We start from the raw sequence: 56,527 nt of genomic DNA, 5'->3' as shown, positions 1-56,527 counted from the left end.
GCGCCGGATACCTCGCCTACCTGGCCTGGAACGCCCTGAAGCCGGGTGGGATCTCCGTCTTCGCCCCGCAGGACGTACCGCACGACTCACCGCGCAGGCTGTTCACCATGGGCCTGATGACGAACCTGCTCAACCCGAAGATCGCCATCATGTACCTCTCGCTCATTCCCCAGTTCATCGACCTGGACAGGGGACACGTCCTCCTCCAGGGCCTCGTCCTCGGCTCGGTCCAGATCGTGGTCAGCATCGCGGTCAACCTCGCCATCGTCCTGGCGGCCGGCGCGATCGCCGTCTTCCTCGAACGCCGCCCCTCCTGGCTCAAGGTGCAGCGCTACGCGATGGGTACGGTGCTGGGCACGCTCGCCGTCTCGCTGGCTGTTGACAACTCGGGTCCGGCCAGAGCGAGTTGACACCACGTCACACGACGACCGGCAGGGACGTGAGGCCGCGCGTCAACCGCGTGTGCCGCCACTCCAGTTGCTCCACGGGGCAGGCCAGCCGTACGTCGGGGAAGTGGGCGAAGACGGCGCGCAGCGCCAGTTCGCCCTCGGCCCGTGCGAGCGGTGCCCCGAGGCAGCGGTGGATTCCGTGGCCGAACGCGAGGTGCCCGGTGGCACCGCGGTCGAGGTCGAGGCGGTCCGGGCCGGGGAATCGCGTGGGGTCGCGGTTGGCGGCGCCGGGCGCGATGAGCACCGGAACGCCGGCGGGGATGTCGGTCCCGCCGAGTGTCAGCGCTTCGGTGCTGTAGCGGAACGTGGCGATCCCGACCGGCGAGTCGAAGCGCAGCAACTCATCGAGTGTGGTGCCGAACAGCTCAGGCTGCGCCTTCAACCGGGCCAGGGATTCTGGGTGTTGGAGGAGGGCCAGGGCCGCGTTGCCGATGAAGTTGGTGGTGGTCTCATGCCCGGCCACGAGCAACAGCACGGCGAGCGACACGAGTTCGTCCTCGGTCAGCCGGTCCTGGCCGTCGCGTACCGCGATGAGATCGTCGAGCAGACTCTCGCCGGGGGAGGCGCGCCGGGCGGCGACCAGGTCCGTCATGTACGTGCCGACGGCCTGCGAGGCGACATCGATCCGCCGGGGATCTCCCGCGGCGAACAGCTCACCGGACCAGGTGTGCAACAGCCCGCGGTCGGCTTCGGGCACCGCCAGCATCTCGCAGATGACGGTGACCGGCAGCGGTACGGCGAGGCCGGCGACGAGGTCCACCGGTCCGTGTTCCGGCCAGGCGTCGAGCAGTTCGTCGACGAGACCGGCGATGCAGGGGCGCAGCTTCGCCACGGCGCCGGTGCTGAACGCCTTGGTCACCAGGGCCCGTAGCCGCGCGTGCTCCGGGGGATCGGTGGCCAGCATGTTCTGCGAGACCGCCGGATGGAGATCGCGGTCGGACAGCCGGCCGGCGAAGAACCGCGCGGTGTTCTTGGAGAGCCGGGGGTCGGCGAACGCCTGCCGGGCCTCCGCGTACCCCGTGACCAGATAACTGACGCGCCCCGCCGTACCGGTGGGCACCTGCTGCACCGGCGCCGCGTTCCGCAGCCGCGCGTAGGTCGGATAGGGGTCGGCGAAGAACCGGGGGTCCTGCAACGGGTCGGTCACGCTTGCGGGTCCTTTCCTGGCGGGTCGGTTCGCCGGCGACGCTATGCGGAATCCCCAGCGCGTGGGCGCGGGTGACGAGGAGTTGGGAATCGGTCCCGGCACGGAGGTCGCCCTCCTGGGAGGCGCCACCAGGGGCCCGGCTTCCGCCTGCGGCTGGCTCCCGGCCTCCTTCGCGTGTACGGCGCCGCACAGCACGGCGGCCTCCACGATGCGCGTCTCCTTCCGGGGTGCCCGCCGGGTCGCGTGCGGAGACGCCGCGTCCTGCTCGGCCGACTCGGGTGCGGCCGGGCCGACTCGGGCCCCGCCGTGGGGAGCGCGAAGCCGCTCGGGTTCCACAGGGGTCGGCCGGGTCCGCACCGGAGAAGGTCCAACTACCCAATCGGGTACGCGAGTTGACGATCAGGCGGAAACCGCCGTGTCCGACGCGTGCTGCCAGGCGATCCTCGCGGCGAGGGCGAACGGTTCGACGAGGCTCGGGCGGGAATCGTCCTGGTTGAGGTGGCGGAACTCCGTGGAGAGGGTGATGGCGAGGCGCTCCGGCAGGCCGAGGCCCGGATAGCGGTTCTCGTCGATGAGGATGCGGGCCGCCTCGATCGGGGTTTTTCCCTGACCGTGCAACAGGAGTGCCTGGTCGGACAGGTCGTCCAAGTAGGCGATGTACGTGCGCAGTTGGCCGGGCGTCAGCAGCGGGCCGTGGCCCGGCACGATCCACTCGGGGTCGAAGGCGAGGATGCGTTCGGCCGCCGCCGCGATCCGGTCGAGGGGGCCGGCCCAGTGGCAGGGATGGTCGCCGGAGAAGACGATGTCGCCCGCGAACACGACCCGCTGCTCGGGGAGATGGACGACCAGGTCGCCCACGGTGTGGGCGGGGCCGACCTCGTGGAGTTCGACGGGGATCCGGCCGACCGTCAGATCGTGGCGGCCGCTGAACGTCGCGGTGGGCGGCAGGACTTGTATGCCGGAGAAGTCGAACTTCCCGAAGTGGCGGCGGAAGTACCAGCCCAGCGGCTGGTCCGGATCGCTCTCCCACACCAGCGCGTGGAGTTGCTGAGGCGTCGGCTCCACACACTGGTGCTCGAGTGCCGCGTCCGTCGCGAGGATCTCGCTGCCGGTCAGGCACTGATTGCCCCAGGTGTGGTCACCGTTGGCGTGCGTGGCCACCACGGTGCCGGGCGCGGTGCCGCCCGTCACCCGGCGGGTCGCGGCGAGGAAGGCCTCGGTGAGGGCGGGGGTGTACGGCGTGTCCACGAGGAGGGCCTCGCCGTCCGAGTGGACCAGGCCGCAGTTGGCCAGACCCCAGGTGTCCACGCCGTCGGGGGCCCACATGTGCACGCCGGCCGCGATCTCGTGGAGCTGGGTTGCGTCAGTCATGGGGACGCATTCTTGCCGGACCGGACTTCAGACGGCAACGGGGCGCTGCGAGGGCTCGAAGACGAGGAACAGGAAACGGGCCCCGGGTGAGCCGAAGGGCTGCGCCGCACACATCGTCACCACTCCCAGCTGCGACACCTCGTGGTGCTCGCAGCAGCGGTCCCGCCGGTCCTCCTCGCCGTCCGGGGCGACAAATCCCGCGTGGCGCATGAGACGTGAGTCGCCGTCAGGATGGACGTAGGCGATGTTGTGGTTGCGGTAGATCGGGCCCGCGACCGGGTCGTCGTTGACCTCCTGGTCCAGCTGCTGGAGGTCCTTGTTGTCGGGGTGCGAGGCCACGGCCGTGCGGAGTTGGGCGGCGACCGGCTCGGCCCACCGCTTCTCCCACTGCACCAGATGGTGCTCGCGGGCGTCCTCGCGCAGCAGCATCCAGCGGATCATGTTCTGCTCGGGAAGGCGCGCGGGCTTGCCCGGTTCCTGCGGGAACATCCGGACGAAGTCGTCGTTGGCCGCCAGGACGTTCCAGGCGACGTCGTTGGCGTAGCAGGGCTGGCCGGAAACGCGCTCGATCGCCGTCTGCCAGGCCGGGGCGACGCTGCTGCCCGCCAGCGGGTCCATGGGGAAGGGCGGTTCGTAGCCCAGGGCGTAGACGTACAGGGCGGTGCGCTCGCGCTCCTCCATCCGCAGGGCCTCGGCGACGTTGTCGAGGAACTCCGCGGTGGGCGACGGCATTTCACCCCGCTCGAGGTCGGCGTAGGTGCGCTCGGAGACGTACAGCACCTGTGCCACCTGTGCCTGCGACAGACCCGTGGAACGGCGCCCCCGTCCGCTGCGCTGCGGCCACCCGAGTTCCACCGGGTCGATCTGGGCCCGCTTCCAGCGCAGCAGCCTCTGCAGCGCCTCCTTGTTGTCCAACTCGGAACCTCTCCCGTGGCGCCCGCCGGGCCGCCAACTCAATTACCGGAAACACGTTTTCCTGAAAATCCAGAACCGGAAAAAACAGAGCCTGGTGTGGTCGACGCCGGTGCAGAAAGATCACTCACCGGGTCGTTCGCGTCGCTGGGGACGCGGGGTCCCTGACTGCGAGGGGGCGTGCTTCGAGGTGCGGTGGCCGATCCGACGTGCCGAAAGGCAACACCGGTGGCGTGCACACTGCGCACCGCACCGCTCCCCCTTGGTCCCGGAGTCCACAAGACCTGTCATGTTCAATCATTCATCACCTACAGTGACGGCTCAACTGATTTCGCTACAGTCGAGTACTGGCCAGATTGCCGTCGCTTACCGGCCGCACCGTTCAGACCGGAAAGGCGTTCTGTGTCCCGTTCAGTCCTGATCACCGGTGGTGGTCGCGGTATCGGCCTGGCCGTCGCACGCCGTATGGCGGCCGCCGGTGACCGAGTCGCCGTGACATATCGGACCGGCGAGCCGCCCGAGGGCCTGCTCGCGGTGCGGTGCGACATCACCGACACCGACCAGGTCGACGTCGCTTTCAAGCAGGTCGAGGCGGAACACGGTCCGGTCGAGGTCCTGATATCCAACGCCGGAATCATCAAGGACCAGTTGCTGCTGCGGATGTCCGAAGGGGATTTCACCGAGGTCGTCGACACCAACCTGACCGGCGCCTTCCGAGTCGTCAAACGAGCAAGCAGGGGAATGCTGCGCGCCAGGAAGGGCCGCGTCGTGTTCATCTCCTCCGCCGTCGCCCTGCGCGGCGAGAGCGGACAGGCCAACTACGCGGCCTCCAAAGCGGGGTTGATCGGATTCGCCCGCTCGATGGCCAGGGAACTCGGCGTGCGCGGGATCACCTTCAATGTGGTCGCACCCGGTCTCACCGAGACCGCGATGAGCGAGAACCTCACGGAAGAACAGCGCACGCATTTGACCGGCCAGATTCCCCTGGGCCGCCTCGCCAGGCCCGAAGAGGTCGCCGCGGCCGTCGCGTTCCTGGCCTCCGACGACGCCGGCTACATCACCGGCGCCGTCCTGCCGGTCGACGGGGGAGCCGGAATGGGGCATTAGCGCCGCCGCATCCACCGACGGGCGGGTACGGATATGCACCGCGCCAAGTGCTGTCCGTCGACTGCCCCTTCCTCACCCACCGCCAAGGAGTTTTGCGTATGCGCGGGCCGACTGCGCGGAATATGTATCACTTGACCGTCGACGACTTCACCGACGAGGACGTGGCCGAGTTCCACCGTCTGATGAGCGAGTTGCTGACGAAGTGCGCGTCGGTGGGGGAGCGGCACGCACCGGAAGGAACATGGGTTCCGTCCACCGCCGGTCTCTTCGACCAGATGGCCGAGTCCATGCAACTGGTCGCCGAGGTCTCCCGGGCGCTCAACCACACGCGTGCCGGCATCCGCCGGGTCGGCGGCCGGGCGCGCCAGCGCTTGTACGACCGCGTCAGCGGCCGTCACGAGCGCCCCGCCGGACCGGTCTGACCGGCGTCACCGACCACTCTCGGAAGTGCTCGGGCTTTCCCGCGAAGCCCTGACGCCGCCGGGAGTGCGAGTCCCGGGCGGGGGTCGGCCGGCAGGAGGGAAGCCTACCGGCCCCCGCCCGATTTACCGCCCCGCGCATTCCCTATTCCTGCCGGGGTGGGTTTCCTGTTTTCCGCGTATCCGGAATCCATTGGAATCGCAGGATCACGGCGAAGTCGGTCGTGAGCTGGGAGATCCTGGAGGACCAGGTCATCGACAACAGCAAACGCTTCACCAGCTTCTCCTGGCTGCTCAACAAGCCCGTGAACACCTGCACCGCCCCGTCGACGATCTACGACGGCGAGGTGTTCTGGTCGTCGGACTCGACGATCGTCTACGACATCGAGGGCGACGGAAAGGGCCCAGTGACCCAGGAGCTCCTCGGCTCGCCCCTGGTGCACGGCTGACCTGACGGACCTGCCCTGCCCGGGGGATCCCTTCCGGTACCGGCGCCCGCCCACCACTGCCTCAAGACCGCCGCCGCGGCCCCGTTTCCTTGACCGGGCCGCGGCGGCGGTCTCACGCATGCCTGAAAACCGAACGGAACGCGCTCCCGAGAGCGCCCGGGACTCGCAAGGCCGGATGCCGCGCGTCGCGGAGGTCGGCGCCGGCCGGGGGCGGGGGAACGTACCGTCCGGCGCCGGGCCGCGAGGTCACTCCCGGATGCCCGCCAGTTCCACCGCCCGGCGGCGGAGGGCGAACGAGGCGGGGACGACGGACGACACCACGGCGAGCACCGCGCACGCGCCCACGGTCACCCCGATGGCCGTCCAGGGAAGCTCGATCGTGGTCCACACCGACAGCAGGCCAAGGGCGCTCCACATGCCCGCCAGGTTGAGGACCGCGACCAGGAGCCCCAGCACACCGCCGACCGCCACCACCATCAGCGCCTCGGCGCCCACCAGCCGCAGCACCTGCCACCGGGTCGCCCCGGCCAGCCGCAGCACGGCCAGGTCGCGGACCCGGTCGGAGGTCGCCATGACCATGGTGTTGGCCAGGGAGATACCGGTGTAGAGGAGGGCGATGCCGAGTACGAGCAGGAAACCCATCCGGGTCGTCCGGTTCGTCTCGGGGTAACTCGCCCGCACCCATTGGTCCTTGGTGAGGACCTGCCCGCCCGAGGTGCGCACCGCGGCCCGCAGTCCGGCGGCCACGGCGCCCGCGTCGGCGCCCTTCGTGAGGGTCACGTCGACCCGGTCGACGCTCGCGCCGACGGCGTTGCGCGGAGTGACGTAGACGCCGCTGTTGCCGGTGCCGGTGGTCATCACGGCGGCGATCCGCAGGGTCTTCCGCGTGCCGTCGCCGAGCCACACCCGCACCCGCTCGCCGACGGTGTGCTGCTGCCACTCCTCGTTGACGACGATCGAGCCGTCGTCGAGGTCGGCGATCCGGCCGGAGGCGATCGGCAGGTTCGTGGTGGCGGCCAGCGCGCCGGGGTCGGCGGCGCGGGCCCCGTCCCTGACGAGTGCCACGCCGTCCTCCAGGACGTAGACGGCGCTCGTCGAGGTCGCGGACACCTCGGCGCCGGGCACTGCGCGCAGTCCCCGCAGGGTCGCCGCGTCGAAGCCGTCGCCGCCCGCGGGAGTGACGACGAAGGCGGCGGACGTCTGCTCACGGGTCTCCGTGGCCTTCGCCCCGTTCAGCGTCGCCGTGGCCCCGAGCAGCGAGCCCGCGAGGGCGACCGTGACCAGGACGGGCGCGGCGATCGCGGCGGTGCGCCGCACCCCGGCGGCGGCGTTCTCCCGCACCAGCATGCCGCCGGCCCCCGGCAGTTGGGCCGGCAGCCAGGCGATCAGCTGGGTCAGCGGCCGCACCACGACGGGCGCGAGCAGCGCCACCGCCGTGATCAGCAGCATCGGCCGGCTCACATAGGTCTTGCGGTGCAGCAGGTCGCCCGGGTCGCCGAACAGGGCCAGGCCCAGGGTCACGGCGGCGGTCAGCAGCAGCCCCGCGCCGAACAGCCAGCGGCCCCAGGTCATCGGCCTGCTGTCCACGGACGCCTCGCGCAGCGCCTGGGTCGGACCGGTGCGGCCCGCCCGCCAGGACGCGGCCACCACACCGCACAGCGCGACCAGCAGCCCGGTCGCGAAGGCCGCGTAGTACGGCCAGGTGGCGGCCCCGATGGTGAACCAGTCCGGGGCGAGCCCGCCGTCGACGACCCAGGTCGCGAGCCGGGGCGCTCCGTAGGCGCCGAGCACACAGCCGGCGGCGGAGGCCAGCACGCCGACCGCGAGGGCCTCGACGAAGACCATCCGGCGGATCTGCCCCGGCGTCGCCCCCGCCGTGCGCAGCAGCCCGAACTCTCGGCGCCGCTGCGCGACCGAGAAGGCGAAGGTGGACGCCACCACGAACACCGACACAAAGGTGGTGACCCCGCCCGCGGTGCCGAACATGGCGTTCATCGCGGTGAGCGCCTCGCTGTCGCGGTCCGGGTCGGCGTCGGCGTAGCGGCGCGCGTCACCGGTCAGGACCCGGACACCGGCGCTGCCGCTCACTGCGGCACGTACGGCGGCCGGGTCCGCGGCCACGGTCAACTGGGCGCTCTTCGGCGACAGTTGGGCCGCGCGTGCGTCGGTGTAGAACACGGCGTCCTCGAAACCGCGCCCGGCGACGGCGCCGACCACGCGGACGGTGCCGCGATCGGTCCGCACCCGCTCGCCCGGCTTCGCCCAGCCGCCGCTGACGACCACCTCGTCGGCGGCCCGGGGCGCGCGTCCCGCGTCGATCCCGTACGGCGCGAACGCGGCCGTCGACCAGGGGTGACCCACCAGATCGCCGGGCCCGCCCCGCGCCCGTACGGCGAAGGACCGGTCCTCGACGACGGTGCCGAGCTTCCTGAGCTTCGCGACCAGGGCGGCGGGCACGGCGCGCGGCTGGGCCAGCTTCTGCGTCCGGTCGCCGATCGGGGTGGACACCCGCAGGGTGTCCGCGCCCTTCACCACGACGGGCGCCGCGGCGAACCGCTCCGGTTGCCGGCCGGGCGCGTGCAGCGACGAGGCGAGGGCCAGGCCCATGACGGCGATCAGCGCGACCCCGAGCGAGAGCGCGACGAAGCTGCCGACGAAGGTGATCCAGCGGCTGCGCAGGGTGCGCAGGGCGACGCTCAGCACGGCGCGGCCTCCAGCTTGGTCATCCGGGTGGCGATGTCGTCGGCGCTCGCGCCGACCATCTCGCCGTTGACCCGTCCGTCGACGAGGAAGACGATGCGGTCGGCGTACGAGGCGGCGACCGGGTCGTGCGTGACCATGACGACGGTCCGGCCGTCGGTGTCGACCATGCCGCGCAGCAGCTTCAGCACCTCGCGGCCGGTCTGTGAGTCGAGGGCACCGGTCGGCTCGTCGCCGAAGAGCACCTCGGGGCGGGTGATCAGAGCGCGGGCGAGCGCGACGCGCTGCTGCTGGCCGCCGGACATCTCCGTCGGGCGGTGTCGCGCCCGGTCGCCGAGGCCGACCTGGTCGAGCACCTCGCGCACCCGGGCCTTGGCGGGCCGGCGGCCGGCCAGCCGCAGGGGCAGCGCCACGTTCTGCTCGGCGGTCAGGGACGGCAGCAGGTTGAAGGACTGGAAGACGAACCCGATGCGCTCGCGCCGCAGCAGGGTCAGCTTGGTCTCGTTCAGCTTCGTCAGGTCGGTCCCGCCCACGACGACCGCTCCCGAGGTGGGCCGGTCCAGCCCGGCGGCACACTGCAGCAGGGTCGACTTGCCGGAGCCGGAGGGGCCCATGACGGCGGTGAACGTGCCCTCCGGGAAGGCGAGCGTGACCTGGTCGAGCGCCGTCACTGCGCTGTCACCCGCCCCGTACCGCCTGCAGACGGAGCGCAACCGGATGGCGTCCTTTTTCATGTTCCCCCACTGTTCGATGCGTTCGACCGGCACATGACCGCTCCACGAAACCGCGCGGAAGGACCGCGCCGCAGTGCGGCAGAGGCGAGACCTGGGGTAGGGCCAGACCTACCCCCGCCCCGCCCCCTGACCCCATGGCACCGGCCGGGCCGCGGCTTCTACGGTGGCGGTATGCGACCTCGGAACGTGTGGCAGGCCATGACCAGGCCCGGCTTCCTGCTCTCGCCCTGGCCGTGGCGGTCGGTCGCCTACCTCCTCACCGGTGTACTCACCGGAGTTGTCGCCCTCGTGGGGATCGCCTGCACGGCGCTGGTCGGCGGCGTCCTCGCCCTCGTGCTCGTGGGGATCCCCCTGCTCGTCCTGGTGGCCCTCGCCGGAATCCCGGTGGCGTGGGGGGAGCGGTACCGACTGCGCCTGATCGACCGCGACCCGGCCGCCGACCAGCACCGGATGCCGGCCGCCAAGGGGCTGTGGCCCTGGCTGACGACCCGGCTGAGGGAGCAGACGACCTGGCGGGAACTCGGCTACGCGCTGCTGTTCGCCGGGCTGTTGTGGCCGGTCGACGCCGTCGCGCTCACGGTCGGCCTGCTCGTCCCGTCGTCGATGATCGCGACCCCGCTGGTGATGGCGACGGTCGGCGACGGCCGGGAGACCAAGGTCCTCAAGGTCTGGATGGTCACCGACTGGCCGACGGCGTTCGGGGTCGCCGTACTCGGACTCCTCCTCCTGGTCCTGGGCGGCTATCTGCTGGGCGTCGCGGCCGGTGCCCGCGCGGAACTCACCCGGCTACTGGTCGCGCCGCGCGAGAGCGATCTCGGGGCGAGGGTCGTGGAACTGACGCGCTCGCGCTTCCGTCTGGTCGACGCCTTCGAGGCGGAGCGGCGGCGCATCGAGCGCGATCTGCACGACGGCGCGCAACAACGCCTGGTGGCACTGTCGATGACCCTCGGCCTGGCCCGGCTCGACGCCCCGCCCGGCCCGCTGGCCGACCAGCTAGCCAAGGCCCACGAGGAGGCGGGCCGGGCGCTCGCGGAACTCCGCGAACTCATCCACGGCATCCACCCCAAGGTCCTGGCGGACTACGGCCTCCAGGCGGCGGTCGCCGACGCGGCGGACCGCTCCGCGGTGCCCGTGGACGTCGACCTGGAGCTGTCCGGGCGGCTGCCCCAGGCGGTCGAGGCCGCCGCCTACTTCGTCGTGTGCGAGGCCCTCGCCAACATCGCCAGGCACAGCGGTGCCAAGTCCGCGGAGGTGACCGGGGGTCACCGTGACGGACGCCTGCTCCTCCAGGTGTCCGACGACGGCCGGGGCGGCGCGGTCGCCGGGGCAGGCAGCGGACTGACCGGACTCGCGGACCGGGTGTCGGTGCTGGATGGCAGACTTCGCCTGTCCAGTCCACCGGGCGGACCGACTTTGTTGTGTGTGGAGTTCCCTTGCGAAGTGACCGACCGCTCCGCGTAGTTTTGGCCGAGGACAGCGTGCTGCTGCGGGAAGGACTCATCGGTCTCCTCACTCGCTGCGGCCACGAGGTGGTGGCGGCCGTCGGCGACGCCGCGGCACTGATCGCCGCCGTCGAGGAGCACACCCCCGACATCGTCGTGACCGACGTCCGCATGCCCCCGGGCTTCCAGGACGAGGGACTGCACGCGGCGATCCGGCTGCGCGAGAAACGGCCCACCCTGCCCGTGCTGGTGCTCAGCCAGCACGGGCAGCGGACGTACGCCTCCGAACTGCTCGACTCCGGGGACGGAACGGGCGTCGGCTACCTCCTGAAGGACCGCGTCGGCCAGGTCGAGGAGTTCATGGACGCCCTGGGCGAGGTCGCCGACGGAGGCACGGTCGTCGACTCCGAGGTCGTACGCCAACTGCTGCGCCGCCGCCGCGATCCGCTCGAGCGGCTCACCCCGCGCGAGCGGGAGGTCTTGGCCCTGATCGCGGAAGGCAGGTCGAACGGCGCCATCGCCCGCGAACTGGTGGTGTCCGAGGCGGCCGTAGGCAAGCACATCAGCAGCATCCTCACCAAGCTGGACCTGCCGCCCGCGACCGAGACCCACCGCCGGGTCCTGGCGGTCCTCGCCTATCTGCGGGCGTGACGTCCATAAGGCGCAGGAACAGACCCTCGGCCCAGTGGAACTCGCCGGTCGCCGCCTCGAACCGGACGGTCTGCGGGGGTGCGCGGGCGGGTTCGAGTACACGGTGGTCGGCGGGGACCCGGTGAAGACGGTCAAGGCTCGGAGGACGGGAGCGCCGGCCGGCACCGACGGCGCGGACGAGGTGATCGCGGCGACCCTGACCGTCGCGGCCGGCGGGGTGAACGGGCCAGTGCAGGTGGTCGTGGTCCGGGAGGGCGGCACGATCGGCTACTTCCCCGCCACGAGTCCGGCTTCCCGGGCCACAGGCGACGCCTTCACCCTCCCCGCCGCCCTGGTCCGCGCCCACTCACCCGGCTCACCGAGGCCGGCTGAGCCGTCCCGAGGATCCTCCAGGGCCTTCGTGTCGCCTGATCGCCGTCTCCATGTACTTCACAGGCATGCCGGCAGCGAGTTCCGGCCTCACCAGTACAGAACCCAGCCGTCGGCGTCGCGGATTCCGTGGCCCTGCAGGGTGATGCGCTTGTCCTCGGGATGGCGTGCGGGAACCGCAGCGATGCGATGCAGGATGGGTGTGAGCTGCACAGCCATCCTGCCGACCCGGTATTCGTGGCGCCGCGCGGCCTCGGTCGCGCCGATCGTCTCGGACGTCTCGCCCGTGCGCTCCAGCCGCAGCATGTCCGCCTCGGTGACGTCCCAGACATCCATGGCTCCGCCGCAGTGCGGCAGGGCGAGGGGCAGCGTGAACGACACGGACTGTTCGACCGGAGCGATCCGAAACGGCCAGGGCATCAAACGGTGCTGGAGGTCGAAATGCTGACTGGGCCTCGGATCGACCGCGATGCCGGTGTCCTCGAACACGTGGAAGCCGGGCAGCGCCACCCTTTCGTCGTACCGGGTGGGCGTGTTGAGCAGTAGGGCGAGTACGTCGGCGACCCGGTCCAGGAGGTCGCCGAAGTGGTCACGGAGGATGTGGTTGGAGCGGGCGAGTCGCCCGAAGTAGGTCTGCTGCGGATTGTCGGAGTTCGCCACGTCGAGGTAGGTCGCCAGGCCGAGGGTGAAGTAGCCGATACCCCTGGTGAGCCAATGGGGGCGCAGGGACTCCAGCCGTTCGCTCACATCGGCGCACCCCGGCTCGTCCAGTACGTCGACGTCGACGATGGCTGATTCCAGCGGCTGCGGATTCACTGGTCTCCTTGGATGTGTTCGGCCGGTGGGTCACGAGGCGTCGTCCGGGAGCGCCGCGTACGCGTCCGCGGTCGTGAGGGCCCACGCCGCCACCGCACGCGCCCTCTCGTCCTCGTCGCGCTCCGCGCGGTCCCGCAGAAAACCGGTGGTGACGGGGGACCGCGGCCAGCCGAAGGCCAGCACGCGGAGTGCGGTGATACGAGCCCTGGGAGAGGGGTCGGTGAGGGCCACGGACCGGATGGTCTCCTGCGTGTCCGGCGCCGCTTCCCCCAGCCAGGCCGCCCAGTTCAGGGCGTTACGTCTGTTGGTGGACGAGGGATCAGCGGTCATGCGGTCCAGGATCAGCAGGCGTACGTCCTCGCGGTCGGGCCAGTAACGGGCCAGGAGCTGCGTGGCCAGCCATCGCGGACCCGGGTGCGTGTCGGCGACGGCCCGCTCGAGCAGCAGGTTCCGTACGCTCTCGTGGTCGTTCCAGAACTCCGTGAGCAGCCAGAGTGCTTCGGCCCGGGGTTTCTGGTCGGGCTCTTCGAGCGCCCGCGACAGCAGCAGGTCCCGTGCCGCCGTGCGGTCTCCCGAGCGGCGGGCCAGGAGCTGCATCGCCCCGAGGCGGACGTCCACGTGCGGGTCGTCCACGACCTGGCGCACGACCCGGTCCCAGACCTCCTCGTCGTCTCTCCAACGCCATACGAGGGCTTCCAGCGCCTCCATCCGGGGCTGCGGGTCCGGGTCGGCGAGTGCCCGCCGAAAGAGCAGGTCCCGAACTCCGTCGTACTCCTTCCAACGCCAGGCCAGGACTTCCAGCGCACCGCGCCGCGCTTCGGGTTGCGGGTCGGTGACCGCCTGCCGGAGGGCCAGTTCCCGGACGTCCTCGCTGTCCTTCCAACGGCGTGCCAGGGCTTCGAGCGCCGATGCGCGCGGGCCGGGGTCCCGGTCGGCCACGGCCCGCTCCAGGACCAGTTGCCGTAACCCGCGGTCGTCGGTGCGGTGATGGGCGAGCCGGCGCAGCGCTTCTTGCCGGGGTTCCGGGTCCGGGTCGTCGACGGCCCGGACCGAGAGGACCGTCCAGGTGTCCTCGCGGTCGGCCCAGTGGTGGCTAAGGAGCTGAAGTGCCAGTAGGCGCAGGCCCGGGTCGGGCTCGGCCTCGGCCCGGCGGACGACCAGTTCGCGGGCGTCCTCGCTGTCCGGCCAGCGCGCCGCCACGGATTTCAGCGCTTCTCCGCGGGGTTCCGGAGCCTGGTCGAACTCGGCGCGGTCGAACAGTAATTCCCGGACACCCGTATCGTCGCTCCAGTACCTGGCCAGGCACTTCAGTGCTCCCCTGCGGGACTCCGGGTCGAGGGCGTCGAGCGCGCCCCGCACGAGATCCCAGGCGGCGGGGAGGTTGGGCCACCGGTCGAGTGTCTGGCGCAGGATCTCCGCCCGGGTCGCGGAGTCGGGACTGTGCTCCGCCAGCAGGAGCAGGGCCTCCGGGGTGGAGTGCAGTGCACAGGCGATGTCCGACGCCATGCGGTGTTTCGCCTGGAACTGGCCGCGCAGCAGGAACCACCGCAGGTAGCGGTCCCGGCCGTTCCACTCGGGACCGAGGAGGGCCAGCGCGGGGAGCATGCTCTCCAGCGTGTTCAGCGCCGTCCAGCTCAGTTTGCGTTCCAGCAGGTCGATCAGGGCGTCCACGACGGCATTGCTCTGTGGCGCGAGGCGGTCGACCCGGTCGACTTCGGCCAGCGCCCGCACCGCGAGGGCGAGCATGTCGTGCCGGCCCCGCCGTACGTCCTCGGCGTGCAGCCGCAGGAGCGCGTCGACCACGCGCTCGGCGTCCCGCTCCCCGAGCTTGCCGACGAGCAGCAGGAGCACCTCGTGCCAGGCGGGATCCCGGGCCCGGACCTCGAAGACCTCCCGGATCAGTTCCTCCTCCCCCCACTCGTGGTCCCGCTGGTAGCGGCGGGCGATGTCGTCGGCCGCCAGGTACTCCAGGAACGCGCGGTGGACGAAGCCGTACACCTCGTCGCCGAACCGGCTGAGGATGAAGTTCCGCTCCCGGAACTGCCTGATCATTCCCCTCGCGGCGAGGACCACCCGATCCTTCGGCAGGCGGGAGTACCGCTGTTCCAGGTGGGTGGTGAACAGCGCCTCCAGATCCTCACCGTGGATGTAGTTGCCGGCCGCGCCGCCCGCGCCCTCCTGCATCCGCCGGGCCAGCAGGCGAAGGAACGTCCAGCGGTCGTCCTCGTCGATGATCTGCATGTCGGCCTGCGCCGGGTCGGGCAGGATCTTGACGTCCTGGTCCCAGCGGGCCACCAGGAGGTTCACGGCCTGTTCGTACACGTACAGCCGCTTACGGGGCAGCTGTCGCCGTCTGCCGATGATCGAGAGGATGGTGAGCAGCAGGGGGTTCCCCGCGAGATCCCGCACCGACCGGGAGGCATGCACCGCGTCGGTCATGCGCTGGTGCAGCCGTGCCGCCAGTTCGGGCTCTCCCGGGCAGACGACCGTGTACCAGCGTTCCGTGAATTCCTCGATCTGACTCATCGTCAGGTCCTGGATCATGTAGTGCCGGAAGCCCGCCTTGTCCAGGACGGCCCGCCGGTAGCCGATGACCCGGGATGTCACCACGATGCGCACGTCCGGGTACCGCTCGGCGAAGGCGGCGATCCGCCTCCCCGCCTCGGCCCGCACCCGCGGGTCGAACAGCTCGTCCAGACCGTCGAAGACCACGATCGCCCGGCCCTCGCGCAGCAGGACGTCCTGCACCTCGCGCGGCACCGACATCCGCTCCAGGGTGCTCAGTTCGTCCAGGTAGTCCTCGAAGGACCGGTCGCGCCAGCGTTCGTCCGCGTATCCGCGCAGTTCCACGATCACCGGCACCCGGCCGGCCAGTCCGGTCAGTGGCTCCGGCACGGTCTCGGAGGTGAGCGCCAGGGCGAGGTAGCGGGCGAGGGTGGACTTGCCGGCCCCGGGATCGCCCAGGAGCACCACCCGCGACCGCTGCGGATCGGTCAGGACGTCCAGCAGTTCCACCGGTCGTTGTTCCCGGTAGGCCCGGCGCACCCGCTCCAGCGACTCCATGTCGAGCCCTGGTGGAAACTCGTCCAGGGGCAGAGCCCCGCTTCGGCTCTCCAGCCGCTGTCGCAGTTCCCTGGGCAGTTCCACGGGCGGTGGGTCGGCCCGCAGCCGTTGGGGGACGAAGACCGCCTGGAGCTCCACCACCGGGTGTTCCCCTTCGTGGGAGGGGGTCAGCACCTCCAGTTCCAGGCGACCGTGGGACAGGTGCACCTGGGCCGCGTAGGCGGCCACCTCCCGCGCGATCAGCGCGTCGTCGGGAGGCGGCTCGGTGTCCGGACGCCGCAGAGTGATCACCGAGAACGCCAGGCCGGCCAGTCCCGTCGCCGCCCCGGCCACGCTCGCCAGCCGCTCGGCGGTGCCGAGATCGACCAGCGCCGCCACCAGCACCAGAGCCACCACGCCCAGCGCGCAGAGCCCGGCCACCACCGCGACCGCGGCCCTGGCCGCCCCCGAGACTCCCCCCATGACCGGGGCCCCCTCCCGCTCCCGGGGACCACGAGGTGGTGCCGCCCCCCGAAACCAGGATGGCCGCGGCCCGCATCGTGTGTCGAGGGAGTCCGAGTCCGAATCCGTCCTCTGGTCTCCCCTTTGCCCAAGTACCGCCCCCTGTACCCATTGTGACGCCTCGTGGCTTGCTGTAATTTCGGTTCGGGGTCCGGGCTCGCCCACGGGGGGACGCGATGAAGGTCGGCCTGGTACTGCCGCTCGCGGAGTATCCGTGGGGGCAGCCGTCGTACGGGGAGATCAGAGAGCTCGCGCTGCGGGCCGAGGACTCGGGCTTCGACTCGCTGTGGGTCTTCGACCATCTCCTGTTCCGCGAGGCCGGCGGGCCGACCGAGGGCATCTGGGAGTCCTGGACGGTACTGACGGCCATCGCCGAGGCGACCGACCGGATCGAACTCGGCACCCTCGTGCTGTGCACCGCCTTCCGCAACCCCGCGGTACTGGCGAAGATGGCGGTGACCCTCGACGAGGTCAGCCGCGGCCGGCTCGTCCTCGGCCTCGGCAGTGGGTGGCACGCCCCCGAGTTCGAAGCCTTCGGCATCCCCTTCGACCACCGGGTGGACCGCTTCGAGGAGGCCCTGCAGATCATCGTCGCGCTGTTGCGGACGGGCCGCGCCGACTTCGCGGGCCGTCACCACCGGCTCCACGACGGCGAGTTGCGCCCCCGCGGTGTGCGGCCCGGCGGTCCGCCCGTCCTGGTGGGGGCGCACGGACCCCGGATGACCGCGCTGGCGGCGCGGTACGCGGACCTGTGGAACGCCTGCTGGTTCGGATCCCCGGAAGGCAGCGTGGGGACCCTGGACCGGGTGCGCGAGACCTGTCTGCGGGAGAGACGCGATCCGAAGGCTCTCGGCATCACCCTCGGCGTCAACGTCAGGGTGGATCCGGAAGAGGGCCCACCGGCCGACCCCGGCCAGGAGGCACCACCGGACGCCGACATCCTCACCGGCTCACCGCAGGACGTGGCGCACGGCCTGCGGGCGTACGCGGCACTCGGTGTGGACCACCTGATTCTCAACCTCAACCCACACCACCGGGATGCCCAGCGGCGCCTGGCCGCGGCACTGCGGCTGTATCGCGCGGCATCCCCCTCCACGACAGGAGAGGTGAACGCATGACGTGGACCATCGACGAGTCGCGGGTACGCCCGTTTCTCTCGGCCGCCGAGCGGCGCGACATCACGGCGATGCTGTGGAACGCCCCGCCCGGCCGGATCTTCTCCGAGCCGGAGGACAGCGATGTACCGCCCGCTGACGGCCGCCCGCCGACGGCGGGGAAACGGATGAAGGAGTTCAAGGACTTCAAGGACGGCAAGGACGGCAAGGACGGGAAAGAGGGAAAGGAGGTCAAGGAGTTCAAGGACACGAAGGACACGAAGGACTTCAAGGACACCAAGGACACGAAGGACTCGAAGGACTCGAAGGACTCGAAGGACTCGAAGGACTTCAAGGACGGCAAGGACTCCGACGGGGCGATGGCGCCGTTCGGTCCCGCCGCCTTCGTACGGCAGTCGGACGGGCCGCGCGATCCCGGCCCGGCCGGGACGGACGAGGGATTCGGGGCCGCGGCCGAGTCCCCCGCGGGCGGGCAGGGCGAGGCCGCGGAGGCGCTGCGCGGCTCCCGCGTCAACCGCCTGCTGAGGAGGCGCGGTGTCGTCATCTGAGGTGCCCGGCCGCGATCCCTCCGGGCTGGTCGTCGTCGCCGACCCCGAGGACCCGGTGGCCGTCGAGGTGCGGGACTTCGTGCTCGACAGCGGTCACGCGGCGACGATCCTCGACGTGTTCGACGCCGCGCAGCTGTTCACCCTCACCGTCGACGGCTCGACCGCGGTGGTCGAGCCCGCGCTGCCGATGTTCGTCCGGCTGCCCGCCCCGCCTCTGCCGCGGATCAGCTTCGACGCCGAGTTCCAGCTCAACGAGTGCCTGGCCCACTTGTGGGCTATCGCCGCCCTGACCCCCGCACCGGTGATCAACCGCCCGCTGCCGGGTGGCCCGGGCACCCGGGTGTCCCCGTCCGCGGCGCTCACGGAACTCAGGGCAGGTCTGCCCGTCGGCTCACCGGAGGTCTTCTCCTCCCGGCCTCCTGAGCAGGCCGGCGAACCCTCCGGCGACCAGGGGACGCGGTGGTGGGTCCAGGACCTCGACTCCTGGCGCACCCGCCCCTGGCCCGAACTCCCGGACGGTCACATCACCTCGGCCTACGGCGACGGTCCCTACCGGGCCAGGTGGTCGGACCCCGATCCCCTCTTCGAGAGCGTCGTGGTCCTCGGCAGCCAGGGGTGGCGCAGCAGCCCGGTCGATCTGGACCGGCTCGGCCTGGAGGAGCGCAGCACGGAGATCGTCGCCCGCCTCGGGCTCGACCTCGCGGCCGTGGTCTGGAGGGTGTCACCCGACCTCACCCAGGCATGGCCGGTCGCGGTGGAGCCGTTCCCCGACGTGGAGCAGTTGCGCATGGTCTGGCTCGGCCTGGGCCCCCAACTCGTGAAGGTCCTCTTCCCATGATCTACGCGGTCGGTCTCAGCTCCGAGAGCACGTTCACGCACTTCGTCGCCGAGGCCGAGGCCAGGGGCGTACCGGTCAAGGCCATCGACCTGCGGACGGTCGTCGAGTCGGGCGACTGGCGGCTGACCGTGGGAGGGGACCGGTCGGCGAGGCTGGGCGGCCATGTCCTCGACTCCGAGGGGTCGTACTACTGCCGTATCGCCGATCTGGCGGCCCTACAGCAGGACCGCGCGTCGGCCCGGCACTGGCGCTGGCTCACGACGGCGCTCACCGCCTGGCTGGACCACATCCCCGGCCTGGTGGTCAACCGGCCCTCGATCCACTCCGACAACGGCTCCAAGCCGCTGCACGAACAGTCGCTGGCCCGGGCCGGGTTCCGGGTGCCACCGAGCATCACCGGCTCGTCGCCGGAGCGGCTGCGGGCCTTCGCGGCGGCCGGACCGACCCTCGTCAAAGCGGTCTCCGGCGTGCGGGCCACCAGCAGGCTCGTCGACGCGGCCGGCCTGGCCGGCTTCGAGCCCGGTCAGGGTCCGGTACATCTCCAGCGCTACGTTCCGGGCCGGGACGTCCGCGCACATGTCGTCGGGGACCGGGTGCACGCGGAGGAGATCGCGTCCGGCGCCGTGGACTACCGGACCGACGGGGACGCCGAGTTCACCCCCTGCGAACTCCCCGAAGAACTCGCCGCACAGATCGTCCGGCACACCGCCGACCTGGGCATGTCCTTCGCGGGCTGGGACTTCAAGCTCGCCGACGACGGCACCTACTGGTGCCTGGAAGTCAATCCCATGCCCGCGTACGACTGGTACGACCGGCGCCTCGGCGGAACCATCAGCACCTCGCTCCTCGCACTGCTCCGGGGGACGCCGTCGTGATCGACTCGCTGGAAGTGCTGACCGCGGCGGGCAGCGCCGAACTCCGTGACGCCGTGCACGCCCTCCGCCGGCACTGGACACCTCGCGGCCCGGAACCGGCCGCCTTCTTCACCCTGGGCGCGCCCAGCTACCTCGACCTCGCACCTGACCCGGAGTCCGCCGTCTACCAGCGGCGTGCCGACACCACGCGACCGCTGCTCCGGGACTCCTTCGACTGGCTGTACACCCATCTCGCCAAGCTGCTCGGCGACCATCTGGGCGCCCCCGTCACCTACGCCGAACACCTGGGACTGCCCGGCTTCCACGTCTGGCTGTCCGCGGCGGTGTTCACCAAACCGGTCGCGCCCCTGCACTTCGACCTGCAGTACCAGTCGATCTCCTGGCCCCCCGGGACGGATCTGACCCGGCACATCTCCTTCACCCTGGCGATCCGGCTGCCCGCGGCGGGCGGAGGCCTGAACATCTGGGACGTGAGCCATGAGCGGTTCCGGCACGCGCTGGGGAAGGGCTGGGTCGAGTCCGTCGCCGATCTGCGGCGTTTCCACACCATGGAGTACGTCCCCTACACCGCTGGCCGGATGGTGATCCACTCCGGCCACACCCTGCACCAGGTCGCCCCCAGCACCCGCGTGCATCCCGACGACGAGCGGCTCACTTTCCAAGGGCACGGCGTGTGGTGCGACGGGCGGTGGCTTCTGTACTGGTGACCTGCTCCGCCACCCGTCCGATCTTCGCCAGGCGGACCAGCGCGGGCCTGGACAGCACCTCGCCGATGTCGTGCAGGGCCACGATGAGTTCCTCGACGCCGTCGAGGGGCGTGTCCTTGTCCGCGTGCAGGAGCACGCCTCTGTACTCCTCGGACGAGATCTCCCTGCCGGGCATGTCAATGGATTCCTCGTCCGCGAGGAAGAGGGCCGGCACCGAGGTGTCGAGGGCCAGGGCGAGGGCCGTGAGTTCGGTCGCCGTGAAGGCACGGCCACCGCGTTCGGCCTGGTGGACGGCCTGACGGCTCCAGGCTTTGCCCAGATACCGCCCGACCGCCTCGCCCAGCTCGGCGAGTGACATCCGCCGCGCTTCCCGAAGGCGCGCGATCTGCCGTCCGATGGCTTCCTCGACCCGCATGACCGCTCCCCAATGTCATCCTGAGCAATGACGAAGAATTCCTTGCATTGACATCGCTCGCCAGGCGCCCTAGCGTAACGCCGAGCATTTCCCTGTCAATATCCACGATGACAGATATCAGGGACCGGCAACGGAGGCCGAAGTGCAGCACTTTCACCTGGATTCCGTGAACGCGGGGGACGACTGCACCGTCCTCAGCGCCGCGGGCGAGATCGACGTGTACACCGCCCCCGAACTGCGCGAGAAAATAACCGAACTCATCGACACCGGGACCTCGCACGTCATCGCGGACCTGCGTGGCGTGGAGTTCCTGGACTCGACCGGCCTGGGCGCCCTCGTGGCCGGCCGCAAGCGGCTGCTGACGCGTGACGGTTCACTGCGTCTCGTGATCACATCCGAGCGGATCATCCGGATCTTCCGCATCACCGGCCTCATCAAGGTCTTCACGATCCACCCGACGGTCCCGGAGGCCATCCTCGCCGACGTCCACTGGCGGCACACGCTCGCGGCGGAGAGCCATGACATCGACCAATGGTGCCGCGACCACGGATTGCGGTGAGCTGCCGAAGGTGACACAAAAGCGCTGCTCGGAGCCTACTTCCTCAGCACTCGATGATGTTCACCGCAAGCCCACCCCGAGCCGTCTCCTTGTACTTCACGCTCATGTCCGCCCCCGTCTCCTTCATCGTCTTGATGACCTTGTCGAGGGACACCTTGTGGGACCCGTCCCCCCGCATCGCCATGCGCGCGGCGGTCACCGCCTTCACCGCGGCCATGCCGTTGCGTTCGATGCAGGGGATCTGGACGAGGCCGCCGACGGGGTCGCAGGTGAGGCCGAGGTTGTGTTCCATGCCGATCTCGGCGGCGTTCTCGACCTGCTCGGGAGAGCCGCCCAGCACCTCGGCCAGCGCGCCCGCCGCCATCGAGCACGCGGAGCCGACCTCGCCCTGGCAGCCGACCTCCGCGCCGGAGATGGACGCGTTCTCCTTGAAGAGCATGCCGATCGCGCCGGCCGCGAGCATGAAGCGGACGATCCCGTCCTCGTCGGCGCCCGGCACGAAGTTGATGTAGTAGTGGAGGACCGCCGGGATGATGCCCGCCGCGCCGTTCGTGGGGGCGGTCACCACGCGACCCCCCGCCGCGTTCTCCTCGTTCACCGCCATCGCGTAGAGCGTGATCCACTCCATCGCGTGCGCCAACGGGTCGCCCTCCGCCCGGAGTTGGCGTGCCGACATGGCGGCCCTGCGGCGGACCCGGAGGCCGCCGGGCAGGATGCCTTCCCGTGACATGCCCCGCGACACGCACGCCCCCATCACCCGCCAGATCTCCAGCAGCCCGGCCCGGATCTCCTCCTCCGTGCGCCAGGCGCGCTCGTTCTCCAGCATCAGCGCGGAGATCGACAGACCGGTCTCCTGGGTGAGGCGCAGCAGCTCGTCGCCGGTGCGGAAGGGGTACTTGAGGACCGTGTCGTCCAGCTTGATCCGGTCGGCGCCGACCGCCTCCTCGTCGACGACGAAGCCGCCGCCCACCGAGTAGTACGTCTTGGACAGCAGCTCGCCGCCCGCCGCGTCGTACGCCCACAGGGTCATGCCGTTCGCGTGGTACGGCAGGGCTTTACGGCGGTGCAGCTTCAGGTCGGCATCGAAGTCGAACGGGATCTCGTGCTCGCCGAGCAGACGGATGCGTCCGGCCGACTTGATCTGCTCGACCCGTTCGTCGGCCCCCTCCACATCCACCGTGCGCGGAGACTCGCCCTCCAGGCCGAGCAGCACCGCCTTCGGGGTGCCGTGCCCGTGCCCGGTCGCGCCGAGCGAGCCGTACAGCTCGGTGCGGACGGAGGCGACGGAGTCGAGCAGCTCCTCGTTGCGCAGCCGGCGCGCGAACATGCGGGCCGCCCGCATCGGGCCGACCGTGTGGGAGCTGGACGGGCCGATGCCGATCGAGAACAGGTCGAAGACCGAGATGGCCACGGTGACTCCTCAGAACGCAAGACGTGCGGGGTGGTGCGAGGGGGGTGGGGCACCGCCGTGCACCTCTCAGTGTGCGGCGGTGCCCCGGGGGCCGACTACAGCCCGGGGTACAGCGGGTACTTCTCCGCCAGCGCCGTGACCCGGGCCTTCAGACCCGCCACGTCGTACGACGGCTTCAGCGTCTCCGCGATCACGTCCGCGACCTCGGCGAAGTCGTCCGCGCCGAAGCCCCGCGTTGCCAGCGCCGGCGTGCCGATGCGAAGCCCCGACGTGACCATCGGGGGCCGCGGGTCGTTCGGGACGGCGTTGCGGTTGACCGTGATGCCGACCTCGTGGAGCCGGTCCTCGGCCTGCTGACCGTCGAGTTCGGAGTTCCGCAGGTCGACCAGGACGAGGTGCACGTCCGTGCCGCCGGACAGGACGTCGACCCCTACGGCCTTCACGTCGTCCCGGACGAGACGCTCGGCGAGCAGCCGCGCCCCCTCCACGGTACGCCGCTGGCGCTCCTTGAAGTCCTCGCCCGCCGCGACCTTGAAGGAGACGGCCTTCGCGGCGATCACATGCTCCAGCGGACCGCCCTGGAAGCCGGGGAAGACGGAGGAGTTGAGCTTCTTCGCGAAGGACTGCTTGGCGAGGATGATCCCGCCGCGCGGGCCGCCCAGCGTCTTGTGGGTGGTGGACGTGACGACGTCCGCGTACGGGACGGGGTTCGGGTGGAGGCCGGCCGCCACCAGCCCGGCGAAGTGCGCCATGTCGACCCACAGATACGCCTCGACCTCGTCCGCGATCCGGCGGAACTCGGCGAAGTCCAGCTGCCGCGGGTACGCCGACCAGCCCGCGATGATGACCTTCGGGCGGTGCTCCCTGGCGAGCTTCTCCAGCTCGGCCATGTCGACCAGACCGGTCGTCGGGTCCACGTGGTACGCGACCACGTTGAACTGCTTGCCGGAGAAGTTCAGCCGCATCCCGTGGGTGAGGTGGCCGCCGTGCGCCAGGTCGAGGCCGAGGATGGTGTCGCCGGGCTGGGCCAGCGCGAACAGGGCGGCCTGGTTGGCGGAGGCACCCGAGTGCGGCTGCACATTGGCGTACTCGGCGCCGAACAGCTCCTTGACCCGGTCGATCGCGATCTGCTCTGCCACGTCGACGTACTCGCAGCCGCCGTAGTAACGACGGCCCGGGTACCCCTCGGCGTACTTGTTGGTGAGGACGGAGCCCTGCGCCTCCATGACCGCGACCGGAGCGAAGTTCTCCGAGGCGATCATCTCCAGCGTGGACTGCTGTCGGCGCAGCTCGGCGTCGACGGCGGCGGCGATGTCCGGGTCGAGCTCGTGCAGGGGCGTGTTCAGGACGGACATGGTTCTACGACTCCTCAGCCGGCGGTGAAGGCGGTGTACTCGTCGGCGGAGAGCAGGTCCCCGGGCTCCTCCGTGATCCGCACCTTGAACAGCCAACCGCCCTCGAAGGGCTCGGAGTTGACCAGCGCGGGCTCGTCCACGACGGCCGAGTTGATCTCCACGACCTCACCGGTGACCGGCGCGTACAGGTCCGACACCGACTTGGTCGACTCCAGCTCGCCGCAGGACTCGCCCGCGGTCACCGTCGTGCCGACCTCGGGGAGCTGGGCGTAGACGACGTCGCCGAGCGCGTTGGCCGCGAACTCGGTGATGCCGACGGTCGCGACACCGTCGACGGCGGCCGTCAGCCACTCGTGTTCCTTGCTGTACCGCAGATTCTCGGGGTGGTTGCTCATGGCGTGAATTCTCCTGTACGCGGGGGAGTGCTGGTGAAGGGGGGAATGCGGAAGGGATCGCCGGACAGGGGAACAGGGGCGATCCGCCCGGTCACGGACTCGACGCTACGACGACTGTCACTTCTGGCGCTTGTAGAACGGCAGCGCCACGACCTCGTACGGCTCGTGGCTGCCCCGGATGTCCACGCCGACACCGGCCGTGCCCGGCGCGGAGTGCGCGGCGTCGACGTAGGCCATGGCGATGGGCCTGCCCAGCGTGGGGGAGGGGGCGCCGGAGGTGATCTCGCCGATGACCCGGCCGTCGGCGACGACGGAGTACCCGGCGCGCGGGACCCGGCGGCCCTCGGCGACGAGGCCGACCAGGACGCGCGGCGGCTGCGCGGCGGCGCGTTCGGCGGCGGCCTCCAGGGCCGTACGTCCGACGAAGTCGCCGTCCTTCTCGAACTTCACGACCCGGCCGAGCCCGGCGTCGAACGGGGTGAGGGAGGTCGACAGCTCGTGGCCGTACAGCGGCATGCCCGCCTCCAGGCGGAGCGTGTCGCGGCAGGACAGGCCGCAGGGGATCAGCCCGGCCTGCGCTCCGGCCTCGGTCAGCGCCTCCCACAGCTTCTCCGCGTCACCGGGGGCGACGAACAGTTCGAAGCCGTCCTCGCCGGTGTAGCCGGTGCGGGCGATCAGCGCGGGGACACCGGCGACCGTGCCGGGAAGGCCGGCGTAGTACTTGAGGCCGTCGAGGTCGGCGTCGGTGAGCGAGGCGAGGATGCCGGGGGACTCGGGGCCCTGGACGGCGAGCAGCGCGTAGGCGTCACGGTCGTCGCGGACGACGGCGTCGAAGCCCTCGGCCCGCTCGATCAGCGAGTCCAGGACAATCTGGGCGTTGGAGGCGTTGGCGACGACCATGTACTCGGTGTCGGCCAGCCGGTAGACGATCAGGTCGTCGAGAATCCCGCCGTCGGCCTGGCAGATCATGGTGTAGCGGGCGCGGCCGACGCCCACGGAGGCGATGTTGCCGACGAGCGCGTAGTCGAGGAGTGCGGCCGCCTCCGGTCCGGTGACGGTGATCTCGCCCATGTGGGAGAGGTCGAAGAGGCCGGCCTTCGTGCGGACGGCGAGGTGCTCGTCGCGCTCGGAGCCGTAGCGCAGCGGCATGTCCCAGCCGGCGAAGTCGGTCATCGTCGCACCGAGCGAGCGGTGCAGCGCGTCGAGCGCGGTGCGACGGGGGGCGGCGGTACTGCTCATCGGTCGGTCTCCCAAGGCATGACGGCGAGGTCGTTCCTCCCCATCTGTCATCGGAACCTGAGAGGTTCGCCATGACCGCGCGGGACACGCACGGGTCATGGGTTGCACCTTGGGTGGGACCACCTGGACGGGCGGTCCGCTTTTCAGATGTGCCTCGCCCGCGCGGTAACTGGGCCTGAGAGATTCAAGGGAGGGACTTGCTCCTTCGGCGCCCCGGACGTCGTACGACTGACGAAGTACGACTGGGGACTCTCCCGCGCGGATTCAAGCGGCCGGTATGCAGTTAGGCGCGCACATCATCGCACAGGCTTTGTAACAGGCCTGTGGCCGGAAGCGAACGGAACCGCGAGACACCGTGCATTACCTTCTCTTTACGTTAGTTGGGGAGAACCTTTCCTGACCCCGCAGGGAGGACGATCACGGTGACAAGGACCACGGTGTACGCCACGACCTCGGCCGTAGCGCTGCCCGAGCAGCCCTCGGCCCCGGCCAGGGAGGCATGCCCGGCCCGCCCGGCACCGGTCGTCCGCGACCTCCGCGAGCGCGCCGGCCGCAGCCCGCACGGACTCCGCTTCGGCCGCCGCGACCTCGTCGTGGTCACCGGCCTGCCCGGCAGCGGCAAGTCCACGCTGATGCGGCGCGCGGTGACCGGCGACGGCGTCCGCGTCGACAGCCAGGACGCCAGGGACCGCTGGGAGACCCGGATGTCCCGTGCATCCGGCCTCCTCCCGTACGCGGTCTACCGCCCCCTGGTCCGCCTCGCCCACTACGCCGGACTGCACCGCGCCCTGCGCTCCACGTCCGGAGCCGTCGTGCACGACTGCGGCACCCAGACCTGGGTCCGCGGCTGGCTGGCCCGCGCCGCGCACCGCCGGGGCGGCACCCTGCACCTGGTGTTCCTCGACGTCAGCCCGGACACCGCGCTCGACGGCCAGCGGGAGCGCGGCCGGGGTGTCTCGCGGTACGCGTTCCTGCGCCACCGCCGGGCCGCCGCCCGCCTGTTGCGCGCCGTGGAGCGCGGCGACCTGCCGCACGGCGTGGGCTCGGCGGTCCTGCTGGACCGGGACGCGGCGGACGTGCTGCGGCGGATCGACTTCGCGGACTGAGCCGCTAGCCTTTTCCGTCACAGCACGTTTACAGCAGGCGGTTTCACCAGCAGGCGGTAGGTAGATGGACTTCCCGGCGGACTTCCCCGGTCAGGCGTACCCCCACCCGCATCCGCACGGCGGATGGCCCGGCAACGAGCTGGAGGAGGTGCTCTCGGTCTCCCTCGGCCTGCCCTCGGCCGGCGGCCGGATCATCGAGGTGCTGTCCCGCAGCTTCGTCTGGGTCCCGCTGCCCAGCGGCGGCGGCCCGCACAGCGGACCCCTGGACCTGCCCACGCTGGACATCGAAGGACAGGCCTTCGTCCCGGTCTTCAGCTCCGAGGAGCAGTTCCGCCAGGTCGTCGGCTCGCATCTGTCGTTCACGATCGCGCCCGCGGTGGAGTTCGCCCGCGGGCTGCCCCCGCAGGTGGGCATCGCGGTGAACCCGGACGGCGTGGTCGGCATCCCCCTCCCGCCCCCCGCCGTGGCCGAGCTGTGCCGCATCGGCCGCACCGCCCTCGACGGCCCCACCAGTGGCGGCCGGGTCCGCCTCTTCGAACCCGACTGGCAGGACGACCCGGTCGACTTCCTCGCCGCGGCCTCCGCCGAGTTCGCCGGCATCGGCGTGGTCGCCACGGCCCGCCGCTGCCTCGCCGCCATCGAGACCGCCGACCCGGTCATGTTCGTGGGCGTCGAACTCACCAACTGGGACGGCGACTTGAGGGCGGCCCCCATGGACGCCCTGTCCCGCGCCCTCACCCGGACCGAGGTCAAATGGCCGGTCAACCTGGTCCTCCTCGACGTGACGCAGGACCCGGTGGCGGAGTGGATGCGCCAGACGGTGCGTCCTTTCTATACACAGGGTCACTGAAGGCGCCCTGAAGGGGCGTGGGGCTGTGTCGATCTGCGGCTCCGCCGCGGGGCGCGCCCAGCCACAACGGACCGCCACTCGCGAACGCACCACAGGCCCCCACCCATTGGGCGCTTAAGCTGTTTCCGAACGCAGGCCAACCACCAGAAGGGGCGGTACACGTGAGCGCCAGCGGCACCGCGACCGGCCAGGTCGAGCACATGCTGCGCCAGGTGACGCCCGGGCGCTACGACGCCTACGAGGCGCTCCTGCGCGCCCTCGCGACCCCCCACTCCGGCCAGATCTGGATGCTCCTGTGGCACGGCCAGTCCGGCTCCCCGGACGCCCAGTACGGAAACATGCACGTCGAGGGCTACGGCTACGCCCCCTGCGTCACCTCCGCCCAGGAGCTCTCGGCCAGCGGCTGGAACCGCTCGTACGAGGTGGTCGACGGCCTGGACGTGGCCCGCACCCTCTACCCCGACCACTTCGGCCTCTGGCTCAACCCGCACGCCCCCGGCGGCGGCGTCGGCATCCCCTGGCTGGATCTGCGCCGCATCGCCACCGGCCTGGAGCGCCAGCCCGCAGGGCCGTTGCGCCTGACGGAACCGGCGATCGAGGTCCCGCAGTTCTACGGCCTGCTCACACAGAACGCCCACCGTACCCCGGCGGTCCGCACCCTCCGCCGCGCCTGGGTGCAGCCCGCGCTCGGAGCGCCGTATCTCGCGATCGGTCTGGATGTCTACGACACCAGTCCGCCCGCCGTGGACTCGGTGCGCGCGATGATGCAGCAGTCGATCGGCGCGGTCCCGGACGGTCTGCCGGTGTCGACCGTGGCGATGTCCGACGACTACGACCCGGTGGCCCTGTGGCTGCGGGCGAACGCCCGCCCGTTCTACGACCGCGAGGCCCACGCGGCGCCCGCCCAGGCGGGCGGGTACGGCTACCCGCCCGCCCGTGGTGGATACTGACCCGGCGAGTCCTCTTCCCCGCTTCTCCGCAGGATCTACGCCGACGACACATTTCTTCGCGCGTAGATCACGGTCCGATGCCCCAAAAAGGCACTGGGTCGGTGTTCTGTCCCAAATGTCCGGCGTCCGGGGGGCGTTACCCGTTGTCCGTATAACGGAACCCTCCAGCCCGCATCACGTTTACGCATCCATTCACCGCCAAGTCTGGCAGCAGATCACCAAAGCGTTGAAGACTCCCGCACCAGGGGCCGTGTGCCCCGATGTACGACGGACTGATCATGGCCGCCACAGCGGCAAGTGTGGGCCGGCTACCGCCGGTTGAGAGGGGTCCCTGCCAGATGACGGCACCATTGCACGAGCCGACCGCGGAAGCGGCCCCGAGCGCGGCCGAAGAGGCGGCGGCTGCGACCGCCGGTGAAAAGGCCGTGCAGGGACGTTCCCTGGGCCGGATCGCCTGGGAGCGCCTCAAGCGCGACAAACTCGCCCTCACGGGCGGCATTGTCGTGCTTGTCCTGATTCTGGTCGCGGTTTTCGCCCCGATGATCGCCAGCCTGATCGGACAGGATCCGGACACCTTCCACGAGAGCCTGATCGACCCGCTGTTCGGCACCCCCAAGGGGTCGCTGGGCGGCATCAGCGGTGACCACCTGCTGGGCGTCGAGCCCGTCAACGGCCGCGACATCTTCGCGCGGATCCTCTACGGCTCCAGGATCTCGCTCCTCGTCGGCTTCCTGTCCGCGATCGTGGCCGTCGTCCTCGGCACCGTTCTCGGCATCCTGGCCGGCTTCTTCGGCGGCTGGGTCGACTCGGTGATCAGCCGCGTCATGGACGGTCTGCTGGCCTTCCCGCAACTGCTCTTCATCATCGCGCTGGTCTCGGTGATGCCGAACGAGATGCTGGGCCTGAGCGGTTCCAGCGTGCGGGTCTTCGTGATGATCCTGGTGATCGGCTTCTTCGGCTGGCCGTACATCGGACGCGTGGTGCGCGGACAGACCCTCTCGATGCGTGAGCGCGAGTACGTCGAGGCCGCCCGCTCGCTGGGCGCCGGTCGCTTCTACATCCTGTTCAAGGAACTGCTGCCCAACCTGGTCGCGCCGATCATCGTGTACACGACGATGATGATCCCCACCAACATCCTCACCGAGGCGGCACTCAGCTTCCTGGGCGTCGGCGTCAAGCCGCCCACGTCCTCCTGGGGACAGATGCTCTCCACCGCGATCGACTACTACGACTCGGACCCCATGTACATGGTGGTTCCCGGCGTGGCGATCTTCATCACCGTTCTGGCCTTCAACCTCTTCGGCGACGGCGTGCGGGACGCGCTGGACCCGAAGGCTTCCCGCTGAACCGCATTGCCCCAAGCGTCCCGTGCCATCTACACGGGGTCTCTCATCAAATCCGGAGGATCCGAGATCGTGACTACCCAACGCACCTCAGGGCGGCGTAGGCAGGCCTTTGCCGCTGCTGCCGCGGTCGCCGGCATGCTGGCCTTGGCAGCGTGCGGCGGCGGCAACAGCAGCGACGACGGCGGTTCGAAGACCGGTGCCGCCGGCTTCGACGCGGCGAACAACAAGGTCGCCCAGGCCTCGCTGGTCAAGAAGGGCGGCGAGCTCAAGTTCGTCTCCGCCCAGGACGCCGACTTCTGGGACACCACGCGCGGTTACTACGGCTTCATGTGGGACTTCTCGCGGTACTACAGCCGTCAGCTGCTCACCTTCAAGACCGAGCCGGGTGCCGCGGGCGCCGAGCTCACGCCCGACCTCGCCACCGACGAGGGCCAGGTCTCGTCCGACGGCAAGACCTACACCTTCCACCTGCGTGACGGGATCACCTGGGAGGACGGCAAGGCCATCACCTCCCAGGACATCAAGTACGGCATCGAGCGGGTCTGGGCGCAGGACGTGCTGTCCGGCGGTCCGATCTACCTCCAGCAGATGCTCGACCCGAACAACACCTACAAGGGTCCCTACAAGGACACCTCGAAGGACAAGCTCGGCCTGAAGGCGATCTCCACGCCCGACGCCAAGACGATCGTCTTCCACCTGCCCGTGGCGAACTCGGACTTCAAGCAGGTCCTCGCCATGGTCACGGCGTCCCCGGTCCGCCAGGACAAGGACACCAAGGCGAAGTACACGCTGCACCCGTTCTCGTCCGGCCCGTACAAGTTCGAGTCGTACAGCCCGGGCAAGAAGCTGGTGCTGGTGCGCAACACCAACTGGAAGGCGTCGTCCGACCCGGTGCGCAAGGCGTACCCGGACAAGATCTCGCTGACCATCTCCTCGAACCAGTCCGACATGGACCAGCGTCTGATCAACGGCGACTACGACATAGACGCCGGCCAGACGGGTCTGGGTCCGCAGGGCCGCACCATCGCCCTGAAGGAGCACAAGGCCAACCTGGACAACCCGATCTCCGGCTTCATCCGCTACGCGGTCTTCCCGCAGAGCGTCAAGCCGTTCGACAACATCGAGTGCCGCAAGGCGGTCATCTACGCGGCCGACCACGTGTCGCTGCAGACCGCGCGCGGTGGCCCGATCGCCGGTGGTGACATCGGCACCAACATGCTCCCGCCCGCCATCGCCGGTGGCGAGGGCCAGAAGTACGACCCGTACGGGATCTCCGGTGCCAACAAGACCGGCAACGACGACCTGGCCAAGAAGGCGCTGAAGGCCTGCGGTCAGCCGAACGGTTTCAAGACCACCATCGCCGTCCGCAACAACAAGACGCAGGAGGTGGCCACGGCCACGTCCCTGCAGGCGGCGCTGAAGAAGGTCGGCATCCAGGCCGACATCTACCAGTACGACGGTTCGCAGAGCTCCGGCATCATCGGTTCCCCCTCGAACGTCGCGAAGAAGAAGCTCGGCATCATCATCATGGGCTGGGGTGCCGACTTCCCGACCGTCCAGGGCTACGGTGCCCCGCTGTGGGACAGCAAGTACATCCTGCAGAGCGGTAACAACAACTTCGGCCTGATCAAGGACAAGACGATCGACGGGCTGTTCAACCAGTACAACACCGCGCTGGACGAGTCGAAGAAGACGCAGATCGCCACGGAGATCAACCACAAGGTGATGGAGGGCGCGTACTACCTGCCCTTCACCTTCGAGCGACTCCTGAACTGGCGCTCCTCGCGTATCGCCAACGTGTACACGACGAACGCGTACAGCGGCTACTACGACTTCGTCAACATCGGTCTGAAGTCCACGAAGTAATCCCGGCACACCCGCCGTACGGCACGAAAGGCAGGTGAAGGCCGGCGCGGCGGGGCCGTGGGCCACCGGACGACCTCCGGTGGCCCCGGTCCCGCAGCGGGCCGTTAGCTGTGCTCGCTTACCTCATCAGGCGGCTGTTCGCCGCCGCAGTGATGCTGGTCGTCATCATCCTGGTGGTCTTCAGCATCTTCTTCCTCGTCCCCAAGTGGGCGGGCGTGGACATCGCCACGAGTTTCGTGGGCAAGCAGGCCGACCCGCACGCCGTCGCGGCGGTGCGGGAGAAGCTGGGTCTGAGCGACCCGATCTTCGTGCAGGTCTGGCACTTCTTCAAGGGCATCTTCGTCGGCCGCACCTACTCGGCCGGCGGCGACGTCACCCACTGTGCCGCGCCGTGCTTCGGCTACTCCTTCCGTAGCGAGCAGTCCGTATGGCCGGTGCTCACCGACCGCTTCCCGGTGACCCTGGGACTCGCGCTCGGTGCCGCCGTGCTGTGGCTGATCTTCGGTGTCGCGGCGGGTGTGCTCTCCGCGCTCAAGCGGGGCACCATCTGGGACCGGTCGGCCATGGTGATCGCGCTCGGCGGTGTGTCCCTCCCCATCTACTTCACGGGCCTGCTCTCACTGGCGATCTTCAGTTACGGGCTGAACTGGATCAACGGCCAGTACGTGCCGCTGGACCAGAGCTTCTCCGGCTGGCTGGGCGGCATGATCCTGCCCTGGATCACCCTCGCCTTCCTCTACGCCGCCATGTACGCCCGCATCACCCGCGCCACCATGCTGGAGATCCTCGGTGAGGACTACATCCGCACGGCACGCGCGAAGGGCCTCAAGGAACAGGTCGTCATCGGCAAGCACGCCATGCGCTCCACGATGACGCCGATCCTGACCATGCTCGGCATGGACCTCGGTGCCCTCATCGGCGGCGCGATCCTGACCGAGACGACGTTCAGCCTGCCGGGCCTCGGCCAGGCGGTGCTCACCGCCATCAAGAACCAGGACCTGCCCATTATTCTGGGCGTCACCCTGATCACTTCTCTCGCGGTGCTGCTTGCCAACCTCGTGGTGGACATCCTGTACGCCGTGATCGACCCCCGAGTGAGGCTCTCATGACGGAACTCAGCAAGAGCGGGGCCGCCGTGGGCGAACCCACGGACGCCTCTCCCGCGCCCACGGCCTTCCTCGAAGTGCGCGACCTCAAAGTGCACTTCCCCACCGACGACGGCCTGGTCAAGTCCGTCGACGGGCTCTCCTTCCAGCTGGAGAAGGGCAAGACCCTCGGCATCGTGGGCGAGTCCGGCTCCGGCAAGTCGGTGACCTCGCTCGGCATCATGGGTCTGCACACGGCCGGCCAGTACGGCAAGCGCAAGGCGCAGATCTCCGGCGAGATCTGGCTGGACGGCACCGAACTGCTGTCCGCCGACCCCGACCACGTGCGCAAGCTGCGCGGCCGGCAGATGTCGATGATCTTCCAGGACCCGCTCTCCGCGCTGCACCCGTACTACACGATCGGCGCGCAGATCGTGGAGGCGTACCGGATCCACCACGACGTCGACAAGAAGACCGCCAAGCGCCGCGCGGTCGAGATGCTCGACCGGGTGGGCATCCCGCAGCCGGACAAGCGGGTGGACAGCTACCCGCACGAGTTCTCCGGCGGTATGCGCCAGCGCGCGATGATCGCGATGTCGCTGGTCAACAACCCCGAGCTGCTGATCGCGGACGAGCCGACGACCGCCCTGGACGTGACCGTCCAGGCGCAGATCCTCGACCTCATCCGGGACCTGCAGAAGGAGTTCGGCTCCGCGGTCATCGTCATCACCCACGACCTGGGCGTCGTCGCCGAACTGGCCGACGACATCCTGGTGATGTACGGCGGCCGCTGTGTCGAGCGGGGACCGGCCGAGGACGTGTTCTACCAGCCCCGCCACCCCTACACCTGGGGCCTGCTCGGCTCGATGCCGCGGCTCGACCGTGAGCAGCAGGACCGGCTGATCCCGGTCAAGGGCTCCCCGCCCTCGCTGATCAACATCCCGTCCGGCTGCGCCTTCAACCCGCGCTGCCCGTACGCGGACATCCCGAAGGACAACGTCACCCGCACCGTCCGCCCCGAGCTGGCCGAGGTCGGCACCCGGCACTGGGCCGCCTGCCACCTGGGCAAGGAACAGCGGGAGCGTATCTGGACCGAAGAGATTGCGCCGAAGCTGTGAGTGACGACGAGAAAGCGGTGACGATTCCCGCGCAGGCCGACGAGCCGCAGTTGCAGGGCGGGACCCTCACCAAGAACCCCGCCCCCGGCGAGGTCCTGCTGAAGGTGACCGGGCTGCAGAAGCACTTCCCGATCAAGAAGGGCCTGCTGCAACGGCAGGTCGGCGCCGTGCACGCGGTCGACGGCCTCGACTTCGAGGTCAGGTCCGGCGAGACGCTGGGCGTGGTCGGCGAGTCGGGCTGCGGCAAGTCGACGATGGGCCGGCTGATCACCCGGCTGCTGGAGCCGACCGGCGGAAAGATCGAGTTCGAGGGCAAGGACATCACGCACCTCGGTGTGAGCGGTATGCGTCCGCTGCGCCGCAATGTGCAGATGATCTTCCAGGACCCGTACTCGTCGCTGAACCCGCGCCACACCATCGGCACGATCGTCGGCGCTCCCTTCAAGCTCCAGGGCGTCGAGCCCGAGGGCGGGGTCAAGAAGGAAGTGCAGCGGCTGCTGGAGGTGGTCGGTCTCAACCCCGAGCACTACAACCGCTATCCGCACGAGTTCTCCGGCGGTCAGCGCCAGCGCATCGGCATCGCCCGCGCGCTCGCCCTGAACCCGCGGCTGGTCGTGGCGGACGAGCCGGTCTCCGCGCTCGACGTGTCGATCCAGGCGCAGGTGGTGAACCTGCTGGACGACCTTCAGCGGGAGCTCGGCCTGACGTATGTGATCATCGCGCACGACCTCTCGGTGGTCCGGCACGTGTCGGACCGGATCGCGGTCATGTACCTCGGCAAGATCGTCGAGCTGGCCGACCGCGAGCTGCTGTACAAGGCGCCGATGCACCCGTACACCAAGGCGCTGATGTCGGCGGTGCCGATCCCGGACCCGCGGCGGAAGAACGCGAAGAGCGACCGCATCCTGCTCCAGGGCGACGTTCCCTCGCCGATCTCGCCGCCGAGCGGCTGCCGTTTCCACACCCGGTGCTGGAAGGCGACGCAGATCTGCACGACGACCGAGCCGCCGCTCCTTGAGCTGCTGCCCGGCCAGCAGGTCGCCTGCCACCACCCGGAGAACTTCGCGGACCAGGCTCCGCAGGACACGGTCCTGCTGACGGTCGCGAAGGAGGCCGAGAAGCTGCTCGGCGAGACCGCCCTGCAGGAGTCGGCGGAGACGTCGGCCGCGGTGGCGGCGACGCTTTCCGAGGAGGCGGCCGAGCCGGTGGCTGAGGCTGCCGAACCGGTCGCGGAATCCGCGGAGCCGGAGACCGGCGAAGAGAAGTAGCGCGGAATCAGGCCGTTCGAAGGCCCCGGTGACCGGTCCAGGTCGCCGGGGCCTTCGGGGTGTCACGGTCAACTACCCTGTGACGCATGACAAGTTGGTAAAGTCATGCCCATGACATGCAGAGTGAGGGCAGAGTCGAGCGTGTCCGACTGATCGGAAACGCACCCGAAGGGACGACTCATGGCACTCTCCCGTTCGGCACGTTTAGGGGCCCTCGCGACCGCGGCGGCCTCTTTTCTTGTCATAGCCGCCTCCTCCGCCCCCACCCCCGGCGCCGACGGCATCGGCGACAGCTACTTCCCCCAGCTGGGCAACGGCGGCTTCGACGCCCGGCACTACGCCCTCGACGTCGCCTACAACCCCGACACCGACCGCCTCGACGGCCGTACGACCCTCACCGCCCGCGCCACCCAGAACCTCTCGTCCTTCGACCTGGACCTGCAGAAGCTGGAGGTCACCAGGGTCGAAGTGAACGGCAGACGGGCCGAGTTCACCCGCACCGGCGACGAACTGCGCATCACGCCAAGGGACTTCCTCCGCAAGGGCAAGGACTTCACGGTCGCCGTCACCTACGGCGGGGTGCCCGAACCCCTCAACGGACCCATCGTGTTCGGCTCCGACTACGGCTGGATGAAGACCACCGACGGGGTCTTCGTCGCCTGCGAACCCAACGCCGCCTCCACCTGGTTCCCGTCCAGCGACCACCCGTCCGACAAGGCCACCTACGACATCCGCATCAAGGCCCCCAAGGGCCTCACCGGAGTCTCCAACGGCCGCCTCGTCTCGACGTACGACAAGGGCGACTCGACGTACACCCACTGGCGCGAGAGCAAGCCGATGGCGACCTATCTCGCCACCGCCACCATCGGGAAGTTCGACGTGAAGACGGGGACGACCCCCGGCGGCACCCCGATCTACGTCGCCATCGACCCGGTCCTCGCCAACAGCAACAGCGTCGACGTGTACGCCGTGACGGCCGCCGCCACCGACTACTGGTCGCAGGTCTTCGGGCCGTACCCCTTCGAGGAGACCGGCGCGATCGTCGACGACATGCCGGAGGCCGGGTTCTCGCTGGAGGTGCAGAGCAAGCCCGCCTACTCGGCCGTGCGCAGTGAGACGACGATCGTGCACGAGCTGGCCCACCAGTGGTTCGGCGACTCCGTGTCGGTCGCGCACTGGAAGGACATCTGGCTCAACGAGGGCTTCGCGACCTACGCCCAGTGGCTGTGGGCCGAGCACCAGGGCACCCGTACCGCCCACGACTCGTTCCTGGCCGGCTACAACGCCCGCCCGGCCGACGCCGCGTTCTGGCAGACCGTGGTCGCCGACCCGCAGCGCGACACGATGTTCGCGTCCGCCGTGTACCAGCGTGGTGCGATGACCCTCCAGATGCTCCGCGAACGCATCGGCGACACCGCGTTCTTCAAGCTCCTGCCGACCTGGACGAAGCTGCACCGCTACGGCAACGCGAGCACCGAGCAGTTCATCGCGCTCGCCGAGAAGATCAGCGGCCGGCAGCTGGACGACCTGTTCCAGACCTGGCTCTACACGACGGGCAAGCCCGCCCTGCAATGACCTCCGAGTAACAATGTGGGGTGCTTCAACAACTGTTCAGCCCCTCCGTCCAGCACACGCTCGACCTCGTCGGCATCTTCGTGTTCGCCATCTCCGGCGCGCTGCTGGCCGTCCGCAAGAACTTCGACGTGTTCGGCATCGCCGTGCTCGCCGAGGTCACCGCGCTGGGCGGAGGGGTGTTCCGGGACCTCATCATCGGGGCCGTACCCCCGGCCGCCTTCACGGACCTGGGCTACTTCAGCACCCCGCTCTTCGCCGCGCTCCTCGTCTTCTTCCTCCATCCGCACGTGGAGCGCATCCAGGCCGGCGTCAACGTCTTCGACGCGGCCGGCCTCGGCCTGTTCTGTGTCACCGGCACGGTGAAGGCGTACGACTACGGGCTCGGTCTGACCGCCTCGGTGGCCCTCGGTCTCGGGTCCGCCGTCGGCGGTGGTGTGCTGCGGGACGTCCTGGCCAACGAGACCCCCTCCCTGCTCCGCTGGGACCGCGACCTGTACGCGGTCCCGGCGATCGTCGGCGCCACCATGGTCGCCGTGTGCATCCGCTACGACGCGCTGGGCCCGTTCACCAGCGGGCTCGCGGTCGTCACCGCTTTCGTGCTGCGCCTGCTCGCGATGCGGTTCCACTGGCGAGCGCCTCGCGCGTGGAACCGCCGGTCGAATGCCCGCGAGGATCCGACCCCGACTTCGTGACCCTCGGGTGGTTCTGGCCCAGCTCCAGGGTCAGCCAGCGGAACACGGTCTTCACCTGGGGCCGCCACAGCGCCATGGTGTGCCCGCCGTCGCTGCGCGGCAGGAACACCACGTGCACGCTCGTCGGCGCCTTCGCGATCTGTTCGAGGGCCACGCCCGCCTGGTAGCCGTCGCCGGATTCGCCGGAGAGGTACATCGCGATCGGCGGCGGTGTCGCCGCCTTCTTCAGCAGCAGGTAGGGGTTGTTCGCCTCCCGCAGGGCCACACTCTGCGCGGCCAGCGAGTTGCGCTCGCCGATCGGGTCGTTGTAGCCGGACATGCTCACCGCGGCCTGGTAGCGGTCGGGGTGGGCGACGGCGAGCTTGACCGCGCAGTGCGCGCCGGCCGAGTAACCGGCGACCCCCCAGCCCTTGGGCGCGGGCTGGGCGCGGAAGTTGTCCGTGACCATCTTCGGTACGTCGACGCTGAGCCAGGTGTCGGCGTTGACCGTGCCGGGGATGTTGGCGCACCCGGTGTCCACGCCGGCCAGCAGGTTGTAGCGCGGCGCGACCAGGATGAAGGGCGCGATCCGCCCGCTCCTCATCAGCGGCTCCAACTGCTGGGTCACGTGCATCGACCCGAACCAGGCCTTGGCGGAGCCGGGCCAGCCCGGCAGCAGTTCCACGACGGGGAACCTCTTGTGGCGGTAGGCCGCTTCCTTGTACTGCGGCGGGGTCCAGACGTAGACCTCGGCGTTCACGCCCGACACCCGGCCCTTGAGCTGGGTGACCTCCACCTGGCCGGCGGAGCTCATGCCGGGACCGGAGGCGGGGGAGAAGTCCTGCTTGACCTTGGGCAGCCGGTTCAGCGAGATGTTGCCGGTGCCGTTCTTGCCGAGGTCGGCGGCCTGCTGGACGTGGTTGCCGGTGCCGAGGAGATCGGCCCAGTTGTCGTAGAGATTGTTCTCGTTGTTGACCATGACGAAGACCAGGGTGACGGCCGTGGCCTGCGCGAACAGCAGCATCAGGGCCCGTGCCGCCAGGCGTACGACCTTGGGGCCGCGCATCCGCGACCACAGGACGAGCGGCAGTATGAGGGCGACGATCGTCAGCACGACGGCGGTGTAGAGGAACGGAGTCCCGGTGAGGCTCATGTCCCCAAAGAGGGGGATCGGGAGCCCCGGGTCACGGACGAGTACGGACACTTACCAAGAAATTGCCGGGACCTCACCCGGGCGGCGGTGGTTTCATATGCCCGCAACATCAAAGCTACCGCTTAGTAATTTCCTCTTGTACGGTTCACGTATGCCAGAAGCAGCTTCCGCACCGGCGGCCACGCGGGCCGTGATCGGTGACAGTGAGTTCGACCGCGACACGGCGGTCACCCGTCGCGCCCCGGGCGTCTACGACATCGACCTCTCGGCCGGCTGGACGATCATCAACGCCGTCAACGGCGGCTATCTCCTCGCCGTCCTGGGCCGCGCCCTCGCGGACGCGCTCCCGCACGCGGACCCGTTCACGATCTCCGCGCACTACCTCACGGCGTCCCAACCGGGCCCGGCGGTCGTCCGCACGGACGTGGTCCGCACCGGCCGCACCCTCTCCACCGGCCAGGCCTCCCTCTTCCAGTACGACGACCAGGGCCGCGAGGTGGAACGCATCCGCGTCCTCGCCTCCTACGGCGACCTGGACGCGCTCCCGGACGACGTCCGCACGACCGCGAAGCCGCCCGTGTTCCCGCCGATGGAGCAGTGCTTCGGCCCCGAGGACGGACCGGCCCCGGTCGACGGCAGCTCGGCCATCACCGACCGCCTGATGCTCAAGCTGGACCCGTCCACCCTCGGCTGGGCCCTCGGCGCTCCCTCCGGCAAGGGCGAGATGCGCTCCTGGTTCGGCCTCGCGGACGGCCGCGACGCGGACCCCCTCTCCCTCCTCCTCGCGGTGGACGCGCTCCCCCCGACCGCCTTCGAGATCGGCCTCAAGGGCTGGGTCCCCACGGTCGAACTCACCGTCCACGTCCGCTCCCGCCCGGCACCAGGACCGTTGAGGGTCTCGATCACCACCCGCAACCTGGCCGGCGGCTTCCTGGAGGAGGACGCGGAGGTCTGGGACAGCACGGACCGACTGGTGGCCCAGTCACGGCAGTTGGCGCGGGCGAGGCTGGGCTGAGCGGGTGCCGGTCCGGCGGGGGGGCGGTCAACTCCGGGCCTGGTTGGGCCACTGCCACTTCGCGGCAACGCGCGCGAACTGGACCGGTTCGGGGTCGGCGTGCGCACAGCGCCGCCGACAGGCCGGGGTGACGCCGGCCGGTCGGCGGGAGCAACGGCCCGGACCCGTCCGCCCCGCCGACCGCGATTCGGGACGACCCCTTCCGGGTGCGGGTGCGGGTGCGGGTGTCCCGAGGCGCCGAGCACCCACCGGCCCACCACAGCGGGTTGCCCGACCTGCGCCGGGGCCGGCCGTCCGGCTCGGGTCGCGGGTTGGCCGCCAACTGCTGGTGGGGGGCTTTCTTTCGGTGGTGGGTGTGTCGAGGGACAGGTGTCGGCGCCAGGTCACGGTGGGTTGTCCGTCTTGTGTCGGGTGTGGCTGTCCGGTGCGGGTCTCGGGGGCGGTTTCCGACTGCCCGCAGAGGGTGCCGCCTTCGGATGACGGCTCGGGCGGTGGGAAGGGGGCCCGGCGGGGTCGCTGGTGTGGATCGCGATTTCCGTGAGGCCGTTCCGTTTCCCGGCCCCGCTGCCCCTGTGGCACGGCCACCGCCTGACGCCGGCCGGCTCAGCCGACCGGCTTCCGCCCCAGCCAGGCCGCCAACCGGCCGTAGGCGTCCGCCTTTTCGGGGACCGGCTGTGCCGTGTCGAAGGGGGTGTCCGCGTCCCGCTGCTCGTCCGGCAGGACCCGGCGGGCGATGGCGAGGGCGAACTCGGCCAGTTCCGGGTCGAGTCGGAGGGGGTGGCCGAGGGACTCGGAGAGGTCCCAGGTGTGGGTGACGTTCTCCATGAGGTAGCCGGAGAGGGCGGCGCGGCCCGGTGCCTCGCCCCACGGGACCCGGACCGGCGCGTCGAGCCTGGAGTCGTCCGCCCAGGCCTTGAGGGCCCGGACGCGGGCCTCGTCGTACGCGGCCGGCCAGCCCTCGTCGGCGACACCGTCGACGAAGGGGTGTACGGCGAGTCCGTCGCCGCCCTCGCCGATCGTCGCGATGCGCAGGGTGCCGCCGACGAGATGGCTCAGCAGGGTCCGTACGTCGAACTCGGTGCACGGAGTGGGACCGGCCAGCTGCTCCGGCCGTACCGTCCTGATCAGCGCGGCGGCCTGCTCGGTGGCGCGGGTGTAGAGGGGGCGGGGGTCCGCGGTGTTTGTGTTCATGGCGCTGATGCTGGACCCATAACCTGACAGTTTCCGTCAACATTTGCGCGGGGTTTCCGGGAGACGGATCCTGGGGGAGTGAAGGCCGACCGACTCCTCTCGATCCTGCTGCTTCTGCAGACCCGGGGCCGGGTCCCCGCGCACGAACTCGCCGACCGGCTGGAGGTGTCGGTGCGGACCATCTACCGGGACGTCGAGGCGCTGTCCGCCTCCGGGGTGCCGGTGTACGCCGAGCGGGGGCGGCACGGCGGGATCGAGCTGCTGGCCGGGTTCCGCACGGACGTCACGGGACTGAACGCCGACGAGTCGCGCGCCCTGTTCATCCTCGCCGCGCAGGGCGCCCACGCGGCGCTCGGTCTCGACGCCGCGCTCGGTTCCGCGCTGCGCAAGGTGATGGCCGCGCTGCCGGCGCCGTACCGCCCGGCCGCCGAGGTGGCCTCCCGGCGCATCCTCGTCGACGCCACCCGCTGGAAGGGCGGGCCCCAACCCGCCGTGGATCTGGACGTGTTGCAGGACGCGGTCTTCGCCGACCGGCGGCTGCGGCTGCGCTACCGGCACAGCGGCGCGAAGGAACCGAGCACCTACACCGTCGACCCCTACGGCCTGGTCTCCAAGGCGGGCGTCTGGTACCTGGTCGCCGACCGCCGCGCGAGACCCCGCCTCTTCCGAGCCGACCGCGTCCACTCGGCCACCCTCCTGCCCGACCTGGTCAAGCGCCGCCCGGGCGTCGAACTCGCCGACGCCTGGGAGGAGTTGCGCCGCCAGGTCGAGGAACGCCCCGGCGGATTCGACGTCACCGTCCGGGTCCGCCGCTCCCGCCTCGACATGTTCCTGCGCCTCAACGCCTCCTCGCTGGCCGAACTCCCCGACGACGAGGGGGAGAACGAGTGGGTGACGGTCCGGCTGTCTTACGGCGTCGTACGCGAGGCGCGTCAACTGCTCCAGTTCGCCGACGCGTTGGAGGTCCTATCGCCGCCCGAGGCGCGGGCGGAAGTGGTCGCGGCGGCCGCTTCTGTCACGGAGCTGTACCAGCGAGTAAGCGGACCGTCCTCGTGAACTAGCAGGTCGGAGCGTTGACTTGGGCTGTCCTTTACTCGGCGCACAGGGTGAGGACAGGGCGCCGACAAGGAAGCCCTAAGGGGCGTTGATTGAGTTCCCGCCACAAGGCATCCTCATCGTTTTTGGAGCTGTTTCTCATGAAGCGTGCGCGTCTCCTCCCCGCAGTGGCCCTGCTGGCGCTCTCGCCCCTGGCCCTCGCGGCCTGCGGGTCGAGCGACTCCTCGTCCTCCTCCGGCAGCGCCAACTCCGGCTCCACACAGTCCTGTTCCGCGCCGACCGGCAACGCCACGGCACGGCCCGGCGGCGCCCCGTCCGGCGCCCCCTCCGGTGCGCCCACAGGTGCCGCGGCCTCGGGCCGGCCGACGGGCGCGCCGACCGGCAACGCCTCCGGCATGCCGTCCGGTGGTCCCGGTGGCGGCGCGGGAGGCGGCCAGGGCGGCGGCCCTGGCGGCGGGTGCGGCGGAGGCCCGGGCGGCGGCCGGATGAGCGGGGCCCCGCAGCAGGGCTGACCGCGCTCCGCACCGACAGGGGCGGCGCACTCGTACACCGGGAGCGCCGCCCTGCCGTATGCCCGCGGCCGGTACTGCCTCAGCCGAGCCAGTGCCGACGGCCCACGCTGATCAACCGCATCTGGCGGGTGGCCAGTTGGGTCACCCGCTCGCGCTCGTGCTCGTCGTCGGAGGTCTCCCGCGCCTCCATGAAGAGCGAGGCCGTGATGAGCATCTGGTCGACGTAGAGGTGGGCCAGCATCAGCAGGTCGGAGTCGTTCCAGCCTTTCGACTCCGGGTCCTTGGCGAGTTCGGTCTTCACCTCCACTGCGAACCGGGCGAGTTGGTCCCGGATGGCCTCCCGCACCGGCTGCACCCCGCCGTGCCGCTCGCGGGCGATGAAGCGGACGTGGGCGGGATACGCGTCCACGTGGTGGGCGATCAACTCGACGGCCCGCGTGATGCGTTGGTCACTGTCCGTCGGTGCCACCGTCTGCCGGATCATCGGGTGCAGACTGCCGAGCGCCTCCTCGACGAGCGCCACCCCGAGGTCGGCCGTGGAGCGGAAGTGCCGGTAGAAGGCGGTCGGGGCGACGCCGACCGCGCGGGTGACCTCGCGCAGGCCCAGGCTGCTCAGGCTCTGCTCCTCCAGCAGTCCCAACGCGGCGTCCAGCAACGCCTGTCGGGTCTTCTGCTTCTGTACCTGCCGGATGCCGAGGGTGTGACTCATGTCATCCAGTTAACAACTGTTCTCCGGAATTGAAAAGCCGCCGGAGACGCTAGACTCAAAGTCAGTGAACAAGTGTTACTGCAACCGTTCACCGAAACGTAACGAGAGTCTGCTCAAGTCGTCTCGGAGGGGGAGTCATCCCATGCTGGTCCTCGTCGCAGCGCTCCTGCTGTTCGGCGTCGTGATGGGCACCGTGGCCCACGCGTCGTTCGCCTTCACCGCCGTCGCCGCCACCGTCATCGCCGTCTGGCTGGTCATCTTCGCGCTCCGCGAGCGGCACGGCCGCCGCGGCCGTACATCCGCCAACTGACCCATCCGCCCGCCCGATCCTCGGGAGCCGAACCACCATGCAACTCACCGCACCGGCAACCAGCAGCAGCACCGACTTCAAGGCCACCGGCCGCCGTGACGCCGACGGCATGGCCGTCGCGTCCTTCATCCTCGGCCTCGTCGGCCTGCTCGTCCTGAACGTCTTCCTCGGCCCGATCGCCATCGCCCTGGCCGGCGCGGCCATCTGGCGCGGCACCACCCGCCGCGGCCGGGCCCTCCTCGGCCTCGGACTCGGCATCGCCGATCTGCTGGTCCTCGTCGCCTTCATGCAGCTCGACAGCACCGTCTCCTGGAGCTTCTAGCCCTGCCCGCCCCTTCGGGGTGCCCGCCGGGGACCGTAGAATCGGCGGCACCATGGCATACCTCGACCACGCCGCGACCACCCCGATGCTTCCCGAGGCAGTCGAGGCGATGACGGCCCACCTGAGCATCACGGGCAACGCCTCCTCCCTCCACGCCTCCGGCCGCAAGGCGCGCCGTACGGTCGAAGAGTCCCGGGAGACCCTCGCCGAAGCGCTCGGCGCCCGCCCCAGCGAGGTGGTGTTCACCTCCGGCGGCACCGAGGCCGACAACCTCGCGGTGAAGGGCCTGTACTGGTCCCGCCGCGACGCCGACCCGGCCCGCACCCGGGTACTGGCCAGCCCCGTCGAGCACCACGCCGTCCTGGACGCCGTCCACTGGCTCGGCGAGCACGAGGGCGCCACCGTCGAGTACCTCCCGGTCGACTCCTACGGCCGTGTCCACCCCGAGGTGCTGCGCGAGGCCATCGCCCGCAACCCCGACGACGTCGCCCTGGCCACCGTGATGTGGGCCAACAACGAGATCGGTACGGTCCTGCCGGTCCGCGAACTCGCCGACGTGGCAGGGGAGTTCGGCGTACCGCTGCACGCCGACGCGGTGCAGGCCTTCGGCCAGGTCCCGGTCGACTTCGCCGCCTCCGGGCTCGCCGCGATGACCGTCTCCGGCCACAAGATCGGCGGACCGTACGGCATCGGCGCCCTGCTGCTGGGCCGCGAGTACACCCCCGTACCCGTCCTGCACGGCGGCGGTCAGGAACGCCATGTCCGCTCCGGCACCCTCGACGTCCCCGCGATCGCCTCCTTCGCCGTCGCCGGCCGCCTCGCCGCGGAGCAGCGCGAGTGGTTCGCCCACGAGATCGGCGCCCTCCGTGACAACCTCGTCACGGCCGTCCATGCGGCGGTCCCGGACGCGATCCTCGGCGGGGACCCGGTGGACCGGCTGCCGGCCAACGCCCACTTCACGTTCCCCGGCTGCGAGGGCGACTCGCTGCTGCTCCTGCTGGACGCCCAGGGCATCGAGTGCTCCACCGGCTCGGCCTGCACCGCGGGCGTCGCGCAGCCCAGCCATGTCCTGCTCGCCACCGGCACCGACCCGGAGCTGGCCCGCGGCACCCTGCGCTTCTCGCTCGGCCACACCTCGACGGAGGCCGACGTGGAGGCCGTGGCGAAGGCGATCGCCCCCGCCGTGGAACGGGCCCGGGCCGCCGGGCTGACCTGACCCGACCCGCATTTACGAAGAACCGGGGAGAGTCCGCCGACTCTCCCCGGTAACAGGTGTCCGGCGTCCACGGGGGAGGCACACGCCGGACAGGTCCTAGTCGTCCGTCGCGCTGGCGGTCGCCGTGGCGGTGGAGTCGTCCGTCGCGGTCGCCGAGGCGCTGGCGCTCGCGGAGGCGCTCGCGCTGGCCGTGGCCGTGGAGTCGTCCGAGGTGTCGGTACTGGTGCTCGTACTGTCGCCCGTCACCATGAGGGAGGCCATCATGCCCTCGTCCTCGTGCTGCAGCAGATGGCAGTGGAGCATGTACATATAGGTGTCGTCGGAGAAGTCCGTGAACTCCATGGCGATCTTGATCGAACCGCCACCGACCACCTCGTAGGTGTCGTACCAGCCGAGCTGGACCCCGGTCGGGTCCTCGCCGTTGACGGAGATCAGCTGGTACGGCACGTCGTGCAGGTGGAACGAGTGTTCCAGCTGGGTGGAGTTCTGGATCGTCCAGATCTCCTTCGAGCCGACCGTCGTACTGATCATCGCCATCGCGGCCATCGTCGTGCCCGCCGATCCGTTGATCAGCATCGTGGCGCCGTTCTGGCCCAGGGTGATCGTCCGGGCGGTGAAGTCGCTCGTGTCGTAGCGGTCGATGGTGTTGAGGGTGCTGGGCAGGTCGTCCGGGGTGTCGGAGCCGCTGGCCGTGATCGCGAGGAAGTCGTACGTGCCGCTGCCGCCGCGGATCCAGCCGGTGGTGATCACGGCCTGAAGGGTGGCGTCCGCGGTGAGGTCCATGGTGAATTCGGCACGGGCGCCGGCCACCAGTCGGATCGTGGTCACCTCGGTGGGCTCGGTCAGGTAGCCCTGGTCGGTGCTGATCTGGGTGAGGGTGCCGCCGTCGCTGCGCTGGATCACGATGATGTCGGACGGCGAGGCGTTCAGGGCACGGAACCGGGTCCGGGTCTTGGTGGCGGTGAAACCGAGCGTGGTGGAGTCCACGTTGGTCCCGTTGACCAGGAGGGGGAAGGTGGTCGTGCTCAGCCGGTAGCCGGCCGCGTCGTACTTGATGTCTCCGTCGGTGTCGACGGCCAGGGACTGGAAGATGAGCGGGATGTCGTCGACGCCGTAGTCGCTCGGCAGCGCGGCCGAGGCGTCCGTGGAGTCCTCGACGATGATCATCCCGGCCAGGCCGTGCACCGCCTGCTTGGCGGTGGTGCCCAGGGCGTGCGGGTGGTACCAGAGCGTGGTGGCCGGGTCCTTGACCGTGAACGTGGGAGACCAGGTCTCGCCGTCGGCGAAGGCGACCTGCGGGCCGCCGTCCATCTTGGCCGGGACGTGGGCGCCGTGGAAGTGGACCGTCGTGTCCTCACCGATGTCGTTGGTGATGTTGAGGAGGACCACGTCGCCGTTGGTCCACTTCATGGTCGGGCCCAGGAAGTCCTGGTTGTAGCCCATCGTGCTGCTGGTGACGCCCGAGATCACCTCGTGGGTGCCGGTCTTGGCCTCCAGCGTGAAGGTGGTGGTGCCGTCGGAGGTGGTGCCCTCCAGCAGGTCCGGGATGGTGAGGGTGGTGTCCGCCGCGGACGCCTTGTTCTTCGCCGCGTCGTTCAGCAGGGAGAAGGCACCTCCGGCGGCGGCCACCGCCGCGATGCCGGCCCCGGCCATCCCGCCGAGGAACTTGCGCCGGTGCACACCCTTGCCCCGGGCCGCACCGCCCTTGCTGTGCTCGCGCTTCTCGGCCGTGGATTTGCGGTGGTTGCCCTTGCTGTCGCTGCTTGCTTCGGACGCGGGCTCGCTGGTGTGTGTCATGGCGCCAGAGATTTGACCTAAGGCCTGTGTAAAAACTGAGCAGTAGTTAGCAGTGAGCACGGCAGCCTGTGAAAGGTAAGCGCGCACGATCCCTTCACAACTCCCCTGGAACTCAAAGCGAGTTGGCGTACCCCAGGTCACATCCCGAGCAGGGGACGCATCGGACACCGCCGTGACTGAAACGACTCATAGCCAAAGCCAGGTGTGACCCGAGTCACACACCTGTCCGGTGTGCCCGCCTTACGAGTGCCATGTACCGGTCCCAGTCCCAGTACCGCCCGGGGTCCGTGTGATCGGTCCCCGGCACCTCCACGTGCCCGATGACGTGCTTCCGGTCGACCGGGATTCCGTAGTGCCGGCATATCCCGGCCGTCAGCCGCGCGGAGGCCGCGTACATCGCGTCGGTGAACGACGAGGCCTCGTCCACGAAGCCCTCGTGCTCGATGCCGACACTGCGTTCGTTGTACTCCCGGTTGCCCGCGTGGAAGGCCACGTCCAGCTCGCGGATCATCTGCGTGATGTGCCCGTCCTTGCGCACGACGTAGTGCGCAGCCGCCCCGTGCGCGGGGTCCTGGAAGACCTTCACCGCGCTGCGGAAGCCGCCCTGGGTGACATGGATGACCACCATGTCTATCCCGTAGTCGTCCGGCCGGTCCGCCCGCCGGTAGTTCGCCGGGGACGCCGACACCCACTGCGCGCCCCGGAAGTCCACCGCGCCCGCCACCCGCGGCTTCTCCACCCCGGGCAGCCGCCACCACAGCCGCGCCAGCTCGCCCCGCGCCAGCGCGGCCGTCCCCACGGCGGCCGCGGCTCCGCCGATCAGCAGCGCCCGCCGGCCCGTGACCCCTCGCGCGGTCTCCGTGTGCCCGCCCTGTGTCTCCCCCATGCGATCTTCAACGGATACTCGCGGGTCCCGGTTCCCGGCGACCCGTACCCTGGAAGGGTTATGACTGAGACCTCGCAGCGCCCCCGCCCCCTTCGCGTACTCGCCGCCATGTCCGGCGGCGTGGACTCCGCCGTCGCCGCCGCCCGCGCCGCCGAAGCCGGCCACGACGTGACCGGCGTCCACCTCGCGCTCTCCGCGAACCCGCAATCGTTCCGCACGGGCGCGCGGGGCTGTTGCACCATCGAGGACTCGCGCGACGCCCGTCGGGCCGCCGACGTCATCGGCATCCCGTTCTACGTCTGGGACCTCGCCGACCGCTTCCGCGAGGACGTCGTCGAGGACTTCGTCGCCGAGTACGAGGCGGGGCGCACCCCGAACCCCTGCCTGCGCTGCAACGAGAAGATCAAGTTCGCCGCGCTCCTCGACAAGGCCCTCGCGCTCGGCTTCGACGCCGTCTGCACCGGCCACTACGCCCAGGTGATCGTGAACGAGGACGGCACCCGCGAACTGCACCGCGCCTCCGACATGGCCAAGGACCAGTCCTACGTCCTCGGCGTCCTGGACGAGCGGCAGTTGGCGCACGCCCTCTTCCCGCTCGGCGACACCGTCACGACCAAGGACGAGATCCGCGCGGAGGCCGAGCGCCGCGGCCTCGCCGTCGCCAAGAAGCCCGACTCGCACGACATCTGCTTCATCGCCGACGGCGACACCCAGGGCTTCCTCGCGAACCGCCTGGGCAAGGCCGAGGGCGACATTGTCGACGAGTCCGGCACGGTCGTCGGCTCCCACGAGGGCGCCTACGGCTTCACCATCGGCCAGCGCAAGGGCCTGCGCATCGGCACCCCGGCCGCCGACGGCAAGCCGCGCTACGTCCTGGACATCTCCCCGGTCGACAACACGGTGACGGTCGGCCCGGCCGCCTCCCTGGACGTCAGCGCCCTGACCGCCGTCCGCCCCCGCTGGTGCGGCACGGCCCCCACCGGACCCGGCACCTACACCGCCCAGCTCCGCGCCCACGGCGGCGAGACCGAGGTCACCGCCGAACTCGTCGACGGCACCCTGGAGGTGACGTTCAGCGAGCCGGTACGGGGCGTGGCCCCCGGGCAGGCGATCGTGCTCTACGACGACACGCGCGTGGTGGGGTCGGCGACGATCGCGACGACCACGCGCGCGGCGACGGCGATGGCGTGAGCCTTCGGGGAGTCGTCCCGTGGGTCAGCGCGTGAAGAACTCCGTGAGCAGTGGCGCCAAGGCGGTCGGGTCCACCATGTGGGTCTGACCGTCCAGGGTGCGATACGTCCCCTCCGGCGCCGCGTCCGCCACCGCCCGCGCGGCCTCCCGCATCCACTCGGCGCTCGCGCCGCCCGCGATCGTCAGCACCGGGACGGACAGGGACGCCAGCCGGTCCGCCGGGACCAGACCGTCGCCCATGGCCGCGTCGTCGTACGCGAGGGTCGGGGCGATGGCCTCCATGCCGGACCACATGGGGGAGCGGCGGGCCCCCTCGATCATCTCCGGGGGCGCGCCGGTGAGCGCCATGAACAGCTCGACGGCGTCGCCGTGACGCCCCTCGGCGAGCAGTTCCGTCAGCCGCCCGGTGTACTCGGCGCGCTCCTTGGCGCCGGCCGCGTCGAGAGCGAACGGCGGCTCGTAGAGGGCGACTTGGGTCACGGGCAGGCCGCTCGCCACCGCGTGCAGGACGAGCGCACCGCCCGACGAGTGCCCGTAGAGGGCCGCGCTGCCGCCCACGGCGTCGATCAGCGCCGCGAGGTCCTCGACCTCCCGGGCCACCGCGAAGGGCACCGTGTCGCCGCTGGAGCCCCGGCCCCGGCGGTCGTACGGGACCGCCCCGAACCGGTGCGCGAGCTGCGCAGCCAGCGGCAGCAGGCCATCGCCCGTCGTCATCGCGCCACCGACCAGGACGACGGGCGGGCCCGCACCGATGCGTTCGTACGCGATGGCAGTGCCGTCGCGCGAAACAGTCTTCTTGTCCATACCGGTGAAGACTGCCGGAGGGGGTGCGACTAATCGGTCACAACACTTCTACTTCGTAGAAGCAGAGGTGGTCCTTGATCTGCGCCACGTCGGGCTTGGGGTCGGGGTACGCCCACACCAGGTCGGTCGCGTCCGGCAGCGACCAGTAGGAGGCGTCGCCCTTGAAGGGGCAGTGGGTGTGGGTCTCGGAGGGGGTCAGGAGGTCGAGCCGTACGTCCTCCGGAGGGAGGTAGTACCGCACCGGGGAGCCGGTCTCCTTCAGGATCAGGGGCCGGTCGCTCTCCGCCAGCACCTGGTCGCCGTGGACGACGCGTACGCGCCGGTCGCCCTGCTCGATCGTGATCGTGTGTCCGTCAGCCATACCGGAAAAGCACTCGCGGGCCCCCGGTTCTTCCCGCGTACGGTGACGGATATGAAGATCTGTGTCTTTCTCTCCGCCGCCGACCTGGACGAGCGCTACACGCGCCCCGCGCGGGAGTTCGCGGAACTGCTCGGCAAGGGCGGGCACACCCTCGTCTGGGGCGGTTCGGACGTCGGCCTGATGAAGGTGGTCGCGGACGGCGTACAGGCCACCGGCGGACGGCTGGTGGGCGTCTCGGTGACCTTCCTGGCGGCGTCGGCACGGGCGGGCGCCGACGAGATGGTGATCGCGGCCGACCTCGCCGAACGCAAGAGGCTGCTCCTGGAGAAGGCCGACGCCGTGGTGATCATGGTGGGCGGCACCGGGACCCTGGACGAGGCGACGGAGATCCTGGAGCTGAAGAAGCACGGCCACACCGACAAGCCGGTGGTGCTGCTCAACACGGCGGGCTTCTACGACGGCCTGAAGACCCAGTTCCGGCGCATGGAGGACGAGGGGTTCCTGCCCGTCCCGCTCACCGAGCTGGTCTTCTTCGCGGAGGAGCCGGTGGGGGCGCTGGCCTACCTGGAGGAGTCTCTCGGTATCCACTGATGCGAGCATGGCGGGCATGGCTACACATGTGATCACCGGGGCCGGTTCCGGTATCGGCGCGGCCGTCGCCCGCAGGCTGCACGCGCGCGGGGACGAACTCGTGCTCCACGCGCGCGACGCGGGCCGCGCGAAGGAACTGGCGGCCGAATACCCCGGGGCGCGCACCCTGGTCGGCGACCTCGCGGACCCCGACCGGCTCAGCTGGGCGTTCTCCCACCAGAGCCTGCCCGACCGGGTGGACACGCTCCTGCACATCGCCGGGGTGGTCGACCTGGGCCCGGTGGGCGACCTGACCCCGAAGACCTGGCACCACCAGCTCAACGTCAACCTGGTCGCCCCCGCCGAACTCACCCGCCACTTCCTGCCCCAACTCCGCGCGGCCCGCGGCCACGTCCTCTTCGTCAACTCCGGCGCGGGACTGCGGGCGAGCGCCGACTGGTCCGCCTACGCCGCCTCCAAGCACGGCCTGAAGGCCCTGGCGGACTCCCTCCGCCACGAGGAACACCCCAACGGCGTCCGCGTCACCTCCGTCTACCCCGGCCGCACCGCCAGCCCCATGCAGGCCAAGGTCCACCAACAGGAGGGCAAGGAGTACGACCCCGCCCAGTGGATCGACCCCGAGTCGGTCGCGACGACGATCCTCATGGCGATCGACCTCCCGGGGGACGCCGAGGTCAACGACCTGACGGTGCGGCCGGGGCGGTGACCAGGAAGGTGCCCGGGCCGGAGCGAGCGCGCGGTGCGAGTGGCGCGGAGGTCCGGAACTGGCTCGGCGAGGTGTGGGAGCGCACGGAGGCGGCGGTGGTTCTCGAAGGCGGCGACAACGGTGGACCGCTCGCCGAACGTGGGCTCATCGGTGAGGTGTTCGACGCCGAGGACCTCGCGGAGCTGCGCGCTCTCACCACGACCGGCACGTTCATAGACGACATCTGCCGCTGCTTCGGCAGCGTGACCATCGCCCTGCTCGACGCCGAGGGCGAGTTCATCGGCACCGGCAGCGTGCACGGCCTGACGGACGTCTCCTGGGAGCGCGGCCGATTCGGGAACAACCTGGAGGTGGCGGATCCGGAGCGGCTGGTCGGCTTCCTGGAGCGGCTCGGGGTCCGGATGCGCTGAGGTCCGGATCGGCGCAATCGGCCGACGGTGTCCTGGGTTCCGCCCCTGGCTCCCCGGACCTGTGAACCATTCGAGCAACCGAGTCGGGTGGTGGGCGGGCAAAGGCCCCAGGGTCTGGGGGCGGAGCCCCCAGGAGCGGTGTCCCTCCCGGAGGGTTCCGTAGTCTTCCGGGGTGAGCAACAACAGTCAGTTCAGCTTCGGTCCCGCCACCGGTGTCGGTTCCCTGCCCGGCAGCGACGCCCGGGAGGCCGCGAAGACCGCGACCGGGGCCTTCGAGGACTTCCCTTTCCTGCCCGAGCTGCCGGCCCGGGGGCCCGGTGCGGACATGATCGGGCGGACCGCCGGGCTGCTCGTCGAGGTGTACGCGCGCGTGGAGCCCAGCGGTTGGCGGATCGGGGACCGGCCGGGGCGGGACACGAAGCGGGCGTGGGCGTGGCTGGGGGAGGACCTGGACGCGTTCGAGGAGTTCACGCAGGGGTACGAGGGGCCGCTCAAGGTGCAGGCCGTGGGGCCCTGGACCCTCGCCGCCGCCCTGGAGTTGAGGAACGGCGAGGCCGTGCTCTCCGACCTCGGCGCCTGCCGCGACCTCGCCGGCTCGCTCGCCGAGGGCCTGCGCAACCACCTGGCCGACGTCCAACGCCGCGTCCCCGGCGCCCAGATCGTGCTCCAGCTCGACGAGCCGTCCCTGATCGGCGTACTGCGCGGACACGTCAGGTCCGCCAGCGGCTACCGCACCTACCGCGCCGTGGACCGCCAACTCGTCGAGAGCACCCTCCGCGAGGTCGTCGGAGTGCACGCGCACGGCCCGGTCGTCGTCCACTCCTGCGCACCGGACGTGCCGTTCGCCCTGCTGCGTCGCGCGGGCGCGGCCGGGGTCTCCTTCGACTTCTCGCTCCTCACCGAGCGTGACGACGACGTCATCGGCGAGGCGGTCGAGGCCGGCACCCGACTGTTCGCCGGTGTCGTGCCGGGCACGGACACCGCATTGTCAGACCCTGCCGGTAGCGTCATGGGTGTCAGGACGCTGTGGCGCAGGCTGGGGCTGCGACCGGGACTGCTCGCGGACGCGGTCACCCTCACCCCGGCGTGCGGACTCGCGGGGGCTTCCCCCGAGTACGCGCGCCATGCGCTCGCCCACTGCGTCCGGGCGGCGAGATCCCTCGCGGACAACCCTGAGTGACGGAAGGACAACACGGTGGCCGGCGACAGGCAGGCGGAGACGACGGTGCCCGCAGAGGCACGGGAGAAGCACGCGCAGCTCGCTGAGCAGATCGAGGAGCACCGCTTCCGTTACTACGTGAACGACGCCCCGGTCGTCAGCGACGCGGAGTTCGACAAACTCCTGCGCACCCTGGAGGCGTTGGAGGACGAGTACCCGGAGCTGCGCACGCCGGACTCCCCGACGCAGAAGGTCGCGGGGGCGTACGAGACGGAGTTCAGCTCCGTCGTCCACCGCTCCCGCATGCTCTCCCTGGACAACGCCTTCGAGGACCTGGAGCTGGCGGCCTGGGCCGAGCGCGTCCACAAGGACGTCGGCGCCTCCGACCACCACTTCCTGTGCGAGCTGAAGGTCGACGGCCTCGCCGTCAACCTGACGTATGAGCAGGGCCGCCTCACGCGCGCGGCGACCCGCGGGGACGGCCGTACGGGCGAGGACATCACGCCCAACGTCCGGACGATCGCCGAGATCCCGGACCGGCTGACCGGCGAGCGCGTGCCCGACCTCGTGGAGATCCGCGGCGAGGTCTACTTCCCGATGGAGAAGTTCGAGGAGCTGAACGCCCGTCTGGTCGAGGCCGGCGACAAGCCGTTCGCCAACCCCCGTAACGCGGCGGCGGGTTCACTCCGCCAGAAGGACCCGCGGGTCACCGCCGGCCGCCCCCTGCACATGGTCGTGCACGGCATCGGCGCCCTGGAGGGCTTCGACCCCCTCACCCGCCTCTCCGAGGCGTACGACCTCCTCAAGACCTGGGGCCTGCCCACCTCCCCGCACAACAGGGTGGTGGACGACCTCGACGGCGTACGGGAGTTCATCAGGTACTACGGCGAGAACCGCCACTCCGTCGCGCACGAGATCGACGGAGTGGTCGTCAAGCTCGACGAGATCCCCCTCCAGGGACGCCTCGGCTCCACCTCCCGCGCCCCGCGCTGGGCGATCGCGTGGAAGTACGCGCCCGAGGAGGTCAACACCAAGCTCGTCAACATCCGCGTGGGCGTGGGCCGTACGGGCCGGGTCACGCCGTACGCCCAGGTCGAGCCGGTGACGGTGGCCGGCTCGGAGGTCGAGTTCGCGACGCTGCACAACCAGGAGGTCGTCAAGGCCAAGGGCGTCCTCATCGGTGACACGGTGGTGCTGCGCAAGGCCGGTGACGTGATCCCGGAGATCCTCGGACCGGTCGCCGATCTGCGGGACGGCAGCGAGCGGGAGTTCGTGATGCCCGCCGAGTGCCCCGAGTGCGGCACACCGCTGCGCCCGATGAAGGAGGGCGACATCGACCTCCGCTGCCCCAACGCCCGTACCTGCCCCGCCCAGTTGAGGGAGCGGCTCTTCTACCTCGCGGGCCGCAAGGCGCTGGACATCGACCACTTCGGGTATGTCTCGGCCGCCGCCCTCACCAAGCCGCTGGAGCCCGCGGACCCGCCGCTGAAGGACGAGGGCGACCTGTTCGACCTCACCATCGAGCAGCTGCTGCCCATCAAGGCGTACGTCCTCGACCAGGACAGCGGGCTGCCCAAGCGCGACCCGAAGACCGGCGAGGAGAAGATCGCGACGGTCTTCGCCAACCAGCAGGGCGAGCCGAAGAAGAACGCGCTCGCGATGCTGGAGACCATCGCCGCGGCCAAGGACCGCCCGCTCGCCCGCATCCTCACCGGCCTGTCGATCCGTCATGTCGGCCCGGTCGCCGCCGAGGCACTGGCCCGCGAGTTCCGCTCGATCGAGCGTATCGAGCAGGCCACCGAGGAGGAGTTGGCGAACACCGACGGGGTCGGCGCGATCATCGCGGCCTCCCTCAAGGAGTGGTTCGCCGAGGACTGGCACCAGGAGATCCTGCGCAAGTGGCGGGCCGCCGGGGTCCGGATGGAGGAGGAGGGTTCCGCCGAGGACGAGGGCCCGCGCCCGCTCGAAGGGCTGACCGTCGTCGTGACCGGCACACTCGAACACTTCACCCGGGACGGGGCCAAGGACGCGTTGCAGAGCCGGGGAGCGAAAGTGACCGGTTCTGTTTCGAAGAAGACCTCTTTCGTTGTCGTAGGTGACAATCCTGGTTCCAAGTACGACAAGGCGATGCAGGTCAAGGTGCCGGTTCTGAACGAGGACGGCTTCACCGTGCTGCTGGAACAGGGCCCCGAGGCGGCCGCCGAAGTCGCGCTTCCGGTCGAGGAGTAGCGAGGAGCAGCGGTTGAAGGCCACCCGATCGGCGCATACCAGATGCATACGGGTGGCCGGGTCGCATTCGGGCAACCGTCTACGACCGCTGCCCGTGGAAGCCTTCTGCGGCCTACTGTTGAGGTGTGCACCTGCCGTGCCCAGCTGCGGTTGGGGCAACCCCCTGCTCTTGGTGAGCAAGGGGAAGGGTTTTCCAAACGCGGTGCCGGTGATGGAAGTCGGGCATCGGACCGCGTGGCGTGGGCACCGCCGGCTGTGAGAGGGACGGGAATGGAACCGACCGAGAGCGCCCCCCCGGACTCACTCCTGCGCCGGCTCACCGGCGCCTGGCGGGAGAGTCGTTGGGGAGCGCGCCCCGTGGAGCGTCCGGGCAGCACCCAGCCGCGCGCCACCGGACAGTACTCCACACCGGACGCGCGCCACGACGCACCGCTCTCCACCGCCCACTCCTCCGCACTGCCGGGCGGCGAAACCGGACGGCACCTGAACTGGCCCGCGCTGCCCACGGCGGTGGTGGCCGCGGCCGGCTTCGTTCTCGGCGCCGGTTTCTTCCGGGCGTTCACCGGTGACCACGCGCTGTTCCCGTTCGGCACAGTCGGCTGGTCGCTGGCCGTCCTCACCGGCATCATCGTCGGCCACCTGGTCGCCCTCGGCCGCGCCCGCTGGTGGGGCGGCACCGGCTCGGGCGCCGCCCTCACCCTCGGCGTCCTGCTGCTCTACGGCTGGGTCGCCGCCGGCATGGTCAGCCTCACCGTCGTCGTCCTGGTCGGCATAGCCCGGCGCAACCGCTGGCGTCAGGGCGTGCTGCACGGCGCGGTGGACATATTGGGCATAGCCGCCGGAGCGCTCGTCCTCGGCGCGTTCGGCCGGGTGCCGTCCGTCGAGAAGCCCTGGAACCCGGACGCCTGGACGGTCTACACCGCCCCCGAAGTCGTCCTGGTCGCCCTCGCCTATCTCGCCGTGACCCGCACCCTGCTCTGGTATCTGCACGCCCCGCGCCACGGCGGACTGCCCACCGTCGCGCGCACCGCCCTGCTCAGACAGGGCCTCGTCGCGGTCGCCCTGCTCGGCATCGCCCCGCTGATCTGCGTGGTCGCGGTCGCCCAGCCGGTCCTGCTGCCCCTCTTCTCGATCCCGCTCATCGCCCTCGACTCCACCCTGTGGATGGCCCGCGCCAGGGCCGAGGAGCAACTGCGGGACCCACTGACCGGGCTGCCCAACCGGCAGTGGCTCCTGGAGCGCATCTGGACCGCCCTGGACGACGCCGAACGCATCGGCGCCAAAGCCGCGCTCATGCTGATCGACCTCGACCGCTTTCGATCGGTCAACGACACTCTCGGTCATCTCGCCGGTGACCGGCTGCTGTTGCAGATAGCCGACCGGCTGCGGGTGGCGCTGCCGCGCGGGGCGGAGGCCGCGCGGCTCGGCGGCGACGAGTTCGCGCGACAAAGGGCCCCCGCCCACACCACCCACACCGCGCCCCCCCG

General features: G+C 70.3%; 53 protein-coding genes, 1 pseudogene and 2 riboswitches (1 of these 56 cut by a window edge). Of the genes and pseudogenes, 35 read left to right on the top strand and 19 right to left on the bottom strand.

Annotated elements, in window-relative coordinates:
• Positions 1-410: the 3' portion of a LysE family translocator gene (locus tag ACFXC1_RS21370; protein ID WP_381244808.1), read on the top strand. 238 nt of this gene lie to the left of the window's left edge; 410 of the gene's 648 nt are visible here — the last part of the coding sequence; its start codon lies off the left edge, out of view; it ends in the stop codon at positions 408-410.
• A gap of 7 nt (positions 411-417) precedes the next feature.
• Here the strand turns inward: ACFXC1_RS21370 and ACFXC1_RS21365 are convergent, their stop codons facing one another.
• The 3 genes from ACFXC1_RS21365 to ACFXC1_RS21355 form a co-directional block, all read right to left on the bottom strand.
• Entirely contained in the window at positions 418-1,596 is a 1,179-nt protein-coding gene (locus tag ACFXC1_RS21365; RefSeq protein WP_381244807.1) for a cytochrome P450 family protein, read from the bottom strand.
• 399 nt (positions 1,597-1,995) lie between these two features.
• Positions 1,996-2,967, bottom strand: coding sequence for an MBL fold metallo-hydrolase (locus tag ACFXC1_RS21360; protein WP_381244806.1), 972 nt, complete (start codon positions 2,965-2,967; stop codon positions 1,996-1,998).
• Positions 2,968-2,994: 27 nt separating this feature from the next.
• The gene (locus ACFXC1_RS21355; RefSeq protein ID WP_381244805.1) at positions 2,995-3,882 is read right to left on the bottom strand and encodes an MmyB family transcriptional regulator; all 888 of its coding nucleotides are present in this window, start codon (positions 3,880-3,882) and stop codon (positions 2,995-2,997) included.
• 399 nt (positions 3,883-4,281) lie between these two features.
• On the opposite strand from ACFXC1_RS21355, the gene fabG reads away from it, so the two are divergent.
• The 3 genes from fabG to ACFXC1_RS21340 all read left to right on the top strand — a co-directional run bounded on the left by fabG (position 4,282) and on the right by ACFXC1_RS21340 (position 5,854).
• Entirely contained in the window at positions 4,282-4,986 is a 705-nt protein-coding gene (gene fabG / locus ACFXC1_RS21350; protein WP_381244803.1) for a 3-oxoacyl-ACP reductase FabG, read from the top strand.
• Positions 4,987-5,108: 122 nt separating this feature from the next.
• The gene (locus tag ACFXC1_RS21345) at positions 5,109-5,408 is read left to right on the top strand and encodes a hypothetical protein (protein WP_381244966.1); all 300 of its coding nucleotides are present in this window, start codon (positions 5,109-5,111) and stop codon (positions 5,406-5,408) included.
• Between the two features lie 221 nt (positions 5,409-5,629).
• Positions 5,630-5,854, top strand: a complete 225-nt coding sequence (locus ACFXC1_RS21340) for a hypothetical protein (protein WP_381244802.1) — start codon at positions 5,630-5,632, stop codon at positions 5,852-5,854.
• A gap of 246 nt (positions 5,855-6,100) precedes the next feature.
• Here ACFXC1_RS21340 and ACFXC1_RS21335 read toward each other — a convergent pair whose 3' ends face one another.
• Both ACFXC1_RS21335 and ACFXC1_RS21330 read right to left on the bottom strand, forming a co-directional pair.
• Positions 6,101-8,557 (bottom strand): ABC transporter permease, encoded by a 2,457-nt coding sequence (locus ACFXC1_RS21335; protein WP_381244800.1) that lies wholly within the window; start codon positions 8,555-8,557, stop codon positions 6,101-6,103.
• A complete protein-coding gene (locus tag ACFXC1_RS21330; RefSeq protein ID WP_381244799.1) occupies positions 8,551-9,288 on the bottom strand; it encodes an ABC transporter ATP-binding protein in 738 nt (245 codons plus the stop codon). Before ACFXC1_RS21330 ends, ACFXC1_RS21335 begins: the two co-directional genes overlap by 7 nt.
• 171 nt (positions 9,289-9,459) lie before the next feature.
• On the opposite strand from ACFXC1_RS21330, the gene ACFXC1_RS21325 reads away from it, so the two are divergent.
• Both ACFXC1_RS21325 and ACFXC1_RS21320 read left to right on the top strand, forming a co-directional pair.
• On the top strand, positions 9,460-10,749 hold the full coding sequence (locus ACFXC1_RS21325; protein ID WP_381244798.1) for a sensor histidine kinase: 1,290 nt from the start codon (positions 9,460-9,462) through the stop codon (positions 10,747-10,749).
• Positions 10,722-11,381, top strand: a complete 660-nt coding sequence (locus ACFXC1_RS21320; protein ID WP_381244796.1) for a response regulator — start codon at positions 10,722-10,724, stop codon at positions 11,379-11,381. The genes ACFXC1_RS21325 and ACFXC1_RS21320 overlap by 28 nt, the downstream gene beginning before the upstream one ends.
• A gap of 459 nt (positions 11,382-11,840) precedes the next feature.
• Here ACFXC1_RS21320 and ACFXC1_RS21315 read toward each other — a convergent pair whose 3' ends face one another.
• A complete protein-coding gene (locus ACFXC1_RS21315; RefSeq protein WP_381244795.1) occupies positions 11,841-12,566 on the bottom strand; it encodes a hypothetical protein in 726 nt (241 codons plus the stop codon).
• A 30-nt stretch (positions 12,567-12,596) separates the two neighbouring features.
• A complete protein-coding gene (locus tag ACFXC1_RS21310; RefSeq protein WP_381244794.1) occupies positions 12,597-16,091 on the bottom strand; it encodes a HEAT repeat domain-containing protein in 3,495 nt (1,164 codons plus the stop codon).
• Positions 16,092-16,306: 215 nt separating this feature from the next.
• On the opposite strand from ACFXC1_RS21310, the gene ACFXC1_RS21305 reads away from it, so the two are divergent.
• Genes ACFXC1_RS21305 through ACFXC1_RS21285 form a run of 5 tightly spaced genes read left to right on the top strand, consistent with a single transcriptional unit; the run spans position 16,307 to position 20,213 of the window.
• Entirely contained in the window at positions 16,307-17,248 is a 942-nt protein-coding gene (locus tag ACFXC1_RS21305; protein ID WP_381244792.1) for an LLM class flavin-dependent oxidoreductase, read from the top strand.
• Positions 17,245-17,793, top strand: a complete 549-nt coding sequence (locus ACFXC1_RS21300) for a hypothetical protein (RefSeq protein WP_381244791.1) — start codon at positions 17,245-17,247, stop codon at positions 17,791-17,793. Before ACFXC1_RS21305 ends, ACFXC1_RS21300 begins: the two co-directional genes overlap by 4 nt.
• A complete protein-coding gene (locus ACFXC1_RS21295) occupies positions 17,780-18,631 on the top strand; it encodes a hypothetical protein (protein WP_381244789.1) in 852 nt (283 codons plus the stop codon). Before ACFXC1_RS21300 ends, ACFXC1_RS21295 begins: the two co-directional genes overlap by 14 nt.
• Complete coding sequence (locus ACFXC1_RS21290) at positions 18,628-19,506, top strand: ATP-grasp domain-containing protein (RefSeq protein ID WP_381244788.1); 879 nt, start codon at positions 18,628-18,630, stop codon at positions 19,504-19,506. Before ACFXC1_RS21295 ends, ACFXC1_RS21290 begins: the two co-directional genes overlap by 4 nt.
• The gene (locus ACFXC1_RS21285) at positions 19,503-20,213 is read left to right on the top strand and encodes a hypothetical protein (protein ID WP_381244786.1); all 711 of its coding nucleotides are present in this window, start codon (positions 19,503-19,505) and stop codon (positions 20,211-20,213) included. Before ACFXC1_RS21290 ends, ACFXC1_RS21285 begins: the two co-directional genes overlap by 4 nt.
• Here ACFXC1_RS21285 and ACFXC1_RS21280 read toward each other — a convergent pair.
• Complete coding sequence (locus tag ACFXC1_RS21280) at positions 20,158-20,628, bottom strand: helix-turn-helix domain-containing protein (protein WP_381244784.1); 471 nt, start codon at positions 20,626-20,628, stop codon at positions 20,158-20,160. The two genes, ACFXC1_RS21285 and ACFXC1_RS21280, sit on opposite strands and share 56 nt — an antisense overlap.
• Positions 20,629-20,785: 157 nt before the next feature.
• On the opposite strand from ACFXC1_RS21280, the pseudogene ACFXC1_RS21275 reads away from it, so the two are divergent.
• Positions 20,786-21,109 (top strand): annotated as a pseudogene (locus ACFXC1_RS21275) (STAS domain-containing protein); the annotation flags it as partial.
• Positions 21,110-21,230: 121 nt separating this feature from the next.
• Here ACFXC1_RS21275 and ACFXC1_RS21270 read toward each other — a convergent pair.
• The 4 genes from ACFXC1_RS21270 to gcvT form a co-directional block, all read right to left on the bottom strand.
• Entirely contained in the window at positions 21,231-22,598 is a 1,368-nt protein-coding gene (locus tag ACFXC1_RS21270) for an L-serine ammonia-lyase (protein WP_381244782.1), read from the bottom strand.
• A 95-nt stretch (positions 22,599-22,693) separates the two neighbouring features.
• Complete coding sequence (gene glyA / locus ACFXC1_RS21265) at positions 22,694-23,953, bottom strand: serine hydroxymethyltransferase (RefSeq protein ID WP_381244781.1); 1,260 nt, start codon at positions 23,951-23,953, stop codon at positions 22,694-22,696.
• 14 nt (positions 23,954-23,967) lie between these two features.
• Entirely contained in the window at positions 23,968-24,348 is a 381-nt protein-coding gene (gcvH, locus tag ACFXC1_RS21260; protein WP_381244779.1) for a glycine cleavage system protein GcvH, read from the bottom strand.
• Positions 24,349-24,465: 117 nt separating this feature from the next.
• Positions 24,466-25,587, bottom strand: coding sequence for a glycine cleavage system aminomethyltransferase GcvT (gene gcvT / locus ACFXC1_RS21255; protein ID WP_381244778.1), 1,122 nt, complete (start codon positions 25,585-25,587; stop codon positions 24,466-24,468).
• 34 nt (positions 25,588-25,621) lie between these two features.
• Positions 25,622-25,740: riboswitch (glycine riboswitch) on the bottom strand.
• Positions 25,741-25,854: riboswitch (glycine riboswitch) on the bottom strand.
• Positions 25,855-26,003: 149 nt separating this feature from the next.
• Between gcvT and ACFXC1_RS21250 the strand changes: the two genes are divergently transcribed.
• The 10 genes from ACFXC1_RS21250 (at position 26,004) to ACFXC1_RS21205 (ending at position 37,443) form a co-directional block, all read left to right on the top strand.
• On the top strand, positions 26,004-26,693 hold the full coding sequence (locus tag ACFXC1_RS21250) for an AAA family ATPase (RefSeq protein WP_381244965.1): 690 nt from the start codon (positions 26,004-26,006) through the stop codon (positions 26,691-26,693).
• Positions 26,694-26,757: 64 nt separating this feature from the next.
• Positions 26,758-27,543 (top strand): enhanced serine sensitivity protein SseB, encoded by a 786-nt coding sequence (locus ACFXC1_RS21245; protein ID WP_381244776.1) that lies wholly within the window; start codon positions 26,758-26,760, stop codon positions 27,541-27,543.
• A gap of 161 nt (positions 27,544-27,704) precedes the next feature.
• Positions 27,705-28,493, top strand: coding sequence for an enhanced serine sensitivity protein SseB C-terminal domain-containing protein (locus ACFXC1_RS21240; protein ID WP_381244775.1), 789 nt, complete (start codon positions 27,705-27,707; stop codon positions 28,491-28,493).
• 338 nt (positions 28,494-28,831) lie between these two features.
• Positions 28,832-29,839 carry an ABC transporter permease gene (locus ACFXC1_RS21235; RefSeq protein ID WP_381244774.1) on the top strand — a complete coding sequence of 336 codons (1,008 nt, stop codon included), beginning with the start codon at positions 28,832-28,834 and terminating at the stop codon, positions 29,837-29,839.
• Between the two features lie 69 nt (positions 29,840-29,908).
• Entirely contained in the window at positions 29,909-31,705 is a 1,797-nt protein-coding gene (locus ACFXC1_RS21230) for an ABC transporter substrate-binding protein (RefSeq protein WP_381244772.1), read from the top strand.
• A 110-nt stretch (positions 31,706-31,815) separates the two neighbouring features.
• Positions 31,816-32,814 (top strand): ABC transporter permease, encoded by a 999-nt coding sequence (locus ACFXC1_RS21225; RefSeq protein ID WP_381244770.1) that lies wholly within the window; start codon positions 31,816-31,818, stop codon positions 32,812-32,814.
• Positions 32,811-33,908 carry an ABC transporter ATP-binding protein gene (locus ACFXC1_RS21220; RefSeq protein WP_381244768.1) on the top strand — a complete coding sequence of 366 codons (1,098 nt, stop codon included), beginning with the start codon at positions 32,811-32,813 and terminating at the stop codon, positions 33,906-33,908. Before ACFXC1_RS21225 ends, ACFXC1_RS21220 begins: the two co-directional genes overlap by 4 nt.
• Entirely contained in the window at positions 33,905-35,176 is a 1,272-nt protein-coding gene (locus ACFXC1_RS21215) for an ABC transporter ATP-binding protein (protein WP_381244766.1), read from the top strand. Before ACFXC1_RS21220 ends, ACFXC1_RS21215 begins: the two co-directional genes overlap by 4 nt.
• A 180-nt stretch (positions 35,177-35,356) precedes the next feature.
• Positions 35,357-36,751 (top strand): M1 family metallopeptidase, encoded by a 1,395-nt coding sequence (locus ACFXC1_RS21210; RefSeq protein WP_381244764.1) that lies wholly within the window; start codon positions 35,357-35,359, stop codon positions 36,749-36,751.
• A gap of 20 nt (positions 36,752-36,771) precedes the next feature.
• Positions 36,772-37,443, top strand: coding sequence for a trimeric intracellular cation channel family protein (locus tag ACFXC1_RS21205; protein WP_381244762.1), 672 nt, complete (start codon positions 36,772-36,774; stop codon positions 37,441-37,443).
• Here the strand turns inward: ACFXC1_RS21205 and ACFXC1_RS21200 are convergent.
• Entirely contained in the window at positions 37,337-38,575 is a 1,239-nt protein-coding gene (locus tag ACFXC1_RS21200) for an alpha/beta hydrolase (RefSeq protein ID WP_381244761.1), read from the bottom strand. The two genes, ACFXC1_RS21205 and ACFXC1_RS21200, sit on opposite strands and share 107 nt — an antisense overlap.
• Before the next feature lie 151 nt (positions 38,576-38,726).
• Here ACFXC1_RS21200 and ACFXC1_RS21195 point away from each other — a divergent pair, with 151 nt between their 5' ends.
• Entirely contained in the window at positions 38,727-39,590 is an 864-nt protein-coding gene (locus tag ACFXC1_RS21195; RefSeq protein WP_381244759.1) for a thioesterase family protein, read from the top strand.
• Positions 39,591-40,193: 603 nt separating this feature from the next.
• On the opposite strand, the gene ACFXC1_RS21190 is transcribed toward ACFXC1_RS21195, so the two are convergent.
• Complete coding sequence (locus ACFXC1_RS21190) at positions 40,194-40,781, bottom strand: TIGR03086 family metal-binding protein (RefSeq protein ID WP_381244757.1); 588 nt, start codon at positions 40,779-40,781, stop codon at positions 40,194-40,196.
• Positions 40,782-40,859: 78 nt separating this feature from the next.
• Between ACFXC1_RS21190 and ACFXC1_RS21185 the strand changes: the two genes are divergently transcribed.
• Both ACFXC1_RS21185 and ACFXC1_RS21180 read left to right on the top strand, forming a co-directional pair.
• Positions 40,860-41,837 (top strand): helix-turn-helix transcriptional regulator, encoded by a 978-nt coding sequence (locus ACFXC1_RS21185; RefSeq protein ID WP_381244755.1) that lies wholly within the window; start codon positions 40,860-40,862, stop codon positions 41,835-41,837.
• A gap of 140 nt (positions 41,838-41,977) precedes the next feature.
• The gene (locus tag ACFXC1_RS21180) at positions 41,978-42,349 is read left to right on the top strand and encodes a hypothetical protein (protein ID WP_381244754.1); all 372 of its coding nucleotides are present in this window, start codon (positions 41,978-41,980) and stop codon (positions 42,347-42,349) included.
• A gap of 79 nt (positions 42,350-42,428) precedes the next feature.
• On the opposite strand, the gene ACFXC1_RS21175 is transcribed toward ACFXC1_RS21180, so the two are convergent.
• Positions 42,429-43,058, bottom strand: a complete 630-nt coding sequence (locus ACFXC1_RS21175; protein ID WP_381244752.1) for a TetR family transcriptional regulator — start codon at positions 43,056-43,058, stop codon at positions 42,429-42,431.
• Positions 43,059-43,200: 142 nt separating this feature from the next.
• Here ACFXC1_RS21175 and ACFXC1_RS21170 point away from each other — a divergent pair, with 142 nt between their 5' ends.
• Genes ACFXC1_RS21170 through ACFXC1_RS21160 form a run of 3 tightly spaced genes read left to right on the top strand, consistent with a single transcriptional unit; the run spans position 43,201 to position 44,906 of the window.
• Positions 43,201-43,368, top strand: coding sequence for a hypothetical protein (locus ACFXC1_RS21170; protein ID WP_381244751.1), 168 nt, complete (start codon positions 43,201-43,203; stop codon positions 43,366-43,368).
• A 37-nt stretch (positions 43,369-43,405) separates the two neighbouring features.
• The gene (locus tag ACFXC1_RS21165) at positions 43,406-43,690 is read left to right on the top strand and encodes a DUF4190 domain-containing protein (RefSeq protein ID WP_381244749.1); all 285 of its coding nucleotides are present in this window, start codon (positions 43,406-43,408) and stop codon (positions 43,688-43,690) included.
• A 52-nt stretch (positions 43,691-43,742) separates the two neighbouring features.
• Positions 43,743-44,906, top strand: coding sequence for a cysteine desulfurase family protein (locus ACFXC1_RS21160; RefSeq protein ID WP_381244748.1), 1,164 nt, complete (start codon positions 43,743-43,745; stop codon positions 44,904-44,906).
• A 96-nt stretch (positions 44,907-45,002) separates the two neighbouring features.
• Here the strand turns inward: ACFXC1_RS21160 and ACFXC1_RS21155 are convergent, their stop codons facing one another.
• Both ACFXC1_RS21155 and ACFXC1_RS21150 read right to left on the bottom strand, forming a co-directional pair.
• Complete coding sequence (locus tag ACFXC1_RS21155) at positions 45,003-46,703, bottom strand: multicopper oxidase family protein (protein WP_381244747.1); 1,701 nt, start codon at positions 46,701-46,703, stop codon at positions 45,003-45,005.
• Between the two features lie 214 nt (positions 46,704-46,917).
• The gene (locus tag ACFXC1_RS21150) at positions 46,918-47,589 is read right to left on the bottom strand and encodes an N-acetylmuramoyl-L-alanine amidase (RefSeq protein WP_381244745.1); all 672 of its coding nucleotides are present in this window, start codon (positions 47,587-47,589) and stop codon (positions 46,918-46,920) included.
• A 60-nt stretch (positions 47,590-47,649) separates the two neighbouring features.
• Between ACFXC1_RS21150 and mnmA the strand changes: the two genes are divergently transcribed.
• Complete coding sequence (mnmA, locus tag ACFXC1_RS21145) at positions 47,650-48,780, top strand: tRNA 2-thiouridine(34) synthase MnmA (RefSeq protein ID WP_381244743.1); 1,131 nt, start codon at positions 47,650-47,652, stop codon at positions 48,778-48,780.
• Positions 48,781-48,804: 24 nt separating this feature from the next.
• Here the strand turns inward: mnmA and ACFXC1_RS21140 are convergent, their stop codons facing one another.
• A complete protein-coding gene (locus ACFXC1_RS21140; protein WP_381244742.1) occupies positions 48,805-49,584 on the bottom strand; it encodes an alpha/beta fold hydrolase in 780 nt (259 codons plus the stop codon).
• A 37-nt stretch (positions 49,585-49,621) separates the two neighbouring features.
• Complete coding sequence (locus ACFXC1_RS21135; RefSeq protein WP_381244740.1) at positions 49,622-49,945, bottom strand: DUF427 domain-containing protein; 324 nt, start codon at positions 49,943-49,945, stop codon at positions 49,622-49,624.
• A 51-nt stretch (positions 49,946-49,996) separates the two neighbouring features.
• Between ACFXC1_RS21135 and ACFXC1_RS21130 the strand changes: the two genes are divergently transcribed.
• The 6 genes from ACFXC1_RS21130 to ACFXC1_RS21105 form a co-directional block, all read left to right on the top strand.
• Positions 49,997-50,536, top strand: coding sequence for an LOG family protein (locus ACFXC1_RS21130; RefSeq protein WP_381244738.1), 540 nt, complete (start codon positions 49,997-49,999; stop codon positions 50,534-50,536).
• Between the two features lie 7 nt (positions 50,537-50,543).
• The gene (locus ACFXC1_RS21125) at positions 50,544-51,242 is read left to right on the top strand and encodes an SDR family oxidoreductase (protein WP_381244736.1); all 699 of its coding nucleotides are present in this window, start codon (positions 50,544-50,546) and stop codon (positions 51,240-51,242) included.
• A complete protein-coding gene (locus tag ACFXC1_RS21120; protein WP_381244735.1) occupies positions 51,239-51,652 on the top strand; it encodes a hypothetical protein in 414 nt (137 codons plus the stop codon). Before ACFXC1_RS21125 ends, ACFXC1_RS21120 begins: the two co-directional genes overlap by 4 nt.
• 172 nt (positions 51,653-51,824) lie before the next feature.
• Positions 51,825-52,832, top strand: a complete 1,008-nt coding sequence (locus ACFXC1_RS21115; RefSeq protein ID WP_381244733.1) for a methionine synthase — start codon at positions 51,825-51,827, stop codon at positions 52,830-52,832.
• 15 nt (positions 52,833-52,847) lie between these two features.
• A complete protein-coding gene (gene ligA / locus ACFXC1_RS21110) occupies positions 52,848-55,040 on the top strand; it encodes an NAD-dependent DNA ligase LigA (RefSeq protein ID WP_381244731.1) in 2,193 nt (730 codons plus the stop codon).
• Between the two features lie 270 nt (positions 55,041-55,310).
• Positions 55,311-56,527: diguanylate cyclase domain-containing protein (locus tag ACFXC1_RS21105; protein ID WP_381244729.1), on the top strand; the 1,217-nt coding region annotated here is incomplete at its 3' end.

The organism is Streptomyces hokutonensis (assembly GCF_042751305.1).
GTDB lineage: Bacteria > Actinomycetota > Actinomycetes > Streptomycetales > Streptomycetaceae > Streptomyces > Streptomyces hokutonensis_A.
Note: the sequence above shows the minus strand (reverse complement) of the source record. Positions and strands in the feature narration are given on the sequence as shown.

Excerpts from the sequence above, each read along its gene's own strand:
- ACFXC1_RS21360 (WP_381244806.1), bottom strand. The coding sequence starts at position 2,967 with ATGACTGACGCAACCCAGCTCCACGAGATCGCGGCCGGCGTGCACATG.
- ACFXC1_RS21345 (WP_381244966.1), top strand. The coding sequence starts at position 5,109 with ATGTATCACTTGACCGTCGACGACTTCACCGACGAGGACGTGGCCGAG.
- ACFXC1_RS21330 (WP_381244799.1), bottom strand. The coding sequence starts at position 9,288 with ATGAAAAAGGACGCCATCCGGTTGCGCTCCGTCTGCAGGCGGTACGGG.
- ACFXC1_RS21325 (WP_381244798.1), top strand. The coding sequence starts at position 9,460 with ATGCGACCTCGGAACGTGTGGCAGGCCATGACCAGGCCCGGCTTCCTG.
- ACFXC1_RS21310 (WP_381244794.1), bottom strand. The coding sequence starts at position 16,091 with ATGGGGGGAGTCTCGGGGGCGGCCAGGGCCGCGGTCGCGGTGGTGGCC.
- ACFXC1_RS21305 (WP_381244792.1), top strand. The coding sequence starts at position 16,307 with ATGAAGGTCGGCCTGGTACTGCCGCTCGCGGAGTATCCGTGGGGGCAG.
- ACFXC1_RS21300 (WP_381244791.1), top strand. The coding sequence starts at position 17,245 with ATGACGTGGACCATCGACGAGTCGCGGGTACGCCCGTTTCTCTCGGCC.
- ACFXC1_RS21290 (WP_381244788.1), top strand. The coding sequence starts at position 18,628 with ATGATCTACGCGGTCGGTCTCAGCTCCGAGAGCACGTTCACGCACTTC.
- ACFXC1_RS21280 (WP_381244784.1), bottom strand. The coding sequence starts at position 20,628 with ATGCGGGTCGAGGAAGCCATCGGACGGCAGATCGCGCGCCTTCGGGAA.
- glyA (WP_381244781.1), bottom strand. The coding sequence starts at position 23,953 with ATGTCCGTCCTGAACACGCCCCTGCACGAGCTCGACCCGGACATCGCC.
- gcvH (WP_381244779.1), bottom strand. The coding sequence starts at position 24,348 with ATGAGCAACCACCCCGAGAATCTGCGGTACAGCAAGGAACACGAGTGG.
- gcvT (WP_381244778.1), bottom strand. The coding sequence starts at position 25,587 with ATGAGCAGTACCGCCGCCCCCCGTCGCACCGCGCTCGACGCGCTGCAC.
- ACFXC1_RS21245 (WP_381244776.1), top strand. The coding sequence starts at position 26,758 with ATGGACTTCCCGGCGGACTTCCCCGGTCAGGCGTACCCCCACCCGCAT.
- ACFXC1_RS21235 (WP_381244774.1), top strand. The coding sequence starts at position 28,832 with ATGACGGCACCATTGCACGAGCCGACCGCGGAAGCGGCCCCGAGCGCG.
- ACFXC1_RS21220 (WP_381244768.1), top strand. The coding sequence starts at position 32,811 with ATGACGGAACTCAGCAAGAGCGGGGCCGCCGTGGGCGAACCCACGGAC.
- ACFXC1_RS21210 (WP_381244764.1), top strand. The coding sequence starts at position 35,357 with ATGGCACTCTCCCGTTCGGCACGTTTAGGGGCCCTCGCGACCGCGGCG.
- ACFXC1_RS21200 (WP_381244761.1), bottom strand. The coding sequence starts at position 38,575 with ATGAGCCTCACCGGGACTCCGTTCCTCTACACCGCCGTCGTGCTGACG.
- ACFXC1_RS21195 (WP_381244759.1), top strand. The coding sequence starts at position 38,727 with ATGCCAGAAGCAGCTTCCGCACCGGCGGCCACGCGGGCCGTGATCGGT.
- ACFXC1_RS21190 (WP_381244757.1), bottom strand. The coding sequence starts at position 40,781 with ATGAACACAAACACCGCGGACCCCCGCCCCCTCTACACCCGCGCCACC.
- ACFXC1_RS21180 (WP_381244754.1), top strand. The coding sequence starts at position 41,978 with ATGAAGCGTGCGCGTCTCCTCCCCGCAGTGGCCCTGCTGGCGCTCTCG.
- ACFXC1_RS21175 (WP_381244752.1), bottom strand. The coding sequence starts at position 43,058 with ATGAGTCACACCCTCGGCATCCGGCAGGTACAGAAGCAGAAGACCCGA.
- ACFXC1_RS21170 (WP_381244751.1), top strand. The coding sequence starts at position 43,201 with ATGCTGGTCCTCGTCGCAGCGCTCCTGCTGTTCGGCGTCGTGATGGGC.
- ACFXC1_RS21165 (WP_381244749.1), top strand. The coding sequence starts at position 43,406 with ATGCAACTCACCGCACCGGCAACCAGCAGCAGCACCGACTTCAAGGCC.
- ACFXC1_RS21160 (WP_381244748.1), top strand. The coding sequence starts at position 43,743 with ATGGCATACCTCGACCACGCCGCGACCACCCCGATGCTTCCCGAGGCA.
- ACFXC1_RS21155 (WP_381244747.1), bottom strand. The coding sequence starts at position 46,703 with ATGACACACACCAGCGAGCCCGCGTCCGAAGCAAGCAGCGACAGCAAG.
- ACFXC1_RS21150 (WP_381244745.1), bottom strand. The coding sequence starts at position 47,589 with ATGGGGGAGACACAGGGCGGGCACACGGAGACCGCGCGAGGGGTCACG.
- mnmA (WP_381244743.1), top strand. The coding sequence starts at position 47,650 with ATGACTGAGACCTCGCAGCGCCCCCGCCCCCTTCGCGTACTCGCCGCC.
- ACFXC1_RS21140 (WP_381244742.1), bottom strand. The coding sequence starts at position 49,584 with ATGGACAAGAAGACTGTTTCGCGCGACGGCACTGCCATCGCGTACGAA.
- ACFXC1_RS21135 (WP_381244740.1), bottom strand. The coding sequence starts at position 49,945 with ATGGCTGACGGACACACGATCACGATCGAGCAGGGCGACCGGCGCGTA.
- ACFXC1_RS21130 (WP_381244738.1), top strand. The coding sequence starts at position 49,997 with ATGAAGATCTGTGTCTTTCTCTCCGCCGCCGACCTGGACGAGCGCTAC.
- ACFXC1_RS21125 (WP_381244736.1), top strand. The coding sequence starts at position 50,544 with ATGGCGGGCATGGCTACACATGTGATCACCGGGGCCGGTTCCGGTATC.